At 68.4% G+C, this 55,572-nt stretch carries 52 protein-coding genes (2 of these 52 running past the window's edge); 15 read left to right on the forward strand and 37 right to left on the reverse strand.

Annotation, left to right across the window (positions count from 1 at the left end; all coding sequences use genetic code 11):
* The 3 genes in view from AB4Z46_RS01885 to AB4Z46_RS01895 are tightly spaced (at most 34 nt apart) and all read right to left on the reverse strand, a layout consistent with a single transcriptional unit that may run on beyond the window.
* Window positions 1-698, reverse strand: the 5' portion of a protein-coding gene (locus tag AB4Z46_RS01885) for an acyl-CoA dehydrogenase family protein (RefSeq protein ID WP_442281771.1). Its footprint begins 463 nt before the window's first position; 698 of the gene's 1,161 nt are visible here — the first part of the coding sequence; its start codon is at window positions 696-698; its stop codon lies off the left edge, out of view.
* A gap of 34 nt (window positions 699-732) precedes the next feature.
* The gene (locus tag AB4Z46_RS01890; protein WP_442281772.1) at window positions 733-1,593 is read right to left on the reverse strand and encodes an FAS1-like dehydratase domain-containing protein; all 861 of its coding nucleotides are present in this window, start codon (window positions 1,591-1,593) and stop codon (window positions 733-735) included.
* 31 nt (window positions 1,594-1,624) lie between these two features.
* A complete protein-coding gene (locus tag AB4Z46_RS01895; RefSeq protein WP_442281773.1) occupies window positions 1,625-2,407 on the reverse strand; it encodes a citryl-CoA lyase in 783 nt (260 codons plus the stop codon).
* A gap of 165 nt (window positions 2,408-2,572) precedes the next feature.
* Here AB4Z46_RS01895 and AB4Z46_RS01900 point away from each other — a divergent pair, with 165 nt between their 5' ends.
* From AB4Z46_RS01900 to AB4Z46_RS01935, 8 genes are all read left to right on the forward strand, one after another.
* Window positions 2,573-4,912, forward strand: a complete 2,340-nt coding sequence (locus tag AB4Z46_RS01900) for an acyl-CoA dehydrogenase (RefSeq protein ID WP_442281774.1) — start codon at window positions 2,573-2,575, stop codon at window positions 4,910-4,912.
* Window positions 4,913-4,951: 39 nt separating this feature from the next.
* Window positions 4,952-5,962 (forward strand): Bug family tripartite tricarboxylate transporter substrate binding protein, encoded by a 1,011-nt coding sequence (locus AB4Z46_RS01905; protein WP_442281775.1) that lies wholly within the window; start codon window positions 4,952-4,954, stop codon window positions 5,960-5,962.
* Window position 5,963: 1 nt separating this feature from the next.
* Window positions 5,964-7,454 carry a class I adenylate-forming enzyme family protein gene (locus AB4Z46_RS01910; protein ID WP_442281776.1) on the forward strand — a complete coding sequence of 497 codons (1,491 nt, stop codon included), beginning with the start codon at window positions 5,964-5,966 and terminating at the stop codon, window positions 7,452-7,454.
* 592 nt (window positions 7,455-8,046) lie between these two features.
* On the forward strand, window positions 8,047-8,829 hold the full coding sequence (locus AB4Z46_RS01915) for a maleate cis-trans isomerase family protein (protein WP_442281777.1): 783 nt from the start codon (window positions 8,047-8,049) through the stop codon (window positions 8,827-8,829).
* Between the two features lie 61 nt (window positions 8,830-8,890).
* The gene (locus tag AB4Z46_RS01920) at window positions 8,891-9,700 is read left to right on the forward strand and encodes a transporter substrate-binding domain-containing protein (RefSeq protein WP_442281778.1); all 810 of its coding nucleotides are present in this window, start codon (window positions 8,891-8,893) and stop codon (window positions 9,698-9,700) included.
* Between the two features lie 27 nt (window positions 9,701-9,727).
* Window positions 9,728-10,432, forward strand: a complete 705-nt coding sequence (locus tag AB4Z46_RS01925; RefSeq protein ID WP_442281779.1) for an ABC transporter permease — start codon at window positions 9,728-9,730, stop codon at window positions 10,430-10,432.
* A complete protein-coding gene (locus AB4Z46_RS01930) occupies window positions 10,422-11,111 on the forward strand; it encodes an ABC transporter permease subunit (RefSeq protein WP_442281780.1) in 690 nt (229 codons plus the stop codon). Before AB4Z46_RS01925 ends, AB4Z46_RS01930 begins: the two co-directional genes overlap by 11 nt.
* Before the next feature lie 33 nt (window positions 11,112-11,144).
* Window positions 11,145-11,930, forward strand: coding sequence for an amino acid ABC transporter ATP-binding protein (locus AB4Z46_RS01935; RefSeq protein WP_442281781.1), 786 nt, complete (start codon window positions 11,145-11,147; stop codon window positions 11,928-11,930).
* A 93-nt stretch (window positions 11,931-12,023) separates the two neighbouring features.
* Here AB4Z46_RS01935 and AB4Z46_RS01940 read toward each other — a convergent pair whose 3' ends face one another.
* Entirely contained in the window at window positions 12,024-12,512 is a 489-nt protein-coding gene (locus AB4Z46_RS01940) for a DUF1214 domain-containing protein (RefSeq protein ID WP_442281782.1), read from the reverse strand.
* A 184-nt stretch (window positions 12,513-12,696) separates the two neighbouring features.
* On the opposite strand from AB4Z46_RS01940, the gene AB4Z46_RS01945 reads away from it, so the two are divergent.
* Together AB4Z46_RS01945 and AB4Z46_RS01950 are read left to right on the forward strand one after the other, a co-directional pair.
* Window positions 12,697-14,064 (forward strand): DUF1254 domain-containing protein, encoded by a 1,368-nt coding sequence (locus AB4Z46_RS01945; protein WP_442281783.1) that lies wholly within the window; start codon window positions 12,697-12,699, stop codon window positions 14,062-14,064.
* 168 nt (window positions 14,065-14,232) lie between these two features.
* Window positions 14,233-14,670 carry an SRPBCC family protein gene (locus AB4Z46_RS01950; protein ID WP_442281784.1) on the forward strand — a complete coding sequence of 146 codons (438 nt, stop codon included), beginning with the start codon at window positions 14,233-14,235 and terminating at the stop codon, window positions 14,668-14,670.
* 83 nt (window positions 14,671-14,753) lie between these two features.
* Here the strand turns inward: AB4Z46_RS01950 and AB4Z46_RS01955 are convergent, their stop codons facing one another.
* Together AB4Z46_RS01955 and AB4Z46_RS01960 are read right to left on the reverse strand one after the other, a co-directional pair.
* Window positions 14,754-16,154 carry a DUF2252 domain-containing protein gene (locus AB4Z46_RS01955; RefSeq protein ID WP_442281785.1) on the reverse strand — a complete coding sequence of 467 codons (1,401 nt, stop codon included), beginning with the start codon at window positions 16,152-16,154 and terminating at the stop codon, window positions 14,754-14,756.
* 113 nt (window positions 16,155-16,267) lie between these two features.
* Window positions 16,268-17,233, reverse strand: a complete 966-nt coding sequence (locus AB4Z46_RS01960) for a helix-turn-helix domain-containing protein (protein ID WP_442281786.1) — start codon at window positions 17,231-17,233, stop codon at window positions 16,268-16,270.
* A 164-nt stretch (window positions 17,234-17,397) separates the two neighbouring features.
* On the opposite strand from AB4Z46_RS01960, the gene AB4Z46_RS01965 reads away from it, so the two are divergent.
* Entirely contained in the window at window positions 17,398-18,447 is a 1,050-nt protein-coding gene (locus AB4Z46_RS01965) for a carbon-nitrogen hydrolase family protein (protein WP_442281787.1), read from the forward strand.
* A gap of 16 nt (window positions 18,448-18,463) precedes the next feature.
* Here the strand turns inward: AB4Z46_RS01965 and AB4Z46_RS01970 are convergent, their stop codons facing one another.
* From AB4Z46_RS01970 to AB4Z46_RS02080, 23 genes are all read right to left on the reverse strand, one after another.
* The gene (locus tag AB4Z46_RS01970; protein WP_442281788.1) at window positions 18,464-18,901 is read right to left on the reverse strand and encodes an acyl-CoA thioesterase; all 438 of its coding nucleotides are present in this window, start codon (window positions 18,899-18,901) and stop codon (window positions 18,464-18,466) included.
* A complete protein-coding gene (locus tag AB4Z46_RS01975; protein ID WP_442281789.1) occupies window positions 18,898-19,437 on the reverse strand; it encodes a MarR family winged helix-turn-helix transcriptional regulator in 540 nt (179 codons plus the stop codon). Before AB4Z46_RS01975 ends, AB4Z46_RS01970 begins: the two co-directional genes overlap by 4 nt.
* Entirely contained in the window at window positions 19,434-20,207 is a 774-nt protein-coding gene (locus tag AB4Z46_RS01980; protein WP_442281790.1) for an SDR family NAD(P)-dependent oxidoreductase, read from the reverse strand. Before AB4Z46_RS01980 ends, AB4Z46_RS01975 begins: the two co-directional genes overlap by 4 nt.
* A gap of 47 nt (window positions 20,208-20,254) precedes the next feature.
* The gene (locus tag AB4Z46_RS01985) at window positions 20,255-21,004 is read right to left on the reverse strand and encodes an SDR family NAD(P)-dependent oxidoreductase (protein ID WP_442281791.1); all 750 of its coding nucleotides are present in this window, start codon (window positions 21,002-21,004) and stop codon (window positions 20,255-20,257) included.
* 3 nt (window positions 21,005-21,007) lie between these two features.
* The gene (locus AB4Z46_RS01990) at window positions 21,008-22,603 is read right to left on the reverse strand and encodes an ATP-dependent acyl-CoA ligase (RefSeq protein WP_442281792.1); all 1,596 of its coding nucleotides are present in this window, start codon (window positions 22,601-22,603) and stop codon (window positions 21,008-21,010) included.
* Complete coding sequence (locus tag AB4Z46_RS01995; protein ID WP_442281793.1) at window positions 22,593-23,324, reverse strand: ABC transporter ATP-binding protein; 732 nt, start codon at window positions 23,322-23,324, stop codon at window positions 22,593-22,595. Before AB4Z46_RS01995 ends, AB4Z46_RS01990 begins: the two co-directional genes overlap by 11 nt.
* Complete coding sequence (locus AB4Z46_RS02000; RefSeq protein WP_442281794.1) at window positions 23,321-25,105, reverse strand: branched-chain amino acid ABC transporter ATP-binding protein/permease; 1,785 nt, start codon at window positions 25,103-25,105, stop codon at window positions 23,321-23,323. The genes AB4Z46_RS01995 and AB4Z46_RS02000 overlap by 4 nt, the downstream gene beginning before the upstream one ends.
* The gene (locus tag AB4Z46_RS02005; protein WP_442281795.1) at window positions 25,102-26,157 is read right to left on the reverse strand and encodes a branched-chain amino acid ABC transporter permease; all 1,056 of its coding nucleotides are present in this window, start codon (window positions 26,155-26,157) and stop codon (window positions 25,102-25,104) included. Before AB4Z46_RS02005 ends, AB4Z46_RS02000 begins: the two co-directional genes overlap by 4 nt.
* Before the next feature lie 166 nt (window positions 26,158-26,323).
* Complete coding sequence (locus tag AB4Z46_RS02010; protein WP_442281796.1) at window positions 26,324-27,481, reverse strand: ABC transporter substrate-binding protein; 1,158 nt, start codon at window positions 27,479-27,481, stop codon at window positions 26,324-26,326.
* Window positions 27,482-27,520: 39 nt separating this feature from the next.
* Window positions 27,521-27,988, reverse strand: coding sequence for an aromatic-ring-hydroxylating dioxygenase subunit beta (locus tag AB4Z46_RS02015; RefSeq protein WP_442281797.1), 468 nt, complete (start codon window positions 27,986-27,988; stop codon window positions 27,521-27,523).
* A complete protein-coding gene (locus AB4Z46_RS02020) occupies window positions 27,988-29,313 on the reverse strand; it encodes an aromatic ring-hydroxylating dioxygenase subunit alpha (RefSeq protein WP_442281798.1) in 1,326 nt (441 codons plus the stop codon). The genes AB4Z46_RS02015 and AB4Z46_RS02020 overlap by 1 nt, the downstream gene beginning before the upstream one ends.
* Complete coding sequence (locus AB4Z46_RS02025; RefSeq protein WP_442281799.1) at window positions 29,314-30,459, reverse strand: ABC transporter substrate-binding protein; 1,146 nt, start codon at window positions 30,457-30,459, stop codon at window positions 29,314-29,316.
* Window positions 30,460-30,461: 2 nt separating this feature from the next.
* Window positions 30,462-31,616 carry an ABC transporter substrate-binding protein gene (locus AB4Z46_RS02030; protein ID WP_442281800.1) on the reverse strand — a complete coding sequence of 385 codons (1,155 nt, stop codon included), beginning with the start codon at window positions 31,614-31,616 and terminating at the stop codon, window positions 30,462-30,464.
* Between the two features lie 147 nt (window positions 31,617-31,763).
* Window positions 31,764-32,516: an SDR family oxidoreductase gene (locus AB4Z46_RS02035; RefSeq protein ID WP_442281801.1), complete on the reverse strand. Its 753-nt coding sequence runs from the start codon at window positions 32,514-32,516 to the stop codon at window positions 31,764-31,766.
* Window positions 32,513-33,325 carry a cyclase family protein gene (locus AB4Z46_RS02040; RefSeq protein ID WP_442281802.1) on the reverse strand — a complete coding sequence of 271 codons (813 nt, stop codon included), beginning with the start codon at window positions 33,323-33,325 and terminating at the stop codon, window positions 32,513-32,515. The genes AB4Z46_RS02035 and AB4Z46_RS02040 overlap by 4 nt, the downstream gene beginning before the upstream one ends.
* 129 nt (window positions 33,326-33,454) lie before the next feature.
* Complete coding sequence (locus AB4Z46_RS02045; RefSeq protein ID WP_442281803.1) at window positions 33,455-34,708, reverse strand: SDR family NAD(P)-dependent oxidoreductase; 1,254 nt, start codon at window positions 34,706-34,708, stop codon at window positions 33,455-33,457.
* Window positions 34,705-35,874, reverse strand: coding sequence for a thiolase family protein (locus AB4Z46_RS02050; protein ID WP_442281804.1), 1,170 nt, complete (start codon window positions 35,872-35,874; stop codon window positions 34,705-34,707). Before AB4Z46_RS02050 ends, AB4Z46_RS02045 begins: the two co-directional genes overlap by 4 nt.
* Entirely contained in the window at window positions 35,871-37,502 is a 1,632-nt protein-coding gene (locus AB4Z46_RS02055) for an AMP-binding protein (protein WP_442281805.1), read from the reverse strand. Before AB4Z46_RS02055 ends, AB4Z46_RS02050 begins: the two co-directional genes overlap by 4 nt.
* Before the next feature lie 7 nt (window positions 37,503-37,509).
* Window positions 37,510-37,995 (reverse strand): aromatic-ring-hydroxylating dioxygenase subunit beta, encoded by a 486-nt coding sequence (locus AB4Z46_RS02060; RefSeq protein WP_442281806.1) that lies wholly within the window; start codon window positions 37,993-37,995, stop codon window positions 37,510-37,512.
* Window positions 37,995-39,308, reverse strand: coding sequence for an aromatic ring-hydroxylating dioxygenase subunit alpha (locus tag AB4Z46_RS02065; RefSeq protein ID WP_442281807.1), 1,314 nt, complete (start codon window positions 39,306-39,308; stop codon window positions 37,995-37,997). Before AB4Z46_RS02065 ends, AB4Z46_RS02060 begins: the two co-directional genes overlap by 1 nt.
* Before the next feature lie 40 nt (window positions 39,309-39,348).
* Window positions 39,349-40,341: a PDR/VanB family oxidoreductase gene (locus AB4Z46_RS02070; protein WP_442281808.1), complete on the reverse strand. Its 993-nt coding sequence runs from the start codon at window positions 40,339-40,341 to the stop codon at window positions 39,349-39,351.
* Between the two features lie 15 nt (window positions 40,342-40,356).
* Window positions 40,357-41,850: an indolepyruvate oxidoreductase subunit beta family protein gene (locus AB4Z46_RS02075; protein ID WP_442281809.1), complete on the reverse strand. Its 1,494-nt coding sequence runs from the start codon at window positions 41,848-41,850 to the stop codon at window positions 40,357-40,359.
* Window positions 41,851-41,860: 10 nt separating this feature from the next.
* Entirely contained in the window at window positions 41,861-44,038 is a 2,178-nt protein-coding gene (locus AB4Z46_RS02080; protein ID WP_442281810.1) for a thiamine pyrophosphate-dependent enzyme, read from the reverse strand.
* 83 nt (window positions 44,039-44,121) lie between these two features.
* On the opposite strand from AB4Z46_RS02080, the gene AB4Z46_RS02085 reads away from it, so the two are divergent.
* Window positions 44,122-44,655: a MarR family winged helix-turn-helix transcriptional regulator gene (locus tag AB4Z46_RS02085; RefSeq protein WP_442281811.1), complete on the forward strand. Its 534-nt coding sequence runs from the start codon at window positions 44,122-44,124 to the stop codon at window positions 44,653-44,655.
* A gap of 10 nt (window positions 44,656-44,665) precedes the next feature.
* Here the strand turns inward: AB4Z46_RS02085 and AB4Z46_RS02090 are convergent, their stop codons facing one another.
* From AB4Z46_RS02090 to orn, 6 genes are all read right to left on the reverse strand, one after another.
* On the reverse strand, window positions 44,666-45,613 hold the full coding sequence (locus AB4Z46_RS02090; protein WP_442281812.1) for a quinone oxidoreductase family protein: 948 nt from the start codon (window positions 45,611-45,613) through the stop codon (window positions 44,666-44,668).
* Window positions 45,610-46,410, reverse strand: a complete 801-nt coding sequence (locus AB4Z46_RS02095; protein WP_442281813.1) for an alpha/beta fold hydrolase — start codon at window positions 46,408-46,410, stop codon at window positions 45,610-45,612. The genes AB4Z46_RS02090 and AB4Z46_RS02095 overlap by 4 nt, the downstream gene beginning before the upstream one ends.
* Window positions 46,407-47,405, reverse strand: coding sequence for a 3-hydroxybutyryl-CoA dehydrogenase (locus AB4Z46_RS02100; RefSeq protein ID WP_442281814.1), 999 nt, complete (start codon window positions 47,403-47,405; stop codon window positions 46,407-46,409). The genes AB4Z46_RS02095 and AB4Z46_RS02100 overlap by 4 nt, the downstream gene beginning before the upstream one ends.
* A complete protein-coding gene (locus AB4Z46_RS02105; protein ID WP_442281815.1) occupies window positions 47,395-48,468 on the reverse strand; it encodes an NAD/NADP octopine/nopaline dehydrogenase family protein in 1,074 nt (357 codons plus the stop codon). Before AB4Z46_RS02105 ends, AB4Z46_RS02100 begins: the two co-directional genes overlap by 11 nt.
* 200 nt (window positions 48,469-48,668) lie before the next feature.
* Window positions 48,669-50,543 (reverse strand): DEAD/DEAH box helicase, encoded by a 1,875-nt coding sequence (locus AB4Z46_RS02110; RefSeq protein ID WP_442281816.1) that lies wholly within the window; start codon window positions 50,541-50,543, stop codon window positions 48,669-48,671.
* A gap of 234 nt (window positions 50,544-50,777) precedes the next feature.
* Window positions 50,778-51,365: an oligoribonuclease gene (orn, locus tag AB4Z46_RS02115; RefSeq protein WP_442281817.1), complete on the reverse strand. Its 588-nt coding sequence runs from the start codon at window positions 51,363-51,365 to the stop codon at window positions 50,778-50,780.
* Window positions 51,366-51,483: 118 nt separating this feature from the next.
* Here orn and AB4Z46_RS02120 point away from each other — a divergent pair, with 118 nt between their 5' ends.
* Genes AB4Z46_RS02120 through rsgA form a run of 3 tightly spaced genes read left to right on the forward strand, consistent with a single transcriptional unit; the run spans window position 51,484 to window position 54,069 of the window.
* Window positions 51,484-52,755 (forward strand): M48 family metallopeptidase, encoded by a 1,272-nt coding sequence (locus AB4Z46_RS02120; protein ID WP_442281818.1) that lies wholly within the window; start codon window positions 51,484-51,486, stop codon window positions 52,753-52,755.
* A 16-nt stretch (window positions 52,756-52,771) separates the two neighbouring features.
* Window positions 52,772-53,110 carry a 4a-hydroxytetrahydrobiopterin dehydratase gene (locus tag AB4Z46_RS02125; protein ID WP_442281819.1) on the forward strand — a complete coding sequence of 113 codons (339 nt, stop codon included), beginning with the start codon at window positions 52,772-52,774 and terminating at the stop codon, window positions 53,108-53,110.
* 8 nt (window positions 53,111-53,118) lie between these two features.
* Window positions 53,119-54,069: a ribosome small subunit-dependent GTPase A gene (rsgA, locus tag AB4Z46_RS02130; protein WP_442281884.1), complete on the forward strand. Its 951-nt coding sequence runs from the start codon at window positions 53,119-53,121 to the stop codon at window positions 54,067-54,069.
* Window positions 54,070-54,079: 10 nt separating this feature from the next.
* Here rsgA and hisC read toward each other — a convergent pair whose 3' ends face one another.
* Together hisC and AB4Z46_RS02140 are read right to left on the reverse strand one after the other, a co-directional pair.
* Complete coding sequence (gene hisC / locus AB4Z46_RS02135) at window positions 54,080-55,162, reverse strand: histidinol-phosphate transaminase (protein ID WP_442281820.1); 1,083 nt, start codon at window positions 55,160-55,162, stop codon at window positions 54,080-54,082.
* Window positions 55,159-55,572 carry the 3' end of a CobD/CbiB family protein gene (locus tag AB4Z46_RS02140; protein WP_442281821.1) on the reverse strand. It continues 588 nt past the right edge of the window, so only the last 414 of its 1,002 coding nucleotides appear in the window; its start codon lies beyond the right edge, outside the window; it ends in the stop codon at window positions 55,159-55,161. The genes hisC and AB4Z46_RS02140 overlap by 4 nt, the downstream gene beginning before the upstream one ends.

Genomic DNA, 55,572 nt, shown 5'->3' on the forward strand with positions numbered 1-55,572 from the left:
CCCTGCCCTTCCTCGCCGATCAGGTTCTCGGCGGGAATCTCGAGATTCTCGAAGAACAGCTCGTTGGTCTCGTGGTTGACCATGTTCGGAATCGGCCGCACCGTGAGGCCGTGGCCGATCGCCTCGCGCAGGTCGACGATGAAGATCGACATGCCCTCGGACTTCTTCTTGACCTCGGCCAGCGGCGTGGTGCGCGCCAGCAGGATCATCAGATCGGAGTGCTGGATGCGCGAGATCCAGACCTTCTGACCGTTGATGACGTAGCGGTCGCCCTTCTTCACGGCGGTGGTCTTGATCTTGGTGGTGTCCGTGCCGGTCGAGGGCTCGGTCACGCCCATCGACTGCAGGCGCAGTTCGCCGGTCGCGATCTTCGGCAGGTACCGCTGCTTCTGCGCCTCGGAACCATGGCGCAGCAGGGTGCCCATGTTGTACATCTGGCCGTGGCAGGCACCCGAGTTGCCGCCCGAGCGGTTGATCTCTTCCATGATCACCGAGGCTTCGGTCAGGCCCAGGCCCGAGCCGCCGTACGCCTGCGGGATCAGCGCGGCCATCCAGCCGGCCTTCGTCAAGGCGTCGACGAACTCGGCCGGGTAGGCACGGGCTTCGTCGACCTTGCGGAAGTACTCGTTCGGGAACTGGGCGCAGAGGTCGCGCACGGCGTCGCGGATGTCCTGGTGACGGGATTGGGAGGTGCTCATGGGGCTCGTGGAGATGGATGAAAGGTTCGGGCGGTCAGGCCAGCCGTGCAGTGGCCTGCATCAGCAGCGCGCCCTGCTCGTCCTCGGCCCACAGYGCGACGCTGCCGTCGGCCTGCGCGGCATGCCCGCGCACGCGCAGCAGACGGCCGCAGGTCAGCGGCCGCACGGCCTTGAAGCTGTAGCCGCGCACGCTGCGCCCCGGGTTGTGCTGCTGCGCCGCTTCGAGCAGCAGCGTGGCGATCAGCGGGCCGTGCACCACGAGGTCGTCGTAGCCTTCGACCCGGGTCACATAGGGATGGTCGTAGTGGATGCGGTGGCTGTTGAAGGTCAGCGCCGAGTAGCGGAACAGCAGCGGCGCATCGGGACGGTGCTCGACGGTCCACAGCGCATCGGCCGGCGGCGACTGCGGCGGCGCGGATTCGCCGGGCTTCGCAGCCTCGCGGTAGACGATGTCGTGCCTGTCGCGCAGCAGCAGCGTCGCGCCGGCATGCACTTCGTGTTCGACCTTGACGAAGACCAGCGCGCCGGCCTTGCCCTGCTTGAGGTTGACGTCGACCACCCGCGAGGTCTTGCGCGCAGCCGCGCCCAGCGGCAGCGGGGCGAAGAATTCGAGCTGGCTGCCGGCCCACATGCGGCGCGGCAGCGGCACCGGCGGCAGGAAGCCGCCGCGCGCCGGATGGCCGTCGGGGCCGAGCCGGTTCTCGGGCGCGGTCGGCAGGAAATAGCACCAATGCCAGAGCGGCGGCAGCGCCTGGCCGGCTTGCCAGGGCCGCTCCTCGTTGCGCAGGGTCGCCGCGAGCGCACTCGCGGTCCAGGGCGACATCAGGTCGTCGTGGGTCTCGGTGCGGCCGATCCAGCTGCGCAGGTGGTCGAAGTCCAGGGTTTCTTCGGTCATGGTGGAGTTCGTTCGATGGTGTTGCCGGCGCTCATTCCTGCCGTGGGCCGCCGGCCTCGCGCTCGACCCGCTGCCAGATCTCGACGCCCATCGGGTCGTCGATCTCCTCGAGGATGTGGCCCACCAGGCCGATGGCGCGGGCCATCACGCCGAAGCCGCGGATGATGCGCCACGGAAAGCCGAACTCCGAGGCGATGGCACCGATGGCGCCCGTGGCGTTGATCGGCAGCGACTTGCCCGACACCCGTTCGGCTTCCGCCTGCACCGCCTGCATCAGCGCCACGTAGTGGCCCGACAGCCCGTTCTCGGCCGCGATCTGGAACAGGCGCGGCGTGCGCGGGTCGATCGGCTTGTGCAGCGGGTGGCCCAGGCCCGGCACGATCTCCTTGCGCTCGCGGAAGGCGGCGACGATCTCGCGCGCCATGTCCTCGAGCGGCCGGGTCGGCTGCGTGCCGGGCGGGATCGCCTCGTACAGCATGCGGGCTGCGCCCTCGGTGCTGCCCACGAACACCGTGCCGAGCCCGCAGAGGCCGGCCGCCACGGCGGCCTGCAGCGCTTCCGGTGCGCCGGCATAGGTCAGGCGAGCGACCAGCGCGCTCGGCGTGATGCCGTGCTCGACCAGCGTGACCACGATGGCGTTGAAGGTCACGGACTCCTGCGGCGTCGGAACGCGGCCGGTGAGCTCGAGGAAGGCCATGTCGCCGAGGTTCAGGTGGCCGAGGATCTCGGACGGCAGGTCGCGCCCGCGCACCGTGATCCGGTCGGGCGTGCTGTGGCCGAGTTCGGTGTGCAGGGATTTCTTGATCTTGGTCATGGGTAGGCAGGCATCCAGCAAAACGGCAATGCTGCGAATCTAGTCCTTGGCGGCCGCCCTGGGGTCAGTCATTGCCGAAGCCTGCCTTCTGCAAAGGCAAATGCCGCTCGCGGGGTGCTTCTGGCACGCTTGCCCTCGATCCCACTGCTCATCCCAAGACCCGCCATGGACTCCGATTCCCTGTCAGCGATCCGCGAAGCGGCGCTGGACTATTTCACCCGCAGCGACAGCCTGCGCCGCTGCCGCGCGCTGACCGAACGGCCCGTGGGCGACCGCGCGGGCGCCGAGGCCGCCGGCTGGGCCGAACTGGCGGCCCTGGGCTGGCCCGGCATGCTGGCGCCCGAATCGGCCGGCGGTCTGGCCCTCGACCTCTCGGGCGCGGCCGAGATCCTGCGCGCCGCCGGCGAGCACGTGGCGCCCGAGCCGCTGCTGGCCGTGGCCGGGCTCAGCGCCCTGCTGCTGACCCGCCTCGACAGCGCGCCCGCGCAGGCGCTGCTGGCCGAGCTGGTGGCGGGCCGCAGCCTGCCCGCGCTGGCCTGGCAGGAAAGCGCCGGCGACCTCAGCGACGTGCCGCTCGACTGCGGCTGCGAAGCCGGCCCGCAGGGCGGCGTGCTGCTGCAGGGCGAGAAGCTCATGGTGCTGCCCGGCGCGGCCGCCAGCGGCTGGCTGGTGTCGGCCCGCGGCGACGACGACACCGTGCTGCTGTGGGTGCCGCGCGGCACCGCCGGCGTGACCGAGACCCGGGTGGCGCTGGTGGACGGCGGCGAGGCCGCCACGCTGCGCTTCGATCGCGTGGCGCTGCCCGCCGGCGCCGTGCTGGCGCAGGGTCCGGTGGCGCGGAACTCGCTGCGGCATGCGCTCGCCGCGGGCCAGATCCTGCAGGCCGCCGAGCTGCTCGGCACCGGCCAGGCCATGCTCGCGCAGACGCTGGCCTACTTGCGCACCCGGACGCAGTTCGGCAAGCCGATCGGCGCGTTCCAGGCGCTGCAGCACCGCGCAGTCGACATGTTCATTCACCTCGAGGTGGCGCGCTCGACGCTCGACGAGGTGCTGGCGCTCGCCGGCGATCCGGCCGGCGTCGCCATCGAGCGGCTCGAGGCCGAGGCCAGCCGGGTCAATGCGCGCTGCACGGCGGCGGCGCTGCAGGCCTCGCGCACCGCGGTGCAGCTGCACGGCGCGATCGGCTACACGCAGGAGTGCGACCTCAGCCTCTTCTACAAGCGCACGCTGCGGCTCTCCGCCTGGCTCGGCAATGTCACGGCGCACCAGCGCCGCTATGCCGCGCTGACCGAGGTCGGATCGCACACCGACGAGGCCGTGGCCTGGCAGGGAGAGTTTCCGAAGAGCGCCGACTGGAGCACGATGCCGGAGGCCGAGTTCCGCCGCATGGTGCGCGCCTTCCTGCAGCAGCGCTATCCGGCCGCGCTGCGCTACCTGTCGCACCGCGCGCGCTGGAGCGAGATGCGCGAGTGGTATCTCACGCTGTCGACGCAGGGCTGGGTCGCGCCGGCCTGGCCGCAGGCGCACGGCGGCATGGGCCTGGCGGCCGACAAGATGATCGCCTGGATCGAGGAGCTCGAGCAGCACGGCGTGGCGCGCGCGCCGGACCAGGGCATCGTGATGATCGGGCCGCTGTTGATCCAGCACGGCACGCCGGCCCAGCAACAGCAGTTTCTGCCGCGCATCCTGAGTGGCGAGCACGTGTGGTGCCAGGGCTATTCCGAGCCCAACGCCGGCTCCGACCTCGCGGGCCTGCGTACCGAGGCATTGCAGGCGCGCGATGCCGAAGGCGACCACTTCGTCGTCAACGGCCAGAAGATCTGGACCACCCTGGCACAGGACGCCAACCACATCTTCCTGCTGGTGCGCACCGACCGCGAGGCCAAGAAGCAGGAAGGCATCAGCTTCCTGCTGTGCGACCTGCGCACGCCGGGCATCACGATCCGGCCCATCGACACGCTGGCCGGCGAACCCGAGTTCTGCGAGGTGTTCTTCGACAACGTGCGGGTGCCAGCCGCGAACCTGGTGGGCAAGCTGCACGGCGGCTGGACCATCGCCAAGGCGCTGCTGGGCTTCGAGCGCATCTTCCTCGGCAGCCCCAAGCAGTCGCAGTACGCGCTGGGCCAGCTGGCGCGGCTGGCGCAGTCGCGGCGGCTGTTCGCGGATGCGGTGTTCGCGCAGCGCTACACGGCGCTCCGGCTCGATGTCGCGGATCTTTCCGCGGCCTATACGGGCTTTGCCAACATCGTGAGGGCCGGCAAGCCATTGCCTGCCTCGGTCTCGCTGCTCAAGATCTGGGCCAGCGAAACCTTTCACCGCATCGGCGCGCTGCTGGTCGAGGCCAGCGAAGAACAAGGCGCCGTCGCGGGCGACCAGGACCTCGATGGCCAGCCCTTCAACGCACTGTCGCCGTTGATCGGCTCGACCTCCGCAATGATCTACGGCGGCACCAACGAGATCCAGCGCAACATCCTCGCGCGGCAGGTCCTGGACCTGCCGGGGTGAGTTTGCACAAGAGATCGAAGAATTTTTCAAGGAGGCAACATGAACCACCCGCAGAACCACATTCACCCCGGCGCGCAGCGCCGCAAGGCGCTCGCCCTGCTGGCCGGCAGCGCGCTCTGGCCGTTGCTCGCACCGTCGCGTGCAATGGCCCAGCAGGCCCCCCTGCCAGCGCTGGTCAAGCTCGTGGTGGGCTACACCCCGGGCGGCCCGGTGGACGGTGCCGCACGCCTCCTGGCGCCCGCCCTGGCGCAGGAACTCGGCACCCAGGTGATCGTCGAGAACCGGCCCGGCGCGGGCGGATCGATGGGCGGCGACGTGGTCGCCAAGGCGGCGCCCGACGGCGCCACCCTGTTTTTCGGCGCCAGCCCGACGATCACGATCAACCCGAACGTGCAGCGCAAGATGCCCTTCGACCCCATGAAGGACCTGACGCCGATCGCACCGCTGGTGGCCTACACCAACGTGCTGGTGGTGAACAAGGACCTGCCGGTGCGCAGCGTGGCCGAGTTGCTGGCCTACGCCAAGGCCAATCCCCAGAAGGTGTTCTACGGCTCGGCCGGCGTCGGCTCCTCCAACCATCTGAGCGGCGCGCTGCTCGAGAAGATGACCGGCGCGCCGATGGCGCACGTGGCCTACAAGGGCAGCGCGCCGGCGTTGTCCGACGTGATGGGCGGCACGCTCGCGATGATGTTCGACATCATCGCCACCTCGCGACCCTTCATCGAATCGGGCAAGGTGCGCGCGCTCGCCGTGACCTCGCGCCAGCGCAACCGGATGCTGCCCGAGGTGCCGACCATGATCGAGTCCGGCGTTGCCGACTTCGACGTCGGCGGCTGGTTCGGCCTCTACGGACCGGCCCGCATGGATCCGGCGATGGTGGCGCGCTTCAATGCAGCCGCCGTCAAGGTGCTGGCGCGCGAGGCGGTCGCGACGCGGCTGCTCGAGCAGGGCTACGAAGTCTGGTCGGGCGCACCCCAGGTGCTTGCGGACAAGGGGCAGTCGGACCGCAAGCTGTGGGCCACGGTGTCCAAAGGCATCGAGGCGGAATAACGTGCCGTCGCGAATCCATGAACTGCTGGCGCTGCGCGCCGCGGAAACGCCCGACGCGGTCTTTCTGCACGAGTCCGCGGGCGACACCTCGTATGCGGCGTTGCAGGCGATGGTCGATGTCGCAGCCAAGGACCTGCTCGACGCGGGCGTACGGCCGACCGACCGGGTGCTGCTGGTGGCCGAGAACTGCGCGGCGCACATCGCGCTGATCATGGCCTGCAGCCGGGTGGGCGCGTGGTCGTGCGGCGTGAACGCGCGGATGTCGCCGGGCGAGGTCGCCGCGATCGTGGAGCGGGCCGATGCGCGCATCTGCTACTTCACCACCGGGGTTTCCGGCGCGGCGCAGCAGCATGCGCAGCGCGCGCAGGCGGTACCCAGCGCCTTGCCCGGCGTGCTGCGCTCGCCGCTGCGCACCGCTGCCACGGCCGAAGCCGACGCGGCGCTGGCCGATACCGCCGCCATCATCTTCACCTCGGGCACCTCCGGCACGCCCAAGGGCGTGATGGTGTCGCACCGCGGGCTGTTGCATTTCGGCCGCGTGTCGGCGAACTCGCGCGCCTTGACCACCGACGACCGGGCCTACGCGTTCCTGCCGATGACCCATATCTTCGGTCTCGGCACGGTGCTGATGGCGTCGCTCAGTGGCGCCGCGTCGCTGGTGCTGCGCAGCAGCTTCTCGCCCGGGGACATGCTGCAGGCGCTGGCCCATGAACGGGTGTCGAACCTGCAAGGCCCGCCCACCATGTATGCACGGCTGCTGACGCATGTGGAAGAGACGCGCACGAAGCCGACCTTTCCGCAATTGCGCTACCTCTATACCGGCTCGGCACCGCTCGACCTTGCGCTCAAGCAGCGTGTCGAGACGATCTTCGGGCAACCGCTGCACTACGGCTACGGCTTGTCGGAGTACGCGGGCTCGGTGTTCCTGACCCGGTGCGGCGTGCTGCGCGACGACACCTCGGCGGGCTACCTCGTCGACGGTGGCGAAGCCCGCATCGTCACCCCGAGCGGCAGCGATGCCGCCACCGACGAGGTCGGCGAGATCTGGCTGCGCGGCGCCGGCCTGATGCTGGGCTACTTTCGCGATGCAGCCGCCACCGCCCAGGTGATGCGGCCTGGCGGCTGGTACGCCTCGGGTGACCTCGGCCGGCTGGAGACGGACGGCGCGCTGTTCGTCGTCGGCCGACTGAAAGAGATGATCATCCGCTCGGGCTTCAACGTGTACCCGGCCGAGGTCGAGAGCGTGCTCAATCGCTTTCCCGGCGTGCACCTGAGCGCAGTGGTGGGTGTGCCGGAGGCCGACGGCAACGAGGCGATCGCAGCCTTCGTCGAACTCGAGTCCGGCACCGCGCTCGACCATGACGCCCTGCAAGCGCATCTGCGGCAGCATCTGTCGCCGTACAAGCGGCCGACGCGCATCACGGTACTGGATGCGCTACCCATCACGTCGACCGGGAAGATCCTCAAGCGGGCGCTGGCGCCGCCCGCTTGACGGCCTCGATCTCGAACGTCGGAGCCTCTCCGCGCCTTTCAGCGTGGACCAGCGCCACCAGGGCGCGGAACTCGGATCACCGAACCTGTGGCGATGTCCAGTGGCTTCGCGGTAGCAATTTCCCTTTGTCGCATCGATACGCACCTCGTGCAATATCGCCGGACTATTTGCATCTTCCGGGTGACGTTTCAGGAGTCTTCGGCTGGGTCCAACCTCGGGGCTGATACCTGCTTCGCCGAATATCTTTCGAGTCGCATTGCAACGACCGAAGACGCCGCAAATATGTGACCGTGGATTCGAAAGGGCGCGAGCTTCTTTCGAATTCATGACAATGCATCGCGATGCGTCGATGCGCAGATCCCTCGGATGCCTGCCCACGGGGCGTGCCATGGCGGCGCAATCGATCGCCCCTCATTCGCCCCCAACATTGAATCGGCGGTCAATCTCTTTCGGCAGATGATTCCTAGGGTTTACCACTAACCATGCGCCGAGCCAACGCCCATCAGAAAACTTGATCCCGGCATTTGGAAAAGGTGAGTTGCCCGAAAGTAATCCAGTTCGCATCATCGAATAGGTCACCAGGAGATATCAAATGTCAGAAAACTCGGAGCCTTACCCCCAGTTTCGTTACGACGGCTCGGGAAAGCTCGCTCGCATCGGCCTGATCTACATCGCGTCCAGTGTTGTGATGGAAGAGGAAATGTGGGCCATGTCCGCGCCGGGCGTGTCCACACACACGGCACGCATCAAGCTGCCGAAAGTGACCGTTCAAGGCATCGAGGAGATGATGAACGCGCCCGAACTCGAACACGCCGCCCGCCTGGCGGGCGCGGCGCCGATCGATGTCCTGCTCTTTGGTGGCACCAGCGCTTCCTTCCTCCATGGCACGTCCTATGACCGGGCGCTGATCGAGAAGATCCGGCAATGGGTGCCGGGTCCCAAGATCACCACCGCCTCGACCGCGACCCTGGCCGCGCTCAAGAAGGTCAAGGCAGGCAAGGTGGCGCTTGCGACCCCTTATCTGTCGGAGATTCATGAACGTGCCATCCGCTTCCTGCAGGAAAACGGTCATGAGGTCGTCAAGAGCGCGCATCTCAACATCTCGAACGACCACGCGCTGGCCGAAGTGTCCCTGGAGCAGGTCTACGACCATGTGATGTCCGTCGACCACCCGGACGCCACGGCCATTTTCGTGTCGTGCACGAACTTCCGCACGGTCGGCGCGATCGAGGCCCTGGAGCGGCGTCTGGGCAAGCCGGTGGTGTCCGCGAACCAAGCGTCGTTCTGGCACTGCTTGGCGTTGGCCGGCGTCGCCGGCGCAAAGCCTGGCTACGGTGAACTGTTCATCGATCAGATTGCCGACGGTATCGCGTAGTCAACCCGGGGCCTCGGTGCAGTCTCTCGACCGAATACCAATGAAAGAAAGAAAAGGAATCATGAAAATGAAGAATGGTCGCATCCTGGCATCGCTGGGTCTCTCGCTGGTGTTCCTTCTGGTCGGTGGTGTCGCACCCGCGCATGCCGAGAAACTGGTGCTCGGCAACGAAGGAAGCTATCCGCCCTTCAGCATGGTGGACTCTTCCGGCAAGCTCACCGGATTCGAACCCGACCTTGCAAGGGAAATGTGCAAGCGCATGAATGTGGAGTGCCAGATCGTCGTCATGGACTTCAAGGGACTGATTCCGGCGCTGCTTCAAAACAAGCTCGATGCGGTCGTCAGCCAGACCAAGCCCCTGCCCGAGCGTCTGGAAAAAGTGCTGTTTGGCAGGCCGGTGCTTTTCAATCCCGATTCGTACGTCGTGCCCTCGAGCAAGAACTACGTGTTTACCAAGGAGGGCCTGAAGGGGGTGCGCATCGGGCTGCAGCGCGGAACGGCGCAGGCCAAGTACGTGGCCGAGACGTACGGCGATGCGATGCTGCCTGTGTTCTATGACAACCCCGATCAGATTCGGCTGGATCTCGCGAGCGGCAGGCTGGACATGAGTCTGGGCCCCAAGATCAGCTGGACCAACGAATTTCTTTCAAAGCCGGCGGGCAAGGACTGGAAGTTTGCGGGTGGCGATCTCTGGACCGGCGGCGGTGAGGCCGGGTCGAGCTGGATTACCCGAAAGAACGGTCAGGCACTGCTGGAGCGAATGAACCAGACCATCGACACCATCATCAAGGACTGCACGTTCACCAAGCTGAGAAAGCAGTACATGGAGGTCCAGTTGCTGCCGGAAGAAGCGGCCTGCACGCGGCAGTAACCCGGGCAGGTCGTTCCTATGCTTTCGATGGGCTTCGTACAACAACTTGGCATCGGCGCGCTGATGACCATCAAGGTCGCCGTGTGCGCCTACTTGCTGGCCATGGCGCTTGGAACGACGTTCGCCCTAGCGACGCTTCGACCCAATCTCCTGGTGAAAGCCATATGGCTGCCCTACGCGTCCATCTTCACCGGCGTGCCATCGCTGCTCGTCGGTTTTCTTTTCTACTACGGTGGCTCCCAGACCCTGAGCGGCCTGTTCTCCTTGATCGGAATGAACGTGAGTGTCGAGGTGACGCCGTTCATGGCGGCCGTCGCGGCGCTCGGAATGGTCTACGGCGCGTATCTTGCCGATCTGATACGCAGTGCCATCAGGAATGTTCCGCTCGGGCAATTCGAGGCCGCACGGGCTTTGCTTGTGCCGCGCCCGATGATCTGGTTGCGAATCATATTGCCGCAGGTACTGCGCTTGGCGCTGCCGGGGATGACGAACATGTGGATCGTTGTCCTGAAGGACACCGCATTGATCTCCTTGATCGGACTGAAGGAAATCATGGCCTACGCCAAGCTCGCGTCCGGCGTGACCAAAGAACCGTTTGTCTATTACCTCCTGGCGTCGGCGTTCTTCCTCGGCATGACGTGGCTGACCTATTTCGTCGCGAGGCGCGCCGACAACTGGGCAAATCAGGGTTTCCGATCCAATACCGTGAACAGGCGGGCCCATGCATTTTGATGTCCAGGTTGCCTGGGAAAGCCTGCCCAAACTGCTTCAAGGGACCGCAACCACGTTCATCGTGTTGCTGCCGGTGCTCGTGCTTGGCTTGCTATTGGCATTGCCTGTTGCCCTTGGAAGATTGAAAACAGGTCCGCAAGCGACGATGTCGGCCGCCTACATCGCCTTCTTCCGTGGTGTGCCCAGTCTGGTGTTGCTGTACCTGATTTACAGCGGACTGCCGCAGTTCCCCGTCATTCGGGAGACCTTTCTCTGGAGTCTGTTTTCCAACCCCTACGTGTGCGCGTGGCTGGGTCTGGCGCTCACGCACTCCGGGTTCATGGCGGAGATCATTCGTGGCGGGTTGGCCGCGATCCCGCCAGGCGTCATTGAAGCTGCGCAAGCCTTGCGTCTGAAACCCTGGCAAATACTTTTTCGGCTGAGGTTGCCGTTGGCCGCCCGGTATATCTTGAAGGCTTACCAGAATGAACTTCTGATCATGGTCAAGAGCACATCCGCCGTCAGTGCGATCACGCTGACCGATCTGACCGCGGCCGCCAACACGGTGTTCGACTACACCTACGATCCATTCACGCCGTTGTTGACGGCGGCGGCCATCTACTGGTGCATCACCAATTCGATACGTCTGAGCTTTTCAATGGCAGATCGAAGAGTGAACCGCTATCTCGTCCGTTCCTGAGAAATACTGGATGAACGCCCAAAGCACATCACCATGAGCGCTATCTTGTCAACCATCCCATCTGCAGGCATCGACTCTCATGTGGGTGTCGCTCCAGCGATCTCCATCTCGGGAGTGAACAAGTTCTACGGAGGATTCCATGCGCTGCGCGACATCAATCTGGAGATCGAGAGCAAGAAGATCGTGGTGATCTGCGGGCCCTCGGGGTCCGGAAAGTCCACGCTCATCCGTTGCATCAACCACCTCGAGCAGCATGATTCCGGACAAATCCACGTCAACGGACTGGAGCTCACCCGTCGTGCTGCGGACGTGGAGAAGGTTCGACGCCAGCTGGGAATGGTCTTTCAAAGCTTCAACCTGTTCCCGCACATGACGGTGCTGGACAACTGCACCTTCGCGCTCAAGTTGGCACTCGGCACGCCTGCCAAAGCGGCAGAGGGCATTGCGCGGGCGTACCTCGAGAAAGTCAATGTCCTCGAGCAGGCTGGCAAGTACCCGATGCAGCTTTCGGGCGGTCAGCAGCAGCGCGTGGCCATCGCACGGGCCCTGTGCCTCGAGCCTCGAATCATGCTGTTCGACGAGCCGACCTCGGCATTGGATCCCGAGTCGGTCGGTGCGGTGCTGCGCATCATGGAGAGYCTTGCCGCCAGCGGAATCACCATGGTCTGCGTGACGCATGAGATGGGTTTCGCCCGACGTGTCGCCGATCGCTGCGTGTTCATGGAAAAAGGTGAAATCGTGGAACATGCGCCTGCAGAACGATTCTTCACCTCGCCAAAAAGCGAGCGCCTGAAGGCGTTCCTCGACCAGGTGTTGTAGCAACACCGCTCGACCTTGGGCTCAGCGATGCGGCGCGCGAACTCGGCGTGGACCAGCGCCACCAGGGCGCGCAACGCGTCAGTGCGCGTGACCTCAGTTGACAGCCACCGGCTCCGGGAAAGTCCAGGCCCCGGAGAGGATTTCGGCGCGCGGGCGATACAGGCGCACGGTGTAGTTCCAACCCGGTGTGGTCGGCAGGCAATTGGCGACCTTGCCGTCGCAGCCGCCGAACTGAATCGTGATGGAGCCATCCCCGCCTTTCTTGGCAGTCAGGTTGTTGAGCGTGTAGGCGTCGGCGGCGTTCTTTTCGTAGAAGCCCTGGGCGTTGTAGACGCTCACCGACCAGAAGTCGTCCACGGGCACATCCTTGGCGACCAGGCGATAGACGGTCTTGCCGTCATTACCGGCCGGCGTGATGTTGAGATAGGTCGCGTCCTTGTCCGGGTTGCCGCCCCACGCTGCCGCCGCACCGACCAGGCGGCGCACCGGGTCGACCTCGTCCTTGGTTCCGAATGCCTTCTTGAAATCAGGAATGGTCGTGGAGAGAACCAGCAAGGCCTCGCGCACCTTCTTCTGGCTCACCGGGTCCCAGTTCGAGCTGGCGCTGGTGTAGCGAGAAAAGCTGGACGAGGAGAGCGTCAGTGTTTGGGCTGAGCGTGTCAATGGCACCTTGGTGCAACGGTGTGCCCGGGAGGGGCGAGGAAGCCGGTGACGCGATGACCGGGCACGAAACGGCGTCAGAATGCTCCCGCAACAAGGAGCATTCATGCAGTCAGGTATCAAGCAAGCCGCGTTGTGGGCGTTGGGCATGTCGCTCTTCGCGGTGGAACCCGGACCGGGGCACGCCGCGGCCGCAGTCGATGTCCGGGCCATCACGAAAGAGGCGTACATCTACGCCTTCCCGATGCTGGAGAGCTACAACACCATGTACAAGCAGCTCGCGAATCCGGCTGGGCGCGAGTACGTCGGCGGCTTCGGCAAGTTCCGGCACTATGCCGAGGCGTTCACGCCCGACAACAAGGACATCGTCACGCCGAACAACGACACCCCCTATTCCTGGGCGTGGCTGGACTTGCGGGCCGAGCCCTGGGTGGTGAGCGTGCCGGCGGTGGCCGGCAATCGGTACTACGTGCAGCAGTGGATTGACTTGTTCACTCAGAATTTTGCCTACATTGGTTCGCGCGCGACCGGCAATGGGGCCGGCAACTATCTATTCGCGGGCCCTCGATGGAATGGCGTGGTGCCCGCGGGCATCGACAAGGTGTTTCGCTCCGAAACCGACATCATCCTCACTCTGACGCGCACCGCACTCAATGGTCCCGGCGACGTCGATGCAGTGAAAGCCGTCCAAGCGGGCATGCAACTGCGGCCGCTCAGTGCTTTCGCGAACACGGCGGCGCCATCACCATGGCCGTCCATCGTTTTGCCGCCGTATGACGTCGCCAAGGCTCGCTCGCACGACTTCATCAGCTATCTGAACTTCCTGCTGCAGTTCGCTCAACCGCCGCACCCGAGCGAGGCCGAGTTGATGAAGCGCTTTGCGTCCATGGGTATCGGCCCAGGCCTGCCGTTCGATGCGTCGAAGCTTCCACCTGCGACGCTCGCAGCCATCGACGAAGGCGTGCAGGACGCCAAGGCGGCGCTCGCCGAAAAGTCGAAGGTCACGCTGTCGTCCAATGGCATCTTCGGTTCGCGCGAGGAGCTGAAAAACGACTACCTCGTGCGCGCCGTGGCCGCTGAGAAGGGGCTCTACGGCAACTCGCTGGCGGAGGCCTGGTACGGCGGCTACGTGGGTGACGGCAGCAAGCTATCGACCGTGCATTTCGCGCCAGGCCAGTTGCCGCCAGCGAAGTTCTTCTGGTCGATGACGCTGTACACGCTGCCGGACAGACTGCTCTATGCCAACCCGCTCAAGCGCTATTCCATCGGCGACCGCACCGAGGGGCTCAAGCGCGATGCAGACGGTGGCCTGACACTGTACCTCGGGCACGCATCACCCGGCGCCAACAAGGAGTCGAACTGGCTGCCCACACCGGAGGGGCGCTATAGCGCTATCGGGCGGATCTACGGGCCGAGCGAGGCCGCGATGAACGGCACTTGGAAGCTCCCGCCGCTTACCCCAACCGCAAACTAGAACGACCGCTATCGAGGTAGGACCTAGGTCGTGTCCAGCGGACTGGCTGCCCCGCTCGCTGCCGCCTTTGGCAGGAGCATGTTCAGAATATCCCGCATCACCCAGCGTACTACTCAGGTTCTGCGGGGGGACATTCCGTTAGGCTCCGCATCTACTTCTACCCCTCCTATGCATATCGAAGAACGCATCCGCATCGCAGTCCCGCCCACGGTCATCGACCACATCTGGAGCGAGGTCGACCGATGGCATCTTTGGGACCCGGACACAAAGCAAGCCCGGCTCCATGGGCCATTCGCAGTTGGGACCAGGGGCCGGATCGTTCCGAGCAAGGGCATGGGCGTGCCGATGGCTGTCACGGAGCGTACCGAGGGCCGATCGTTCACTGTAGAGGGCTACATCCCCCTGTTCCGCATGCACTTCGAGCACACGGTGTCTCCGGTCGCAGGGGGTTCAGAAGTGGCTCACCGCGTATGGTTCACCGGTGCCCTTGCCTTTCTGTTCGGGCCAGGCGTTGCAAAGCAACTTCGCGAAGGGCTTCCTCGAACCATGCAGTCACTCAAGGCATATGCCGAGCAACGTCACAAACCTCTCGACAGCGACGCCTGAGTCCCCGCTCGATCTGACTCGCAGCTTCAGGCGCCCCTTTTCATTCTGAGCCTCGCTATGGGGTCGCCATTCGAACGCCGACGCTAGACCGCCGCCACCTCCACCGCCCCCTTCTTCGCCGCCTCGGTGAAGCGCTCGTGGTCGGCCCGGGTCTGGGCCGCATAGGCGGTGGCGAAATCCACCAGCGCATCGTCGAACACATCCGACTTGCCGAGGTAGCCGCTGATCATCGCCGCGTCGCCCGACTTGGCATGCGCCAGGGCCAGCGCCCAGCCGCAAAGCCTGCAGTACTCGATGAAGCCACCCGGCGTGGTCTCGCCCGGCTCGAGGTCGATGCCGCCCTTCATGTCGCGCAGCTGCCGGATGTAGAAGTGCACGCCGTCGATCTCGCCCCAGCCCAGGAAGATGTCGGGCGAGCCCTGGATCAGCCGCTGCCCTCGCACGACGCGTTCGCCATGGTTGGCCGGATCATCGGCCGCGACAGGGCCGCCCGCATAGGCCGCCAGCACCGAGGGCTGCGCCTCCTTGAACTGCAGGAACAGCGGGTCGTCCTCATCGCGTCCCTGCATCAGCACCATCCAGCAGCGGGTGCCGACGCTGCCCACGCCGACCACCTTCTGCGCTGCGTCGACCACCCGGTAGCGCGACAGCAAAAGCCGGCGTTCGGGCGCCAGCGAGTCGAGGTAGTGGGCCAGGCAATGGCCGATCGCTTCCTCTATCGGACGGCCCATCGAGGTCAGGCGCGAGCGCACGATGAAGGGATGCTGCTCGACGATCCGGTGCTGGTCGTCCACCAGGTCGGTCATCTTGTCGAGCACCTGCATGTGGGTGCGCTTGCGCGCCTTCTCGAGCACCGCGCCCGCGCTCGAACGCAGGGCCGGCGGCAGCGATTCGATCAATCGGTCGCTGTGGATGGTGTCGTACCAGGTCTCCAGCTGCCCCATGCCGGCGTAGCGCCGCATGCGCAGGCGGTAGCTCTCCACCGCGGCGCGCGCCGCGGCCTCGCGCTCGGATTTGTCGCCGCCCAGGTGGTGGCAGGCCACGAAGGCGCTGGCCGCCAGCCGCTTGACGTCCCATTCCCAGGGCCCGGGCTGGGTCTCGTCGAAATCGTTGATGGCGAACACCAGTTGCCGCTCGGCGGACGCGAAGACGCCGAAGTTCGCCACATGCATGTCGCCGCAGGCCTGCACCTGGAGCCCGGTGGTCGGACTCGGCGCCAGGTCGGCCGCCATCACCGCCGCCGAGCCGCGCAGGAAGGCGAACGGCGACTGCAGCATGCGCGCGTGCCGCACCGGCACCAGCTGCTGGAGGCGGGTGGTCGCCTGCGCTTTCAGGATGGCCACCGGGTCGACCTGCGGCATGCGCTCGAAAGCGCCATGGCTGGCCCGGGGAACGCGTTCGCGCAAGGCCTTGCCGGCGGCCATGCGCTCCTCGACGGTCGGCCTCGGGGCCGTGAACGCGCTGGCCAACGCCTGCGCTCGCAACGTCGTGTCCTCGTTTTCGGGTTCGTCTCTCTCGGCACGCGCCATTCTTCTCTCCGGTGGGGCTTCGCCGCACATCATGCCGGAACCCGCGCCGTCCCGGCACGGCTGGAAACTCAATGCGCGACGCGCTGCCGCCAGTCCCGCGGCGCGCAGCCGAAGCGATCGCGGAACGCCCGGCTGAAGTGCGCGGCATCGCTGAAGCCGCGGCCATAGGCGATCTCGCCGACCGTGCGCCCGGCCGCGCGCGGGTCCAGCAGGTCGCGGCTGCAGGCCTCGAGCCGGCGCTCCCAGATGTACTGCGCCGGCGTCACCGGCTCGCTCTTGAACACCCGGTGGACCTGGCTCACCGAGAGGCCGAGGCCCGCCGCCAGCGTGCCGACCGACAGCGCTGGATCGCCCAGATGCTCGTCGATGCGCCGCTTGATGCGCGCGAGATGGAAGGCCGTCAGGTTGCTCAGCCCCGGAGAGCGCGCGGCCGGCAGCGTCTGCAGGCCGGCCACCAGGATGTTGAGCACGCCATTGGCGACCGCCAGCGCCGAGGCCGGCTGCAGCGCGTCGATGTCCTCGTGCAGCGTGCGGATCATGCCCAGCAGCAGGTGGCCGGCGCCCTCGCGGCCGGACACCGTCGTGGCGGTCAGCGTCTGGGTGTCGCGCAGCTCGCTGCGCAGGCGTTCGCCGGGCAGCTTGAGCACGATCTGCTCGAAGGCGTCGTCGAACAGCAGTTCGTAGGGCCGCGTGCTGTCGTAGAGCGCGAAGTCGCCCACCGACAGCACCGCATCGCGCCCGTCCTGCCGCACCACGCCCCGGCCGCGGGCCTGGATGCCGACCAGGAAGCAGTCATCAGACGAGCGCGCGATGTGGCCGGCGGTGCGCATCACCCTCTGCGGCCCGGAGCTGACGACCGAGACGTCGAGGCTGGGCAGCGTGTGCTGGCGGATGCTGCCGTCGAAATCGCCCGCGGCGCGGTCACCCGGCACCGGATCGCAGCCGAGCTCGACATAGACGTTGCAGATCATGTCGGTCCAGTAGGCGAGCCGTTGCTCGCGCGGAACGACGGCGGTGCTGAGCAGTTGGGTCATGGGGATCCTTCCGGGAAGGTGCGGCCTGCAACGCTGGATCAAGAACGCTGCGAAATCCGGACAAGGCGTTTCCAGGCGGCGAACTTACGCTTCAAGCAACCCGCATGCCACCGCGCTAACCCGGATGCGGCGGGTTCCTTCCGTCCCTTTTGGAGTCCACCACCATGTCCAGCACAACCCATCCCCGCCTTCGCGTCGCCGCGGTGCAGGCCGCGCCCGTCTTCCTCGACCTGGACGCCACGATCGACAAGACCATCGCGCTCATGGCCGAAGCGGCCGGCCAGGGCGTGCAGCTGATCGCCTTCCCCGAGACCTGGGTGCCCGGCTACCCGTGGTGGATCTGGCTCGATTCGCCGGCCTGGGGCATGCAGTTCGTGCAGCGCTACCACGACAACGCGCTGGTGGTCGGCTCGGCCGAGTTCGACCGCATCCGCGAGGCCGCGCGCAAGCACCGCATCTGGGTCTCGCTCGGCTACAGCGAGAAGGCGGCGGGCAGCCTGTACATCGCCCAGGCGCTGATCGACGACCAGGGCCACACGCTGCAGACCCGACGCAAGCTCAAGCCCACCCACGTCGAGCGCACCGTGTTCGGCGAAGGCGACGGCTCGGACCTCAGCGTGGTCGAGACAGCGATCGGCAACATCGGCTCGCTGTCGTGCTGGGAGCACCTGCAACCGCTCAGCAAGTACGCGATGTACTCGCAGAACGAGCAGATCCACTGCGGCGCCTGGCCCAGCTTCTCGCTCTACCGCGGCGGCGCCTACGCGCTCGGCGCCGAAGTCAACAACGCGGCCAGCCAGGTGTATGCGGCCGAGGGCCAGTGCTTCGTGGTCGCGCCCTGCGCCACGGTCTCGAAAGCGATGCACGAGATGCTGTGCACCGATGCCGCCAAGCAGCAGATGCTGCTGGTCGGCGGCGGCTTTGCGCGCATCTACGGCCCCGACGGATCGCCGCTGGGCAAGAACCTGGCCGAGGACGAGGAGGGGCTGGTGGTGGCCGAATTCGACCTCGGCATGATCTCGCTGGCCAAGGCGGCCGGCGATCCGGCGGGCCACTATGCGCGGCCCGACGTCACGCAGCTGCTGTTCAACAAGACGCGGCGCGCGCCGGTGGTGCTGCAGCGCCAGGCCGAACCCGAGGCCGCCGGACCCGAGGCCGTGGCAGCCACGGCAGAGCCTGCCGCGGCCATCGCGCGCCAGTCGGCCACGGCCTGACTGGCGGCGTCGGCGCTCAGCCCGCGGCGGCCGGCACGCCGCGCACGATCGCCTCGCGCAGCGCCGTGGGGATCTCGAGCGCGCGGTGGCTCTCGAGCGAGGTCGTCACCAGCACCTGGCGCATCTGCATGCGGAGTTCGCCCGCCATGTCGACGCACTGCAGCGCCAGGGTCAGCGAGCGTGTGCCCAGGCGCTCGACCGCAAGCGCCAGCGTCACGCGGTCGCCGAAGCGGCTCACCGCGCGGAAGTCGGCCTCCAGCCGAACCGTCGGCAGGCCGATGCGCTGCTGCACGATCAGCCGCTGGTAGCCGATGCCCAGCGCGTCGACCCAGTCCTCGACCAGGCCGTTGAACATCACGAAGTACTGCGGATAGAAGACGATGCCCGCGGGATCGCAATCGGAGAAGCGGATCAGCCGCTCGCGGCGGAACGCGCCGGCGGGTGCCGCGCTCACGACGGCTCCTCGCCGGCGGCCTCGTTGCGCATCACGTGCACCCGCAGCTGCCCCAGCTGGCTGTGCAGCTGGCGCACCGTCTTCATGTCGAGCCCCGAGAACATCTCGAGGATCCATTGCTCGTGCTCGCTGGCCATGGCCTCGAAACTGCGGCGGCCCTTGGGCGTGAGGCTCACGATCCAGGCCCGGCGGTCGTCCGGGCTGGCGGTGCGCGAGACCACACCTTCTCGCTCGAGTTCGTCGGTGAGGCCGGTCACGTTGCCGCCGGTGACCATCAGGTAGCGCGACAGCACGCGCATCTTGAGGCCGTCCTTGTAGCGGTAGAGCTGCGCCATGTAGTCGAAGCGCGCCAGCGTGATGTCGAAGCGCTCGCGCAGCCGCTTGCGGATCTCGGCCTCGATCTGCGTGGTGCTGGCCAGCATGCGCAGCCAGAGCTTGAGCACGGCGTGGTCGTCGTTGCCCGCGCGGGCTTCGTGGCCCAGTTCCTCGGCGTCGCTGAGCACCGCGTGCGAGGGGTCGTTGGTGCTGTCGATCATGTCACTTCTCCTCCCGACACCGAGATCGACTGGCCGGTGACCGAAGCCGCACCCTCGCCGCACAGCCAGCGCACCGCATCGGCCACCTCGGCCGGCTGCACGATGCGGCGCTGCGGATTGACGCCCGCGAATTCCGCCAGCGCATCGGCCTCGCTGCGGCCGGTCTTGCCGACCACGTTGGCGACGCTGTTGCGCAGGATGTCGGTGTCGGTATAGCCCGGGCAGACCGCATTCACCGTGATGCCCTTGCGCGCCACTTCGAGCGCCAGCGAGCGCGTGAGCCCGATCACGCCGTGCTTGGCCGCCGTGTAGGCCGCCACATAGGCGTAGCCCTTCTGACCCGCGGTGCTCGCGATGTTCACGATGCGGCCCCAGCCGAGCTCGAGCATGTCGGGCAGCGCGGCCTGGGCACACAGGAAGCTGCCCGTGAGGTTGACCCCCAGCATGCGCTGCCAGAGCTCGACCGAGGTCTTGAGGAAAGGCGCGCTCTCGGCCTGGCCCGCGTTGTTGACCAGGATGGCGACCGGGCCCGACGCGGCGCGCAGGGCCTCGAAGGCGGCGCGCACCGAGTCGGCGTCGCCGACGTCGGCCACCGCCACGGCGTGCCCCGTGCCCGGCAGCTCGCGCTGCACACGCTCCAGCGCGGCGCGATCGCGGCCGATCAGGGTGAGGCGGGCGCCCTCGGCCGCCAACGTGCGCGCAATCTCGGCGCCGATCCCGCGGGCGGCGCCGGTCACGACCGCGTGGCGCCCATTCAGTGCATTCTTCATGGCTGGATAAATCGTTGACAACTAAACATTTTAACCGCCGATGCTTTTCAGCGCATCGAGCGGCCGCCGTTGAGGTCGAGCGTCGCGCCCGTCGTGAAGGCGCCCGCCGCCGAAGCGAGGTACACCACGGCCGCCGCCACTTCCTGCGCCTCGCCGAAGCGGCCGAGCGGGATGCTGCGCAGCAACGCCTGCTGGCGCTCGGAGTCCATGGCGTCGAGCAGCGGGCTGCGGATCGCCGCCGGAGCGATCGCGTTGACCGTCACGCCGTCGGCCGCCAGTTCCTGTGCGAACGAGCGCGTCAGCGCGATCAAGGCCGCCTTGGAGGCCGCGTAGTGAACGCCGGTCGCGGCGCTGGCCTGCTGGCCCGCGATCGAACCCAGGTTGATGATGCGTCCCGAGCCCCGGCCGCGCATGTGGCGTCCGGCAATGCGGCAGCCGAAGAAGCTGCCGCGCAGGTTCACCGCCATGACCTCGTCCCACTCGCCGGCCGTGATGTCCCAGAGCGAAGTGGACGGCGTCAAGGCGGCGTTGTTGACCATCACGTCGACCGCGCCGAAGCGCTGCACCGCGCCCTCGAAGCAGCGCGCGAAGGCGGCCTCGTCGCGCACGTCGAGCGCCATCGAGACGCCCGCGTGGCCGGCGTCCCGCAGGCTCGCCGCCACGGCATCGACGCCCGCGCCGTCGATATCGGCGAGCGCCACGCGGGCGCCGGCCTCGGCCAGCCCGCGCGCGATCGCGGCCCCGAGGCCCTGCCCTGCGCCGGTGACGAAAGCCGTGCGACCGTCCAGGGAGAACATCGCTCAGCCCCTGGCCCGCGCGGCCGGACCCCGGTCCCAGGTGGCGGCCGACACGCCGCGCTCGCGCAGCTTGTACTTCTGGACCTTGCCGTTCTCGGTGCGCGGCAGGTCGTCCAGCAGATCGACGTAGCGGGGCACGGCGAAGTAAGGCAGGCGCGCTTCGCAAAAGCGCATGAGCTCGTCGGGATCGATGCGGCTGCCGGCCCGGGCCACCAGCGCCGCCATCACCTCGTCCTCCGCCAGTTCGGAGTGCACCGGGTAGACCGCGCAGGCGGCCACGCACGGATGGCTCAGCAGCACCTGCTCGACCTCGAAGGAGGAGATGTTCTCGCCGCGGCGCCGGATCGCGTCCTTGATGCGGTCGACGAAGCGGAAGGCGCCGTCGGCATCGCGCAGCACGCGGTCGCCGGTATGGAACCACAGGTTGCGCCAGGCCTCGACGGTCTTCTGCGGCATGTTGAAGTAGCCGCTCGCGAAGGCGTAGGGCTCGTCGGCGCGCAGCAGCAGTTCGCCGGCCTCGCCCGGCGGCAACTCGGCATCGTCCTCGTCGGCGACCCGCGCCTGGAAGCCCGGCCGCAGCCAGCCCATCACGCCGCCGCGCGGCGAATCGGGGGCGGTGGCGATCGCGAAGTTGGTCTCGGTCGAGCCGTAGCCTTCGAGCAGCCGCACGCCGGTGCGCGCCAGGAAGGCCTGGCCCGCCGCCGCCGGCACGCCCGGGCCGAGTCCGGTGCGAACCCGGTGCGCTCGTTCGCCGGGCCCTTCGGGCTGGGCGAGCAGGATCGGCACCATGGCGCCGAGCAGGTAGACCACGGTGGCGCCGCAGGCCCGCATCGAAGGCCAGAAGCCCGAGGCCGAGAAGCGCGATTCGAACACCACCTCCGCGCCCGTGAGCGCGGCCTGCGCGAAGGTGTTGAGCGCATTGATGTGGAACAGCGGCAGCGTGGTGCACAGCACGTCGTCGGCGCCGACGCCGAGCACCTCGGCACTGTTCACGCCCCACCAGAAATACTGGGCATGCGGGCAGATCACGCCCTTGGCCGGGCCGGTCGTGCCGGAGGTGTAGAGGATCGCGAGCGGGTCGCCGGGCCGGACGTCCGCCGGCGCGATCGCCTCGCCGCCGAGCGGGTACGGCACGAGCCGAATGCCCGCGGGCGGCTGCCATGCGGCGTGGACTTCACCGATGACCCAGATCTCGCGCAGCGCGGTGCGACCGAGGTCCGCGGTCTGCAGACGCTCCAGCCAGTCCGCCTCGATCACGAGCAGCTTCGCCTCGCTGTTGGCGAGGAAGTATTCGATCTGCGGACCCATCGACGCCGTGTTGACCGGCACCGCCACGGCGCCGAGCCAGCCGGCGCCGAGAAAGGCCTCGAGGAACTCGATGCGGTTGCCGCACATCAGGGCCACGCGATCGCCGCGCGCCACGCCCGATTGCGCCAGGGCTGCGGCGCGCGTCGCAGCGGCTGCGGCCGCATCGGCATGCGACCACGCGCGGCCCGCCACCCGCAGCAGCGGACGCCGGGCGAACAACGCCGACTGGCGTTGCAGCATTGCGGGCAGCGTGCGCAGCGCGGCGGGCAGCGCGCGGACCTCAGTCGTCATCGTGGGTGCCTCCGCCGAGGTAGGTGGCCTGCACTCGCGGATCGCTCTCGAGCTGCGCCGAGGGCCCCGACAGCGCGATCTCGCCGGTCTCAAGCACGTAGCCATGGTCGGAACTCTCGAGCGCGGCGCGCGCGTTCTGCTCCACCAGCAGGATCGAGACGCCGTCCTCGCGCAGCTTGCGCACGATCGTGAGGATGTCGCGCACGATCAGCGGCGCCAGGCCCAGGCTGGGCTCGTCGAGCATCAGCAGGCGCGGCGCCGACATCAGTGCGCGGCCGACCGCGAGCATCTGCCGCTCGCCGCCCGACAAGGTGTCGGCGCGCTGCGCACGCCGCTCGGCCAGCCGCGGAAAACGGTCGTAGACCGATTGCAGCTGGCGCTTCAGCGCGTCGCTGCGCAGCCGCCTGGAAAAGGCGCCGAGCTGCAGGTTGTCGAGCACGCTGAGCTCGCCGAAGAGCTCGCGCTTCTCGGGCACCAGGCACAGGCCTCGCTCGACGCGGGCCTCGACGTCGAGGCCGTGCAGGTCCTCGCCTTCGAAGCGCAAGATGCCCTGGCTGGGCAGCAGGCCCATCGCGGCGGCCAGCAGCGTGGTCTTGCCGGCACCGTTCGGGCCGATCACGGAAATGATCTGGCCGTGTTCCAGGTTGAGCGAGACGCCGCGCACGGCGTCGACCTGCCCGTACGAAACATGCAAGTCCCCGATCTCGAGCATCGCGGTCATACGACGCTCCCCAGGTACGCCGCCTGCACCCGCTCGTCCGCGCGCACTGCCGAGGGCACGCCCTCGACCAGCTTGGAGCCGAAGTTCATCACCACCAGCCGATCCACCAGTTTCATCACGAAGTCCATGTCATGTTCGACGATCAGGATGGTCACGCCCTCGTCGCGCAGCTTGCGCAGCAGGTCGCCGAGCGCCATCTTCTCCTTGCGCCTGAGGCCGGCGGCGGGCTCGTCGAGCACCAGCAGCACCGGGTCGGCGGCGAGCGCCCGCGCGATCTCCAGGATGCGCTGCGTGCCCAGCGGCAGGCTGCCGGCGAGCTTGTGCGCGCGGTCGCCGAGGCCGATGCGGTCGAGCTGGCGCTGCGCCTCCTGCAGGATCTGGCGCTCCTCGGTGCGGTCCAGCCGCAGTCCGGCCTTGAGCACGCCCGAGGTGGTGCGCGAGTGGGCACCGAGCGCGACGTTGTCGAGCAGGCTCATGTGCGGGCGCAGCTTCACGTGCTGGAAGGTGCGCGCCAGCCCGAGCCGCGCCACCTTGCGCTGCGGCAGGCCCGCGATGTCCTGGCCCAGGAAGCGCACCTGGCCCGCGGTCATCGGCAGCGTGCAGGTCAGCAGGTTGAACATGGTCGACTTGCCGGCGCCGTTGGGCCCGATGAGGCCGACGATCTCGCCCGCCTTGACATCGAAGCTCACGTCGTTGACCGCGACCAGGCCGCCGAAGCGCTTGACCGCGCCGGTCACCGAGAGGATCGGCGAGCCGCGGTCGGGCAGGCTGCGATGCGGCAGAGGCTCGACCGGCACCGCGGGCTCGCGCGAGGGCGCCGCGGCGAAACGGCCGCGGGTCCAGCGGCGCACGAAGCCCATCAGGCCGCCGCGCGCGAAGTGCAGCAGCAGGATGAAGAGCGTCGCGAACGCCACCGCCTCGAGCTGGCCGGCGCGCTGCGTGAGCATCGGCAGCACGTCTTGCAGGCCGTTCTTGAGGATCAGCACCAGGGCCGAGCCGACCAGCGCGCCCGCGAGCTGCCCGAGACCGCCGGCCACCGCCATCAGCAGGTACTCGATGCTGGCGCGCACGTCGAAGGGCGACGGACTCACGAAGCGGTTCATGTGCGCATAGAGCCAGCCCGCGAGGCCGGCGAACAGCGCCGCCGTGACGAACAGCGAGAGCCGCACGCGGTAGGCGTCCGCGCCCACGCTGGCGAGCAGGGTCGCGCCGCCGCGCAGGCTGCGGATGGCACGGCCCGGCCGCGACTGCAGCAGGTTGTGGCTGAACAGGAAGGCCAGCCCGACCAGCGCCCAGATCAGGTAGTAGATGGCGCGCGGGTCGGCCAGCGACCATGTCCCGATCGTCAGCGGCGGGATGTTCGACAGCCCCGTGTGCCGTCCCAGCGCATCGACGTTGCCGAACAGCATCGCGATCGACAGCCCCCAGGCGATGGTGCTGAGCGGCAGGAAGTGGCCGCCCAGGCGCAGCGTGAGCATGCCGATGGCGAGCGCCGAGAGCCCGGTCAGCAGCAGCGCGAACAGCAGTCCGAGCCACGGCGACAAGCCTTGGGCGGTGGTCAGCCATGCGGTCGCATAGGCCGCGATGCCGACGAAGGCCGCCTGCCCGAACGAGGTGGCGCCGCCGATGCCGGTCAGCATCACCAGGCCGAGTGCGACCAGCGCACCGATGCCGATGTCGTTGAGCAGCGAGACCGTGAAGTTGCCGGCGAGCATCGGCGCGACGGCCAATGCGACGACCACCAGGCCGATCCAGAAGTTGCGGGTCCGAACGAGGCTCATTGGTCCACCTCGTCTTCTTCCTCTTCCGAATGCACGCTCATGAAGGAGCGCAGCATCAGCACCGGGATCAGCAGGCTGAACACGATCACATCCTTCAGCGCGCCGCTCCAGAACGAGGCGAAGCTCTCGACCACGCCGACCGCGAGCGCGCCGATGGCGGTCATCGGGTAGCTCACGAGGCCGCCGATGATCGCAGCCACGAAGGCCTTGAGGCCGATGATGAAACCGGAGTCGTAGTACATGGTGGTCACGGGTGCGATCAGCACCCCGATCAGGCCGGCCAGCAGCGAGGCGCTGCCATAGGCCAGCAAGGCGGTGCGCGCCGGCCGGATGCCGACCAGCCGCGCACCGACGCGGTTGACCGCGGTGGCGCGCAGCGCCTTGCCCGCCACCGTGCGCTCGAACACCAGGAAGAACAGGCCACTCAGCACGATCGCCGCGCCGACCATCAGCACCACCTGCCCGCTGACGGAGAAGCCGTCGCCGAGCGCGATGCTGCCGCCGGCGAGCGGCTGGGTGCGCGAGCCCTCAGGGCCGAAGAACAGCAGGCCGAGGCCCGACAGCAGGAAGTGCAGCGCCAGCGAGACGATCAGGAGCACCAGCACCGAGGCGTCGGCGATCGGCTGGAACACCACCCGCGCCAAGAGCGGCGCGATCGGCACCACCAGCAGCACGGTGACCGCGATCTGCACGGCCGCCGGCATGCCCGCCCGCGCGGTCGCCCAGGCCAGCAGGCAGGGCAGCAGCGGCAGCACGCCCCAGGCCAGGATCGCCTTGGGCACCTTGCGGCCTTCGCCGCGCCGCAGCAGGCTGCCGACCTCGGTCAGCACCGCGAGCGCGGCCAGCACCATGACCAGTCCGATCGTCGGCGGCAGCCGGCCGGTCTCGAAGGCCGCCAGCGTCAGCGCCGCGAAGGCCGCGATGTCGCCGAAGGGCACGAACACCACCCGCGTGACGGAAAAAATCAGCACCAGCCCGAGCCCTGCGAGCAGATAGACCGCGCCATTGGCGAGCCCGTCGATGCCCAGGATGAGCGCCACGTCCCATGTCATTGAAATGCCCTTCGCATGATCGTCCTGAAGTTCCGAAGTGAGAGTTGAAAAACCGATTCAGAGCGTGTGCAGCGGATCAGGCCGCCGCCGGGCCGCTCCCAAGGCGGCCTGCGGCCCCCTCGGGGGGCAGCGACCCACACGCAGTGGGGGAGCGTGGGGGCCACATTCAGGGGGCGAGTCTCCATTGGCCGTTGTCGAGCTTGACGATCACGCGGGCGCGCTCGTCCACGCCATAGAGATTGCCCGGCTTGAAGTTGTAGACGCCGTGCGTGCCCACCACTTCCTTGGTGCTGGCGATCGCGTCGCGCAGCGACAGCCGGAACTCGGGCGTGCCGGGCTCGCCCTTGGCGCGCGCCGCGGCGTCGGTGAACACCAGCCAGCCGTCGAAGGAATAGGCCGAGAAGGCATCGCTGGTCGGCGCGTTGTTCACCTTCTGGAAGGCGGCGCGGAAATCCATGGCGATCTTCTTGGTCGGGTAGTTGTCAGGCAGTTGCTCGGCGACGATCACCGGCCCGGTGGGCATCAGCGCGTTCTGGCCCGAGGCACCGACCACCCGCACGAAGTCGGGGTTGATCAGGCCGTGCTGGCCGTACACCGGCCCCTTGAAGCCGCGCTCGGTCAGCGCCAGGAAAGGCAGCGCGCCCGGCGTGCCGGCGCCGCCGGTCATGACCGCATCGGGTTTCATCGCGACCAGCTTGAGCACCTGGCCGGTGACCGACGCATCGGCGCGCGCATAGCGCTCGTTGCCCAGCACCTTGATGCCGGCCTCGGGCGCCGACTTCATCAGCGCGTTGTAGACCAGGTCGCCCCAGGCGTCGGAGAAGCCGATGTAGCCCACCGTCTTGACGCCGTCCTTCTTCATGCGCTGGACCACCGCGTCGATCATGAGCTGGGTCGGCTGCGCGACCGTGAACACCCAGGCGTTCTCGGCGGCGTCGAGCTGGATCGGCGTCAGGCCGATCATCGGCACCTTGGCGTCGCGGCCCACCTGCGCCATCGCGATCGCGGCCGGCACGCCCGAGGTGCCCATCAGCACGTCGACCTTGTCCTCCTCGACCAGCTTGCGCGCGTTGCGCCCCGCGGTGGTCGGGTCGGAGCCGTCGTCGAGCACGATCAGCTGGATCTTGCGGCCGTTGACCTCCGGCTTGTAGGCCAGCGCGGCCTGCATGCCCTTGGCGTAGGGCACGCCGAGCGAGGAGTTGGGGCCGGAGAGCGAAACGCTCAGGCCGACCTTGAGGTCGGCCGCGAACGCCGCTGCCGTGAGGCCGAAGCCCAGCGCGGCCGCCAGTGCGCTGCGGGTCAAGGTCTGCATCAAGCTCTTCATGTCGGGGCTCCTGGTGGGTGGAATGGATGAGCGGATCGCTCAGATGAACAACTGGATCGCCGGCAGCGCACGCCCGGCATTGAGAAGGTCGACGCGCTTCTGCCGGATCGCCCAGCCGGAGGGCGTGCGCAGGAGCAGATGGCGACAGGTGCCGGCCAGCAGTTGCTGCTGCTCGCCGCGTGACTCGACATAGATGAAGGGCGTGCTGAGCGATACCTCGCCGGCGACCTCGTCCTCTTGTTCGATGCGCGATCGCTGAAGCACGTGCTGGCAATGGCTGGCCGGGTGCTGCGAATGCGCGCGCGGGTTCTTGAGGCGCTCGATGCGCAGCTGCAGCAGCAGCCGGTCCTCGTAGGCGATCGAGTTGTGCGAGAAGGGGTCGGCCTGCGCCGCGCCCAGCAGCGGCACCCAGTAGTGGCCGTCCTCGGCGAACAGCGCCAGCCAGTCGTCGAAGCGGCCGGCGTCGAGCAGCGCGGCCTCGGCGGCGACGAAGTTCTCCGGGGCCATCACGCCGCCGTCTCCGTGCCGGCCGTCATGAACTTCGCCCAGGCGCGAAACTGGTTGCGCATCAGCAGTTCGTTGGTCCCGTTGGTGGTGATCGTCGACTGCGCCAGTTCCGAGGGATCGAAGTTGCGATGCAGGCTCACCCACTCGTTGCCCTCGGCGCGCAGGCCCTGCTGCATGCTCTCGAACAGGTGCACGTCGTCATGCGCCACCACCGACATCGGCGAGAAGACCAGGCGGTTGTAGCTCATCGCGCGCTCGAACAGCAGGTCGGGCGCGCCGGCGGCACGGAAGCTCCAGGCCTCGATCAGCGTGCGGTCGGCGGCCAGCGGCCGGATCACGCGGATCGCCTGCGGCGAGCCCTTGACCGAGAGGCTGGGGAAGAACACCGAGTTCTGCGGCGAGCGCTGCAGGATCTCGAGCGCGCGGTCGGCGCCGTGTGCATCGCGCATCGCCTGCTCGTAGTCCGGCAACTGCGCGTAGTTCGAATGGATGCTGAAGTTGACGCCCAGCACGCTGTGGCCGTTGGCGAACACGCGGCCGCCCATCCGGTCGAAGAAGTCGTAGCCCGAGCCGAAGGGCAGGATCTGCTCCATCGCCATCGGCTTGGGCGCGTCGGGCGCCCGGCCCTGCCACAGCGCATCGGCCGCCTGCGTGGCCGATTCGTGGGTCGACATCGGATGCACCGTGTCGTTGATGTTCTCGAGGTACATCTTCCAGTTGCAGTGGATGATGTTGCGCAGCACGCCGCCACCGACCGTGAGCCGGCCCTCGGGCGAGCGGTCGACCATGTTGTCGATGGCCTGCAGCACCTCGCCGAAATAGTCCTCGAAGGCCGGGCCTTGGTCGGCCAGCCGCGCGAAGACGAAGTCGCGGTACACGGCCACGTGCTTCAGCGCCGTGAGCCCCTGCCCCGACTCGCATTCCTTCAGGCGCGTGCCTTCATAGCCGCTCTTGAGCGGGATCGCCAGCGGCGCGCCGTCGAGCTTGTAGGTCCAGGCGTGGTACGGGCAGCGGAAGAACTTGCCCGTGTTGCCGCACTCGTCCGTGACCAGCCGGCTGCCCTTGTGGGCGCAGCGGTTGTAGAACACGCGCACGGCCCCATCGGGCTGGCGCACCATCATCACCGGCCGGCCGGCCAGGTCCAGCGACCAGAAGTCGCCGGCGTTCGGCACCTGGCTCGCGTGCCCCACGTAGAGCCAGGTGTTGGCGAAGAACCGCTCCTGCTCGAGCGCGAACAGCTCCTCGCTCAGGTACAGGTCGCGGTGCACGCGATCGTCCTGGACGAGCGCGCGGATCGCTTCGGGCCGGTCGCGGTAGGTGGCCATCTACGGAACCAGCTTCCACTGGCCTTTCTCGCTGCGAACGATCACCACCGCGCGCTGGTCGGAGCCATAGCGGTTGTCGGGCTTGAAGTTGTAGATGCCGTGGGTGCCGGTCAACTCCTTGGTGCTCACGATCGCGTCGCGCAGCGCGGTGCGGTAGGCCGGCGTGCCGGGCTCGCCCTTGGCGCGCGCGACGGCGTCGGCCAGCAGCAGGTAGGCGTCGTAGGTGTAGGAGGAGAAGGCGTCGTTCGGCGGCGCGCCGTTGGCCTTCTGGTAGGCGCTTCGGAAGGCCATCGAGACCTTCTTGATCGGATTGCCGTCGGGCAGCTGGTCGGCCACCAGCACCGGCCCGCTGGGCACCTGCAGGCCCTCGATGGACGCGCCGCCCACGCGCACGAAGTCGGCGTTGATCAGGCCGTGGGTGCCGTAGATCTGGCCCTTGTAGCCGCGCTCGGCCAGCGCGAGGTAGGGCAGCGCGCCCGGCGTGCCGGAGTTGCCTGCGAACACCGCGTCGGGCCGCGCCGAGATGATCTTGAGCACCTGGCCCGCCACGGATGAGTCGCTGCGTGCATAGCGCTCGTTGGCGACCACCTTGATGCCGGCGGCTTCGCCGCTCTTCACGAGCGAGTCGTAGGCGAGGTCGCCCAGCGCGTCCGAGAAGCCGATGAAGGCCACCGTCTTGACGCCCGACTTCTTCATGCGCTCGACCACCGCCGCGACCATCAGCGGGAAAGGCTGCGACACGGTCACGGTCCAGGCGCCTTCAGGGCCCGGGATCGTGACCGGCGTGGGCGAGATCAACGGCGTGTTGAGCTCACGGGCGACCGCGGCGATCGCCATCGCGCCTGGCACGCCCGAGGTGCCGATCAGTACGTCGACCTTGTCCTCGACCACCAGCTTGCGCGCGTTGCGCCCGGCGGTGGTCGGGTCGGAAGCGTCGTCGAGCACGATCAGCTCGACCTTGTGGCCCGCGAGCACGGGGTGCTCGGCGATCGCGGCGCGAATGCCCTTCTCGTAGGGAATGCCCAGTGCCGACACGGGGCCCGAGAGCGAGCTGATGAAGCCGACCTTGAGGTCGGCGGACCAGGCCTGGGCGATGCCCAGTGCGAGGAGCGTGGTGCCGGCGGCGATGCGTGCGAGTTTTTTCATTTTCACGGCACCAGTTTCCACTGGCCCTTTTCGAGTTTGACGATCACGCGCGAGCGCTCGTCCGAGCCGTAGCGTTCATCGGGCTTGAAGTTGTAGACGCTGTGCGTGCCGGCCAGCTCCTTGGTGCTGACGATCGCGTCGCGCAGCGCCACGCGGTAGGCCGGCGTGCCGGGCTCGCCCTTGGCGCGCGCGGCGGCGTCGAGGAACAGCAGCCAGGCGTCGAAGGTGTAGGCCGAGAAGGCGTCGGTCGGCGGCGCGCCGTTGGCCTTCTGGTAGGCCGCGCGGAAGTCCATCGAGACCTTGCGGATCGGGTTCGAGTCGGGGAGCTGCTCGGCCACGATCACCGGGCCGGTCGGCGCCAGCAGGCCTTCGACCGACGGGCCGCCCACGCGCACGAAGTCGGGGTTGATCAGCGCGTGCATGCCGTAGATCTGGCCCTTGTAGCCGCGCTCGGCCAGCGCCAGGTAGGGCAAGGCACCGGGCGTGCCCGAAGTGCCGGTGATCACCGCGTCGGGCTTCAGCGCGACGATCTTCAGCACCTGGCCCGTGACCGAGGAATCGGCGCGCGCATAGCGCTCGTTCGACACCACCTGGATGCCGGCCGGCTCTGCGCTCTTCTTGAGCGCGTCGTAGACCAGGTCGCCCCAGGCGTCGGAGAAGCCGATATAGCCGACCGTCTTCACGCCCGACTTCTTCATGCGCTCGACCACCGCGCTGACCATCAGCGGCGCCGGCTGCGGCAATGTGACCATCCAGGCGCCGTCGTCGCCCGGCAGGTTGGCGTTGGCGATCGAGATCAGCGGCGTCTTGGTCTCACGCGCGACCGCGGCAATCGCCAGCGCGCCGGGCGAACCCGCGGTGCCGATGATCACGTCGACCTTGTCCTCGTCGATCATCTTGCGCGCGTTGCGTGCGGCGGTCGTCGGGTCCGAGGCGTCGTCGAGCTGCACCAGCTGGATCTTGCGGCCGTTGAGCTCCGACTTGTAGGCCAGCGCGGCCTTCATGCCCTTCTCATACGGGATGCCGAGCGAGGACACGGGCCCCGACAGCGAGGTGATGAAACCCACCTTGAGGTCGGCCGCCAGCGCGCTGGCGGCGGTCAGGGCGCCGGCGGCCACAAGGCCCGCCAGTGCGCAGATTCGGGTCGAGACTTTCATGCAAACCTCCTGAGGTTGGAGCCAAACGAAGAAGAACCGAAGACGTCAAACAAGAACATGATTTATGAAATGTTTAAGTGTCAAGAATGCTAGTGAAGCTGTGGCGCGCTGACAAGGGTGGGAACGATGAGTTGCCGGCGTTGGGTGTCAAAGGGCCAGACTGCCGACACTGGTGCCACCGCACACGTACAGCACCTGCCCCGTGACGAACCCGTTCGCGGGGTCGGCGAAGAAACGCACGGCCCGTGCCACGTCGGCCGATTCGCCAAGTCGCCTGACCGGCACCGAGGCCGCGAGCGCACGCTCCTTGTCGCTGCCGGCTTCGACGACGTCGTAGAACATGTCGGTGCGGATCGGGCCCGGCGCGACCACGTTCACCGTGATGCCCTCGGGCGCGAGCTCGAGCGCCCAGGTGCGCGCCATGCCCAGCATGCCGGCCTTGGTGGCCGAGTAGCTGGTGCGCGTGGCGAGACCCAGCGCCGCGCGCGAGGACAACAGCACCACGCGGCCGAAGCGCTGCGCGCGCATCGCCGGCAGCGCGGCCTGCACCAGCTGGATGGCGCAGCCCAGGTGCAGGTCGACCAGCGCGTCGAGGTCGTCGAGCTTCACGTCGGCGATCAGCGCCGGCCGGATCACGCCGGCGTTGTGCACCACGGTGGTCACCTCGAAGCGCCGCACCAGTTCGGCCGCGGCCTGCGCGGTGGCCGCGCGATCGGCGAGATCGACCTCGATGCTGTGCAGCTTCGGATGGTCGATGTCCGCCGCTCGCCGCGCCAGCGACACCACTTCGTAGCCTTGCGCCAGCAGGTCTTCGCAGATGGCGCGGCCGATGCCGGCACTGCCGCCGGTGACGGCGGCAACCTTGGACTCGCCGGTGCCCCCCGCGACCCGGGCCGTCATGCCGAGGCTCCGATCAACGCGAGCACGCGCAGCGGACTGCCGCTGCCCTTCTCGATCTTCAGCGGCGGGCAGATCAGCACCGCGCCCGCGGGCGGCAGCAGGTCGAGGTTGCTGAGGCACTGCAGGCCGTAGCGCCCGGCCCCGTGCATGTAGTAGTGGCACGGATACGGCGGGCGCAGGTGGTAGCCCTGGCCGGCATCGGTGCCGATGGCCTCGGAGCCGAAGCCGATCACGTCGCGCTCCTCGACCAGGAAGCGCACCGCCTCGGTGCTCGGGCCCGGCGTGTGTTGGCCGGTCTCGTCGAAGTTCTGGTAGGCCTCTGGGTCCTGGCGCTTCGACCAGTCGGTGCGCATCAGCGCCCAGGCGCCCTTCGGGATGCGGCCATGGCGGCTCTCGTAGCGTTCGATGTCCGCGATGCTCAGCAGGTAGTCGTCGTCGGCCTTGACCTGTTCGGAGCAGTCGATCACGCAGGCCGGCGCCACGAAGTGCTGCACCGGAATCGTGTCGACCGAATTGTTCGGCAGGTCGCGCCCCGAGATCCAGTGGATCGGCGCATCGAAGTGCGTGCCCGTGTGCTCGCCGCAGGAGAAGTTGTTCCAGTACCAGCCCGGCCCGCGCTCGTCGTACTTCGACACCTCCTCGATGCGGAAGGGCCAGCACTGGCCCATCTCGGGCGGCAGCGCGATCTGCGGGAACTCGGGCGTGAGCGTCTGCGTGAGGTCGACCACGCGGATGCGGCCGCTGGCCATCGCGCTCACCAGGCCGCCGAGGATCTCGGCGGCGGACATCAGTTCGGTCGTGGTCGTCATTGAATCGCTCCTGCGTTCGGTTTCATTCCAGGAATACCGCGGAACCGGCTTTGCCGGGCCGCTGGTATTGCCCCCTGGAGGGGGAGCTCGCTACACGAAGTGAGCGAGATTCGGGGGTGGGTCATTTGCTCAGCCGCCTGCCGCCAACTCGCGTTCCAGGATCTTGGGGTTGTCGCGCCAGCGCTCGAGCCACTCCTGCGCCACGTCGCCGGGGTACACGTCCTCGACGCCGTCGCGCAGCGCCTTGACGATCGCATTGGCCAGCGCACCGGCGCCGAGCTTGGGCGGCGGCATGTGCTGGTTCCATTCGTCGTCGATCGGGCCCGGGAACACATTGATCACGCGGATGCCGGCCGGCCGCATCTCGGCGCGCAGGCACTGCGCGAGCGAATGGGCCGCGGCCTTCGAGGCGCTGAAGGTGCCGTGCGGCGGAAAGTTGCTGAGGGCGTAGACCGACAGCAGGTTGACCCAGGCGGTGGCGCCGGTCACGCCGTCGGCGGAGCGGCCCTTGAGCGCCGGGCCGAACTCCTGCGCCAGCCGCAGCAGGCCGAAATAGTTGATGTCCATCTCGGCCTTCGCGACATCGGTGCCGCGCCGCGCGCCGATGCCGAAGCTGCGATGCACCTCGGCGTTGTTGATCACGATGTCGACCTTGCCGCCGATCTCGCCCGCCAGCTCGGTCACCGAGCGGCCGTTGGTCAGGTCCAGCGGCACCAGCGTGACCTGCGGCAGCGCCGAGATGTCGTCGAGTCCATCGCCCATCTTCTTCCAGGGCTCCGCATGGCCGACCCAGACGATGTCGGCGCCGGCCTTGACCAGCGCACGCACGATCGCCTGGCCGACCTCGGTCTTGCCGTCGGTGACCAGCACCTTGCGGAACTTCGGATCGCTGGTCATTTCTCTCAGCATCTTGTCGTCGGCCATGTGGGCGCTCCCTTCGTTCGGAAATCCAATCAATACCGCCTGCCCCGCGCGGTCGAGCCGGGCGCCCACGCGCACCCGCGCAGGTGCCTCGCCGACCTCGCCATGCAGGTGGACCATCAGCGTCGGGCCGGCATCGAGATGCACCAGGCCCAGCCGCCAGGGCAGCCGCTCGCGGAAGAACAGGTCGTTGCTGTGGTGCAGCGTGGTGCTGCTGAGCAGCTCGCCCTCGCCGCCTTGCTCTCGCCAGTGCAGGTGCGGCGACAGGCACTTGTGGCAGGCCTCGCGCGGCGGGTACTGCACCGCGCCGCAGTCCTCGCAGGTCTGCAGTTCGAAGCGACCCTCGGCAGCGGCCGCGGTGATGCCGAGCGCCACGCGGCCGCGCGCCCAGGGCGGCAGGTTCATCTGCCGGGTGCGCAGCACCGGGTTCTTGCGCTTGGGGCGCATCAGGGGCATGGTCATGCTGGCCTTCCAAGAATGACGGCGCCCGTGCACAGGCAGCGGTCGTAGGTCACCATGCCGAAGCCCGCGACCAGGCCCAGCCGGGCGTCGGGCACGGTGCGCGGTCCGGCGCTGTCGGTCAGCTGGCGGATCGTCTCGGTCATGCCGAGGAAGCCGCCCGCCGCACCGGCCTGCCCGGCCGAGAGCTGGCCGCCGCTGGTGTTGTTGGGAAAGCTGCCGTCGTTCGTCATGGTGTGCGAGCGCACGAAGGCCGAGCCCTCGCCCTTCTCGCAGAAGCCGAGGTCCTCGAACTGCATCATCACGATCACCGGGTAGTCGTCGTAGGTCTGGACGAAGTCGATGTCGGCAGGCCCCGCGCCGGCTTGCGCATAAAGGTCGTCGCGATCGACCCGCCAACCGCCGCGCACCATCACAGGGTCTTCCGAGTAGGCGTTGTGGCGCTCGATCGCGCCGCGGATCACCGCATGCGGCAGGCCGAGATCGCGCGCGCGCTCCTCGCTCATCACCAGGAAGGCCTCGGCACCCGCGCAGGGCATCACGCAGTCGAACAGATGAATGGGGTCCGAGATCGGCCTTGCGGCGATGTACTCGTCCAGGCTCAGCGGCTTCTTGAACATCGCGTTCGGGTTCTTCAGGGCGTTGCTGCGCTGGTCGACGCAGATGCGGCCGAAGTCCTCGCGCGTGGCGCCGAAGGTGCCCATGTAGTGGGCGGTGATGAAGGCGAAGATCGAGTTCGGCCCGCCCGAGCCGTAGGGATAGGTGGCGTCGCGCGCGAAGTTGCTGAAGGCGCCCAGCGTCTGGCGAAACGAATCCACATGGTTGGTGTCGGCCGCGACGCAGGCCACGACATCGGCATCGCCGGCCTGCACCGCGCGCGCCGCGCGCCGCAGGCACATCACGCCCGAGGCGCCGCCGGTCGGCACGTGGTCGAGCCAGCGCGGCGACAGGCCCAGGTGCTGCGTCACGCCGACGGCGGTGTCGGGTGCCAGCGAGAAGCTGCTGACGCAAAGCCCGTCGATCTGTTCCTTCTTGAGGCCGCTGGCCTTCACCAGTGCTTCCATTGCCTGGCCGAGGAACCAGTGCGCGCCGAGCGTCGAATAGCGCTGGTAGGGCACGGTGACCGGCACGGCGACCGCCACGCCGTCATAGGACATCCGTCGTTTCATGATTGCCTCTTCTTCATCGCGCGCGTGTCGATGCAATGGCTTTGCCCCGGCAGCGCATGCGCCATCTCGCGCAGCTGCCCGCGCTGGATCTTCTGCGAGGCGGTGAGCGGCAGCGCATCGACGAAGGCCACGTAGCCCGGCGCCTTGTAGTAGGCCAGCTGCGCCAGCGCATGCGCGACGATGCTGGCCGCCAGTTGCTCCGGCTCGGACGCATCGGCGTCCTCGCGCATGACGATGCAGGCCAGCACCTCGTCGCCGCGCACCGCATCGGGCGTGGCGGCCACGGCGGAAGTCTTCACGGCCGGATGCTGGTTCAGCACGCTCTCGACCTCCACCGCCGAGATGTTCTCGCCGCTGCGCCGGATCACGTTCTTCTTGCGGTCGACGAAGTAGAAGTTGCCCTCGGCATCGCGGCGCACCATGTCGCCGGTATGGAACCAGCCGTCGGCCCAGGCCTCGCGCGTGGCGTCCTCGTCCTTCAGGTAGCCCGAGAAGAAATAGCGCTTCGGATCGGCACCGCTGGCCCGCACCAGCAGTTCGCCCGGCGTGCCGTCGGCGACATCGTGGCCTTCGTCGTCCACCAGGCGGATCTCGACGAAGTCCTCGCGGCGGCCGAAGCAGCTGGTGCCGACGTGCCGCGGTTCGTGGTTGGCCATCACGCAGGCGGCGGCGCCGGTCTCGGTCATGGCCCAGGCCTCGACCAGCGGAAAGCCGAAGCGGGCCTCGAACGGCGCGTGGTTCTTGCGATCCACGCCGGCGCCAAAGCCCCAGCGGATGGCGTGCTCGCGGTCCGAGGCCGATGCGGGCGCCGACAGCAGCATCGCCGGCATCACGCCGAGGTAGTGCGCGATGGTGGCGCGGCTCTCGCGCGCGCTCTGAAGCCAGCTTTTGGGATGAAAACGGTCGAGCTGCACCAGGCAGCCGCCCGCGACCAGCACCACCATGGTCGAGAACGCCATCGCGTTCACGTGGTTGAGCGGCAGCGGCGTGATGATGCGTTCGGTATCGGGCCGCACCGGGCAGAGGTCGCCGAGCTCCGCGTACCACTGGCCGGCGCGCAGGAAGTACTCGTTGCCGAGCATGCAGCCCTTGGGGCGGCCCGTGGTGCCGGAGGTGTAGAGCAGCGCGCATTCGGTCGCGAGGCCGATCGGTTCGGCGACACGCGGCGGCGGCGTCTTCGACGGCGGCACGGCGTCGACCGCATCGGGCGCCATCGTCTCGAAGGGCCGGCCGGCGGCTTCGGCGGCGGCACGCAGGTCGGCCGCGCGGTGAGGCAGCGTCACCGCCAGGCCGATCTCGCTGTGGCCGATCAGGTAGCTCAGTTCGGCCGAACGCATTTCGGCGTTGATCGGCACCACGCTCACGCCCAGCGCGTTGAGCGCAAACCAGTGGAAGAGAAAGTCCGGGCGGTTTTCGAGCAGCAGGCCGACCCGGTGGCCGTGCCCGTAGCCGGCTTTCGCGAAGGCAGCGCGCAGGCGCTCCACCCGTGCGGCGGCTTCGCCCCAGTGAATCGCCCCCGGCGCAATGCCGTAGGCCGCGGCGGTGACCGATTCGGTGAAAAGGAACTCGGCGCCGGGCGTGCGCCGGGCGCTCGCACAGAAGGCGTCGTGGACGGTGGCGTGAAGCATGGCGTCCCTAGATGAACAGCTGCACCGCAGGCAGCGCGGCGTCGCAGTTGAGCAGGTTGACGCGCTTGAGCGTCATGCGCAGCGCGCCGTCCTGCAGCGTCAGGTGATGGAAGAAGGTGCCGACGTAGAACTGCAGTTCGTCGCCCTGCGACTCCGTGTAGTGGAACTCGCTGCGCACCACGAAGCGCTGGCCCTCGAGATCGAATGCCTCGACCGTCGGCGTCTGCAGCAGGTGGTGGCAACGGCTCGGCGGCTGCTGCGAGAAGGCGCGCGGGCTCTTGAGCCGTTCGATGCGCAGCTCGCGCAGCAGCTTGTCCTCGTACAGGTGCGAGGTGTGGTTGAGTCCGTCCTCCTGGTCGGGCACCAGCGGCACCCAGTAGAAGGCGTCGTCGGTGAAGAGCGCGTTCCATTCCTCGTAGCGCTTGGCATCGAGCAGGCGCACTTCGTTCACCACGAAGTCGATCAGGTCCTGGCGGGTCACATCGGCCTGCATCACATCGTCTCCGTCATGAATTTCGCCCAGGTGCGGTACTGGTTGCGCATCGGCAGCTCGCTGGTGCCGATCGTGGTGATCTCGCCGCCCGCGGTCTCCGACGGATCGAAGTTGCGATGCAGGCTGACCCATTCGTTGCCGCTCGCGTGCAGCCCGGCCTGGATGCCGCGGTAGGCCTGCAGGTCGTCGTGGCCGACCACCGAGAACGGCGAATTGATCAGCCGGTTGTACATGGTCGTGCGCTGCAGCAGTTCGGGCGGCGCGCCCTTGAGGCGGAAGGTCCAGCTCTCGACCAGCGTCTTGTCGACCGCGATCGGCCGCACCACGCGGATCGCCTGGATCGCGCCCTTGATCGTGAGGTTGGGGTAGTACACGGTGTTGTGCCGCGCCATGCCGAGGATCTGGGCGGTGCGCTCCTCGCCGTACTTCGCCTTCATCGCATCGTCGTACGCCGGAATCGCCTTGTACTTGCTGTGGATGCTGAAGTTGACGCCCGTGAAGCTGTGGCCGTTGTCGTAGGTGCGCACGCCCATGTCCTCGAAGAACTTGTAGTCGGACATGAAAGGCACGAACTGCTCGATGGCCATCGGCTTCGGCTCGTCGGCGGGCTTGTCGGCCCACATGTTCTTGGCGGTGCCGGCAGAGGATTCGTGCGCCACCATCGGATGCATGGTGTCGTTGAGGTTCTCGACGAACATCTTCCAGTTGCACTGGTGCACGAAGCGCAGGCAGCCGCCGGCGATCTCGAGTTCGCCCTCGGGCGAGCGGTCGGCCATGTTGTCGATCGAGCTCAGCGAGTCGCCGAAGAATTCCTCGAAGTCGGGACCGACGTCGTTGATCTTGAGGAAGATGAAGCCGCGGTAGCTGCGTACGTTCTTGATCGTCGTCAGGCCCTTGGCGGATTCGCATTCATGCAGCTGCGTGCCTTCATAGCCGTTCTTGAGCGGGATCGACAGCAGCGAGCCGTCGGTCTTGAAGGTCCACGCGTGGTAGGGGCAGCGGAAGAACTTGCCGGTGTTGCCGCAGGGCGCGGTCACCAGGCGCGAACCCTTGTGTGCGCAGCGGTTCATCATCGCGCGCACCGAACCGTCGGTGTGGCGCACGATGATCAGCGGGCGGCCCGCGATCTCGGTGTGGAGGTAGTCGCCGGACTTCGGGATCTGGCTCTCGTGGCCCGCGTAGTTCCAGGTGTTGGCGAAGAAGTGCTCCTGCTCCAGCTCGAACAGCTCGGCGCTGGTGTAGAGGTCACGGTGTACGCGGTCGGGCTGCACCAGCGCGCGCACCGCCTCGGGGTTGCCTCGGTAGGAAGTCATGTGTGTGGCTCCATTGATCAGTTGAGGACAGAGCAAAGTCTCAAATATCCAGCACCAGCCGCGGCCCCTTGGCGCGCGAGATGCAGATCTGCATGACGTTGCCTTGCGCCTTTTCGCGCGCGGTCAGCACATAGTCGCGGTGGTCGATCTCGCCCGCCATCACGGGGGTCGCGCAGACGCCGCATTCGCCGCGCTTGCAGTCGAACATCGGGTCGCAGCCGTGCTCGATCAGGCAGTCGAGGATGCTCTGGTCGGCCGGCACCGTGAAGCGCTGACCGGACTGGGCCAGCTCGACCTCGAAGGCGTGGTCGCCCTCCTCCACGACCGGTGTGGTGAAGAGTTCGAAGTGCACGCGGTCGTGGGTCCAGCCGCGCGCTTGCGTCTGCGCCAGCACGGCGTCGAGCATCAGCTTGGGGCCGCACACGTAGAGGCGGTCGCCGGCGGGGATGCCGTCCAGCATCGCGCCGATGTCGAACGGGCCGCCCTGCTCCACATCGGCATGCAGGCGCAGGTCGTCGCCGAGCAGCGCCTGCAACTCGGGCACGAAGGCCATCAGCTCCGGGCTGCGGCCGGCATAGTGCATGCGCACCGGCAGGCCTTCGGCGCGGCGACGCGTCGCCATGCTGGCGAGCGGCGTCACGCCGATGCCGCCGGCCAGCAGCACGGTGCCGCCCGGGCCGGTGTGCAGCGGGAAGTCGTTCTTGGGCGCTTCGATCGTGACCAGATCGCCTTCGCGCAGCCGCTCGTGCATGAAGCGCGAGCCGCCCCGGCCTTCGGCCTCCTTGCGCACTGCGATCACGTAATCGGTGGGTGCCTCCGTGGCCTTCGCGTCGACGGAAAAATTGATCAGCGAGTAGTGGCGCCAGTCGTTCGAACCATCAGGCAGTTCGACGCGCACGCGGATGTGGGCGCCGGCGGCAAAGCCGGGCAGCACGCCGTCGTCGACCGGGCCGAGCCTGAAGGTCTTGATCAGCGGATTCAGCTCGCGCGCCTCGGCGACGCGCAGTTGCAGGGTCAGGGGCTGGGCGGACATGGCAGGTTTCCGTGGTCAGGCGAGCGCGTGCTGCACCAGCGCGGCTTGCAGTTTGGTTCCGTGTTCGTCGGCCAGCGCGGCATCGCGCAGCTCGCGCAGGGTGGCCGGCGCGAGTCGCGCGCCGGCGCGCTGCACGGCCGCCATCACGGTGTCGTAGTTGCGCACCCCGCGTTCGTGGGTGTCGCTGTAGCCCTTGACCAGCCGCTGGCACTGGGCGACCTCGAGCGCCAGCTCGGGATGGCGCGGCGCGATCTCGGCGATGCGCGCGAGCCAGTCCTCGATGCGCCGGTTCTCCTCGGCGTAGCGCAGGGTCGAGCGGCGCCACCGCTTGCAGGCCGCCACCGTGCGCAGCATCAGGTAGCCGCGCAGCGAGCTGGTCTGGATCACGCGGCCGTGCTGGGTGAAGTGCTCGACCATCCGGCGCGGCAGCCGCGAATTCATCAGCCAGCGACCGAAGCCGGCCGGCAGCGTCTCGCAGATCTCCTGCAGGCGCGGGTGCATGTACTCGTTGATTGCCAGCACCTGGCCGTCCTGCACCCGGGCCTCGCCGCGCACGCGCTCGAAGCGCGTCGCGCGCGTCTTGAGCGCCGCGACGCGCGCGGTGTCCTCGTAGGACATCCACAGCGCCAGGCAGCGCGCGGTTTCCTTCAGCAGCCGGCCGTCGTCAGCGACGGGCAGGCGCGCGACCGCGGCCATGCGGTCGAGATAGAGCCCCGCGTAGTCCAGGTCCTGGTAGTCGATCAGGCGGCGCACGCCTTCGAGCAGGAAGTTCTGCGCCGGCGCGGCGAAGTCTCGCTGCACGCGCTCCACCAGTGCTCGCACCGCCGGATGGCGCGGCTGCGGCGCGGGCTCAGCGGCCACTGCGGCGGCCGGCTCCGGCGCCCCCTGGGCACGCGAAAAAGCCTCACCGAAGGCCTTGAGACTGGGCTTGACGCCGACGCCACCGCGCTCGATCGTGGCTTCGAACTGGGCCCGGCTGAAGGGCAGCGCCCCGGCGCCCGCGAGCGCGCCGAACAGCACCGCGCTGATCACGCTGCCCGAGGCCTCCGCGGCCTGGGCCATGTCGAAGCGGATGAAGCGCTTGGCGGCGCGCTCGGCATGCTTGAGCAATTCGGTGCTGTCGACGCGGCCGTCGCCCAAGGCGCTTTTCTCGGCGATCGAATAGACCCGGTGCGTCGAGGCGACCAGCGTGGTGCGCTCGCGCGTGACGAGTCCGCGCTGCACCGCGCGGCCGGCTTCCATCAGCTCCGAGGCCAGTACCACGTCGACGTCGCCCGGCAGCGGCATCAGCGCCAGCACCGGCCGGCCGCCATCGGCCTCGGCCTGCGCCTCGGGGTAGAGCTCGACGTAGTAGATGGTGGCGCCGGTGCGCTGGGCCACGCCCGGCACCGAGGTGGTCTGCGCCAGGTAGCCGTTGGCTTCGCCCATGTCGACGATCCAGTCGGCCAGCACGCCGCCGCCCTCGCCGCCCATGGCAAGAATCGCGATTTTTATAGGTTGTGCACGCATCGTCGTCCGTTCAGAAGGCATAGGTCGCGCGGCGCTTGGCCTCGCTCTTTTGCAACCAGCCGATGACCCGCGCGCGGAAACTCTCGCGCACCAGGTCCCAGCGGCTCGGATTGCTCACGATCTGCGCCTTGTAGAAGGAAGGGCACAGCACCGCGGCATGCGAGACCTCGCCGCAGACGCCGCAGCCGACGCAGCTGTCGAGCACGGTCGCGACCGGGTCGGTGCGCAGCGGATCGGGGTTGGGCTTGATCGACAGCGACGGGCAGCCCGAGAGCCGGATGCACGAGTGGTCGCCGGTGCAGGTGTCGGAATCGACGCCGAATTTCTCGCGCACCGAGCGCCTGCCCTCGGCGATCGCCTTGCGCACCAGCGGCTTCTCGCGCCGCTGGCGGTTCAGCATGCACTCCGACTGCGCGATCAGCACCTTCGGGCCTTTTTCCTTCGTCGTCAGCGCGTCCTTCAGCGCGTCGCGCATGCCGGCGACGTCGTAGGTGCGGCGCAGCGTCTTCACCCACTTCACGCCAACGCCGCGCACCGCGCGCTCGATCTCGTGGCCGGTGCTGCGGGTCGCGTTGTTGGCGTTGGACGACAGGATGTCCTGGCCGCCGGTGGCCGAGGTGTAGTTGTTGTCGACCACGATCGTCAGGTTGTCGCTGCGGTTGAAGACCGCGTTGGCGACGCCGCTGGTCAGCCCGTTGTGCCAGAAGCCGCCGTCGCCCATCACCGAGATCGCCCGTTTGCCTGCCGGCGCATTGAGCGCCGAGGCGCCCGCGCCGCCGAGCCCATAGCCCATCGTGGTGTTGCCGATGTTGAAGGGCGGCAGGATCGAGAACAGGTGGCAGCCGATGTCGGCGCTCACGTGGTGCGCGCCGAGCTCGCGCTCGACCAGCTTCATGGCGCTGAAGATCGGCCGCTCCGGGCAGCCGGTGCAGAAGCCCGGCGGCCGCGCGTGGACGCTGTCGCCGAGCGGCAGCGACGGCTCGGGCGCGGCATCGACACCGATCGCCGCGACCTCGGTCAGCGGGATCACCTTGCGCACCGGCGCAGGCAGCGGCTGCAGCCGGCCGTAGCGTTCGCCGAAAGTGCGCGCGCCCTTGAGCAGCTCGGCCGCCGTGTACTCGCCGGCCACCGGCAGCATGTCCTTGCCGTGCAGCGCGGTGGCCGAGCCGGCCTGGCGCAGGATGGTCGCCAGGTTCTGCTCGACGAAGTTGGGCTGGCCCTCCTCCACGATCAGCACCGCGCGCTTGCCCTCGCAGAAGCGCAGCACCTCGCTCTCGATCACCGGGTAGGCCACGTTCATGACGTAGAGCGGCACCTTGGAGTTGCCGTAGACGTCGGCCAGGTCCAGGCGCTCGAGCGCGCGCACCATCGTGTTGTAGCTGCCGCCCTGCACGATGATGCCGATGTCGTCGGCGCCCTCGGAGAAGAATTCGTTGAGCTGGCGATCCTCGATGAACTTCACGGCGGCGGGCCAGCGGTCGCGCACCTTCTCCTGCTCGTGCACGAAGCTGGCCGGCGGCAGCACGATGCGGCCGACGTCGCGCTGCGGGTTCTCGAGCGCGTCCTGCAGCGTGAACTTGGCGCGCTTGTTGTCGCCGGCGACGAAGTGCCCGTGCACGTGGCAGGCGCGGATGCGCAGCTGCAGCATCACCGGCGTGTGGCTGGCCTCCGACAGCTCGAAGCCCTGCTTCACGGCCTCGACGATCGAGGGCAGGTTGGGCCGCGGGTCGAGCATCCAGATCTGCGACTTCATCGCGAAGGCGTGGCTGCGCTCCTGCATGATCGACGAGCCTTCGCCGTAGTCCTCGCCGACGATGATCAGCGCGCCGCCGGTCACCCCGCCCGAGGCCAGGTTGGCCAGCGCGTCGGAGGCCACGTTGGTGCCGACCGTGGCCTTGAAGGTCACGGCGCCGCGCAGCGGGTAGTTGACCGAGGCCGCCAACGTCGCCGCGGCGGTGGCCTCGCTGGCGCTGTTCTCGAAGCGGATGCCGTGCTCGGTCAGGATGTCCTGCGCGTCGGCCAGCACGTCCATCAGGTGCGAGATCGGCGCGCCCTGGTAGCCGGCGACGTAGGACACGCCGGACTCCAGCAACGCCTTGGTGACTGCCAGAATGCCTTCACCGCGAAACACCTCGCCGCCGGCGAGCCGCAGCTTCTTCACCTCTTCGACGAACGATCGCTCTGCCATGGTGTTCCTTCATGCGTGGGACTTGCGGGTCGACTTCGACATCGCGGTCTCTATAATGTTGACAACTGAATGTATTCACAATCATGAATAACCCTAGACAAGCAAGCAACGTGCCCGCCACGGGTCCGGGGCCGTTCAGTGAAAAGGCGGCAGCGCCCAGCCACCGCTTCGTCGACGACTACCTGCCCGCGCTGCTGGCGCAGGCGAGCCAGCTGATCTCGTCCGAATTCCATCGGGTCGCGCGCCAGCACGGTTTTTCGGTCTCCGAATGGCGCGTGATGGCTTCGCTGGCCGGCGGCGCGGCGATCAGCATCGGCCAGCTGGCCCAGGTCACGGTGACCAAGCAGCCGACCGTGACGCGGCTGCTGGACCGGATGGAAGCCCGGGGCCAGATCGAGCGCCTGCCCCACGAAAGTGATCGGCGTGTCACTCTGGTGCGCATCACGCCCCAGGGCACGCAGGCGGTCGAGCACCTGATGGAACTGGCGCGCGAGCACGAGCTGCGCGTGCTCGAGCCCTTCGGGCTGCAGCGCGCCGAGGAACTCAAGAGCACGCTGCGCCACATCATCGAGCTGCACGCGAGTGCGCCTGGCGAGACGGCCGAAGAAGAAGAGTGAGGCGTGCGCCTCAGCGACGAGGCACCAGCACCGCGCGGCCGCGATGGCCGCGCCGGCCGATCCAGTCCATGGCCGCTGCGGCCTCTTCCAGTGCGAAAGGCTGCACCTCCAGGCGCAGGCGCCCATCGGCCAGCCGCGCCAGCAGCTCCGGCGCCGCGGCGCGACCGGCGGCTTCGCGGCGGAACATGTTGAGCGGCAGCAGCGCCACGTCGCGCTGCAGGAAGTGCGCGAGATCCAGGGCCAGCGCGTTGCCCGCCGTGTAGCCGACCAGCACCGCGCGGCCACCGGCCTCGACGCGCGTCAGGGCGGCGGCCAGCACCGGTCCGCCGACGGTGTCGACCAGCAGGTCCGCGGTCACGGATGCCAGCGCCGCGGACGGGTCGTCGTCCCCCAGCACCAGCACCTTCGCCGCGGCCGGCATCGCCTGCACCTGCGCCGCACTGCGCACCGCCGCCGTGACTTCGGCACCGGCATCGAGCGCGAGCTGCACCAGCAGCGAGCCGACCGCGCCGGTCGCGCCCGTCACCAGCACGCGCTCGCCGGCGCGCACGCGGGCGACCTCGTGCAGCGCGACCCAGGCCGAGGTGCAGGGCGAGAAGAAGGCCGAGCCGAGGGTCGCGGGCACCGCGTCCGGCAGCAGGCCCAGCGCCTCGTCCGGCGCATCGATCTGCTCGCACCAGGTGCCGTCGAACAGCGTGCCCAGGCCGCTGCCGCGCAGCCACACGCGTTGCCCCGGGGCCAGGCTGGCGCTCGCGATCACGACGCCCGCGCCTTCGACGCCCGGCGTGTATGGAAAGGGCGGATGCTTCAGGAAGCTGCCGCGCCAGACGGTGCGGTCGATGTGGCCGACCGTGGCGGCTTCCATGCGCACGAGGGTGCGGCCCGGGCGCAGCCGCGGCTCGGGCACCTCCTCCACCACGGGCGGCGCGTCGAAGGCATGCACGCGCACCGCCTTCATGCCAGCGTCTCCAGGAATTCGAGCAGCGCCGCCGCGAAGGCCTCCGGCAATTGGTCGGGCAGGGGCACCATGCCGCCCGCGATGTCGACGGTGCGCGCATGCGCGAGCTCGCGCTGCAGCTCGGCCGCATGCGGCGAGGCGAAGGGGTCGGCGGTGGCGCGCAGGATCAGCGTCGGCTGCGCGACGCGATGGATGCGGTCCTCCATCCGGTAGGCGGCGACCGCGCGATGGCCGTCCTCAGGGCTGCCGCTGGCGCTGAGCGCGTCGCGCACGAAGGCTTCCAGCAGCTCGGGCCGCCCGGCCGGGTAGAAGCCCTGGCGCCGCCGCCACAGCGCGGCGAGATGGGATCCGTCGTCGCTGGGCTCGACTTCGTCGATCGGTGGCCGCCCGGCGCGCGCGCGCCGGAAGTTCTGGTCGGTGAAAGGCGTGGACGACAGCACCAGGCCGCGCACCCGCCCGGGGAAGGCGGCCGCGATCTCGACCGCGATCACGCCGCCCGTGTGATGGCCCACGACGTCCGCGCGTTCGATGCCCAGCGCGTCGAGCAATTCGACGGCGACTCGCGCCCAGCCTTCGATGCTGGCCGGCCCGTCGCCCGCGGCCGAGTCGCCGAAGCCCGCGGTGTCCATGGCGATCGCGCGGTACCGCTGGCCGAGCAGCGGCAGCACCTCGCGGTACTCGGCCCAGCTGCGCGGCGACTGGTGCAGCAGCAGCACGGGCGGCGCCTGCGGGTCGCCGCATTCGGCGTAGTGCACCTGGCCCACCGACAGGTCGGCGAAGGCGCGCCGGATGGTCATGCCAGCGTCTCGGCGGCGGGCGGTTGCCAGAGACCCGCGTGCTTGAGCATGCCGAGGGTGCGCGACAGCACGTCGCGGCGATAGGCGCCGACGTCGCGGCCCTCGTACTCGTAGAAGCCGCTGCCGCTCTTCAGGCCCAGCCGCCCCTCCTCGACCATCCGGTCCACGATCGCCGGCGCAGCGTATCGCGCCTTGTCGATCGAGGCCGACATCTCGCGGCTCGCGTGATGCAGGATGTCGCAGCCGCCGAAGTCGATGAACTCGACCACGCCGAGCGCCGCGAAGCGCAGGCCCAGGCCGTAGCGCGTGGCCTTGTCGATCTCCTCCGCGGTGGCGGCGCCCTCCTCGATCATGCGGGCCGCCTCGTTCATCACCAGCGCCTGCAGCCGCGGCACGATGTAGCCGGGCGTGGCGCCGCAGACCACCGGCAGCTTGCCGATCGCTTCCATCAGCGCCTTGGTGCGCGCCAGCACGGCCGGGTCGGTGCCGGGATGGCAGCTCAGTTCGACCACCGGGATCACATAGGCCGGATTGAGCCAGTGCATGTTGAGGAAGCGCTCGGGCCGGCGCACCAGCGCCGCCAGTTGCGTCACGAGGATGCTGCTGGTGGTCGAGGTCAGGATCGCGTCGTCGCGGCAATGCCGGTTGAGCGCCTCGAAGGCCTCGCGCTTGGCCTCCAGCGTCTCGGGCACGCCCTCGAACAGCAGCTCGGCCGCGGCCAGCGCGGCCGGTGCGCCTGCCGCGTTCACGAACTCGACCCGCGCCGCGATCGGAGCGACCTGCGCCGCGTCGATCACGCCAAGCTGGGCCAGCCCCGCGAGACTGGCTTCGACCTCGGCCTGCGCCTCGCCGCGCAGCTTCTGCCAGGCCTCGTCGCTGCGTGGGCGCAGGTCGACCAGCGAGATCCGATGGCCCGCATAGGCGAAGGCGATCGCGATGCCGCGGCCCATCCGGCCCGCGCCGACGGCCGCGAAACGAGGCGGTTCAGCGCCCATCGTGCAGCCTCTGCTTGAGCTGAGCCGGCGTCAGGCCCGAGAGACCCAGCGTCTCCAGCGTGCGCGGTCCACGGCGCAGATCGCGGCCCAGGAAGCCGCCGACGATGGCCAGCAGCCCGTGCGCGATCGGCGCATCGACGCCGACAAAGCGCGCGGTCGAGGCCAGGAAGGCCAGCCCGAGCTCGGTGTCCTCGGTGATGTAGCGGTGCGTGTGAAGATCGATGTTCTCGCGCCAGTCGCCCGACTTCACCAGTTGCTTGTGGGCGTCGCCGTACATCCACTGGTCGTTGTTGTAGTGGTCGGCCAGCGGATAGTGCGGTGCGCCCTGCCCCAGCGCCTCGCGCACCGCGATGCGCTCCTGGTCGAGCCGGTCGGTCACGTCGCGCACCGCGCGCTGCGTGCCTTCGTTGTGGATGTCCCAGCGTTCGAAATGCTGCAGCGGCGCGGCGTTCATCACCATCAGCGGCGGATGGATCACCGGGCCGGCGTTCATCAGCGCACCGGAGAGGGCATCGCCGCAGCCGTGCACCGCGGGATAGGCCTTGCGGATCACCTCGATCGCCTGGGCTTCCTTGCGCGCCGGATAGACGCCGGTCGGCAGGCGGATGGCGCGGATCGTCACGTTCACCTCGCGCTCGCCGTGCTTGCGCGCCAGGTAGGGCAGCGTGCCGGTCTCGGCCCAGGCGACGTCGGCGCGGCTGCCGGCCTCGGCCACCCGGCGCGCCATCACGTAGCTGCCGAAGGTGCCCGGAGGCAGGAACACCACCTGCCCGTCGACCAGGTGCGGTGCCATCGCGCGGGCGATGTCCTCCTGCGCGATCGCCGGCGTCGGAATGACGATCAGTTCGGCATCGCGCAGCGCCGCGCCGATGTCGGCCGTGGCCAGGGCGATCTTCACGTCGCGGCTGCCTTGCGCGTCCTTCAGCGTGATCGATCCGGCCTGCACCACCGGTGCCAGCGCAGCGGCATCGCGACGCCAGAGACGCACTTCATGGCCGGCTTCGGACAGGTCGGCGGCGGCGGCATAGGCGCCGTGGCCGCCACCGAGGATTGCGATTTTCATGGGGTTGCAGTCGAGGTTGGAAGTGGATGGGGCTGCAATACATTACTTTTCAACTGTTCATGTGTCAACTAAAAGCAGGGCATGTTCGCGTTTCCACTGATCCCGTCCATCGCGCCGGCGCCGGGCGCGCCAGAAACGACAAAGCCCGCACAAGTGCGGGCTCCGTTCGGACAGACACGCGGCCTCGCGGCCGCTCTGGCTCAGCGCGTCGGCTTGAAGCCGCGCGGCTTTTGCGCGTCGCGCGGCACGAACACCTTGCCGCCACCGCCGCCGGCATGGCCGCGCGGCGCGAAGCCCTCATTGCGGCCGCCACCCCCGAAACCGCCGCCGCGCGGGGCGCTGTCGCCAAAACCCGGCTTGCGGCCGTAGCCACCACCGCCTTCGTCGCGGCTGCCGCCGAAACCGGCATTGCCCGCATTCTGGAAGCCGCGCGGCGCACCGGCGCCCGGGCCACGTGCATTGCGGTCGTTGAAGCCGCTGGCGCCTGCGTAGTTGCTGCCGCCACCACCGTAGCCACCGGCGTTGCCGCCGCGATGGCCGCCACCGCCGCCACCGAACTTGCGGTCGCGCGAATGGTTGTCGCGGCTGTCGCGGCCACGGAAGTCGCCCTGCGGCGCACGCGATTGCGGCGCGCGCTGCTGCGGCTCGAGGCCGGGGATCACCTCGGACTTGAACTGCTGGCGGGTGTAGCCCTCGATGTCGAAGATCCGGCGGCGGTCACGCTGCTCGGCGAAAGTGATCGCCAGGCCGTCGCGGCCGGCACGGCCGGTACGGCCGATGCGGTGGGTGTAGTCCTCGGCCTTCATCGGCAGGCCGAAATTGAACACGTGCGTGATGGTCGGCACGTCGATGCCGCGCGCGGCCACGTCGGTCGCCACCAGGATCTGCACCTGGCCCTGGCGCAGCGCCATCAGACGGCGGTTGCGCAGGCCCTGGCTCAGGGCGCCGTGCAGCGCCACGGCGCTGAAGCCGTCCTGCTGCAGGTCGTTGGCGAGGCCGTCGCACTCGACTTGCGTGCTGGCGAACACGATCGCCTGGTTGATGGTCGTGTCGCGCAGCCAGTGGTCCAGCAGCTTGCGCTTGTGCTGCATGTTGTCGGCCCAGAACAGGCTCTGCTTGATGTTGGCGTGCTTTTCCTGCGGGCTGTCGATCGTGACGCGCTGCGGCTCGCGCATCACGCGCTGGGCCAGCTGCTGGATGCGCGGCGCGAAGGTGGCGCTGAACATCATGGTCTGCTGGCGTTCGATCGTCAGCTGGTTCACTTCGGCCAGGTCGTCCGAGAAGCCGAGGTCGAGCATGCGGTCGGCTTCGTCGACCACCAGGAACTTGACCTGGTCGAGCTTGATCTGCATCGAGCGCTGCAGGTCGAGCAGGCGGCCCGGCGTGGCGACCACGAGGTCGGCGTTCTGCAGCTTGGCGATCTGCAACTGGTAGGGCATGCCGCCCACCACGTTGGCGATGCGCAGGCCGCGGCAATGCTTGACCAGGTCGATGGCGTCGTGCGCCACCTGCTGCGCGAGTTCGCGCGTCGGGCACAGGATCAGGGCGCCGGGCGTGGCGGCCTTGAAGTGGCGCGAATTGGTCGGGTCCTTGCGCTTCGCCTTCTTGGGCGGCGCTTCGCCGCGGGCTGCGGCTTCGGCGGCCAGGCGCTGGAACTCGGCCTTGCTCGCCGCCTCGGCTTCGGCCTGGCGCTGCAGCAGGGTGTGCAGCACGGGCAGCAGGAAAGCGGCGGTCTTGCCGCTGCCGGTCTGGCTCGACACCATCAGGTCGACGAAGCGGGTGGCACCGTCGGCGCCGCCGCTGGCGGTCATGGCGCGCGGGATCACCTGCTCCTGCACGGTGGTCGGCTGGGTGAAGCCCAGGTCTTCGACCGCGGCGATCAGTTCGGGCGCGAGGCCCAGCTTGATGAAGCCGTTGGGCAGCTTCGGCTCGGCGGCAGGCTCGACGGCGTCGAGGGCCTCGAACTCAGGGGCGTCGGAAGCCACGGAAAGCGATTCGTTGGTCACAGCGGAAACAGCGAAATCATCGGATTGCACAGGCGCGAACTCGCCCTGCGCTTCAAAAGCGTCGGTCATTGATTCAATCTCAAACGCGAGCGCAGCCGTGAGCGGCGCCCCGTCGGGTGGTGAAAAACATCAACCATCCAACGACGTTCAGCCTTCGACTCTCGTCGGGGCTGCGGCCCGTGATTCAGTCACTCAATGTGACTCGGGCGCGATGTGCAAGATAGGGAGATGCAAGAAACGCTGAAAAAAGCTCTCTCAGCGAAGTCCACGATTATCGCACGGACTCGGGTTTTTACCTAATCCTTAATCCTGAAGCCGCAGGAAGGTCTCCCGGTAGTGCGCAAGTTCCTCGATCGACTCATGCACGTCGGCCAGCGCCGTGTGGGCCTGTTGCTTCTTGAAGGCGTTGTAGGCCGCCGGTTTCCAGCGCTTGGCGAGCTCCTTCAGGGTGCTGACGTCCAGGTTCCGGTAGTGGAAATAGGCTTCCAGCTTGGGCATGTACTTGACCAGGAAGCGCCGGTCCTGGCCGATGGTGTTGCCGCACATCGGCGAGCCGCTCTTCGGGATGTAGCGCGAGATGAACTGGATCAGCTGCTGCTCGGCCGTGGCCTCGTCCAGCGTCGAGGCCTTGACCTTGTCGATCAGCCCGCTGCGCCCGTGCGTGCCCTTGTTCCAGGAGTCCATCGCATCGAGCACTTCGTCGCTCTGGTGGATCACCAGCACCGGGCCGTCGATGCAAGGCGTGAGGTCGGGGCCGGTGACGACCACCGCGATCTCGAGCAGGCGCTCTTTCTCGGGGTCCAGGCCGCTCATCTCGCAGTCGAGCCAGACGAGGTTCTGGTCGCTCTTCTTGAGCGTGGCGGGTGCGGTCGATTCGGTGGTTTCAGGCATCGGCCGATTGTCGTCGATGGCCCCGCACCCGGACCGGCACCGGACGCCCCTGCTGGCAGCAGGCCGACAGGCCCGGCCGGGAATGGCTGCCGGTAGGCGGGGGCTAAACTCGGCCGCCATGTCCACTGCCCTGCCCGCCTCCCTCATTCTCACGATGGCCTTCGCGCTCGCGCTGGTCGCGGGCCTGGCCGTGAAGTTCTGGCTCGCCAGCCGCCAGGTGCGCCATGTGGCGCGCCATCGCCATGCCGTGCCGGCTCCCTTTCAGCAGGCCATCACGCTCGCGGCGCACCAGAAGGCCGCCGACTACACCGTCGCGAAAACCCGCTTCGGCCTGCTCGAGACGGCCTGGAGCGCCGCCCTGCTGCTGGCCTGGACCCTGTTCGGCGGCCTCGACCTGCTGAACCGGCTGCTGCTGGACCGGATGGGCGGCGGCATGCTGCAGCAGCTCGCGCTGCTGGCGGCCTTCGCGCTGATCGGCGGCCTCGCCGAGCTGCCCTTCACGCTGTGGCAGACCTTCAGGCTCGAGGAGCGCTTCGGATTCAACAAGATGACCTGGCGGCTGTGGCTCGCGGACGCCGCCAAGGGCCTGCTGCTGGGCGCGCTGATCGGGCTGCCGATCGCGGCGCTGATCCTCTGGCTCATGGGGGCGGCCGGCAAGCTGTGGTGGCTGTGGGCCTGGGCCGCCTGGATGGGCTTCAACCTGCTGCTGATGCTGGTCTATCCGACCTTCATCGCGCCGATCTTCAACAAGTTCAAGCCGCTCGACGACGCCACCCTCAAGGAGCGCGTCAACGCGCTGATGCAGCGCTGCGGCTTCGCGGCCAAGGGCCTGTTCGTGATGGACGGCAGCAAGCGCAGCGCGCATGCCAACGCCTACTTCACGGGCTTCGGCGCCAGCAAGCGCGTGGTCTTCTACGACACGCTGCTGCGCCAGCTCAGTGCCGGCGAAGTCGAGGCCGTGCTCGCGCACGAGCTGGGCCACTTCCGCCACAGGCACGTGATGAAGCGCATGGCAGCCATGTTCGCGCTGAGCCTGGCCGGCTTCGCGCTGCTGGGCTGGCTGTCGGCCCGCACCTGGTTCTACACCGGCCTGGGCGTGCAGCCCAACCTGGCGGCGCCCAACGACGCGCTCGCGATCCTGCTCTTCATGCTGGCGTTGCCGGTGTTCGGCTTCTTCGTGGCGCCGCTGCCGGTGCTGGTGTCGCGCAAGCACGAGTTCGAGGCCGATGCCTATGCGATCGCGCAAACCAGCGGCGCCGACCTGTCGACCGCCCTGCTCAAGCTCTACCAGGACAACGCCTCGACCTTGACGCCCGACCCGGTCTTCGTGAAGTTCTATTATTCGCATCCGCCGGCCTCCGAGCGCCTCGCACGCATGGCGGCGACCTGAACCGAAAGCCGACACCATGAGCAGCATGCTGAAGACCAAGGACTGGAAGACCCAGACCCGCCGGGCGCTGAGCGCCACCGAGATCGTGGCCAGCCTGGCCCGCCTCGAAGGCTGGAAGCTGACGGGCGACGGCCCCAACGTCGCGATCGAGAAGAGCTTCGGCTTCGCCAACTACTTCGAGACCATCGCCTTCGTGAACGCGCTGGCGCTGGTGGCGCACAGGCAGGACCACCATCCCGACCTGTCGGTGCACTACAACCGTTGCGTCGTGCGCTTCAACACGCACGACGTCGGCGGCCTCACGGCGACCGATTTCGAGTGCGCGGCCCAGGCCGACGCGCTGCTTGGGCCCTGACCGCATGGATCGCACCCTTGGCTAAGCAGCAGCGCGGCGGCAGCAGCGGCGCTGCCTTGCGCGACGGACTGGTGGTCGCCGCCCACGGACGCCATTGCCTGGTCGAGACGCCCGAGGGCGAGCGCCTGATCTGCCACCCGCGCGGCAAGAAGAGCCAGGCCCTGGTCGGCGACCGCGTGCAATGGCAGGCCAGCGAGGACGAGGGCACGATCGAGAAGGTGCTGCCGCGCAAGAACCTGTTCTACCGCCAGGACGAGATCCGCACCAAGTCCTTCGCGGCCAACCTGGACCAGGTGCTGATCCTGATCGCGGCGGAGCCCGAGTTCTCCGAGACCCAGCTGACCCGCGCCCTGATCGCGGCCGGCGCCGAGCGCATCAAGCCGGTCATCGCGCTCAACAAGAGCGACCTGGCCGGCCCCTTCGAGCGCGCCTGGGGGCGGCTGGCGCCCTACCGCCGCATGGACTATCGCGTGCTGCCGATGTCTCTGACGGGCGACGGCGGCGCCGGCCATGCCGAGCTCGTCGAACTGCTGTCGGGCAAGGTCACGCTCGTGCTCGGGCCCTCCGGCGCCGGCAAGAGCACGCTGATCAACCTGCTGGTGCCGGGCGCCAGTGCGTTGACCGGGGAGATCTCGCAAGCCCTCAACTCGGGCAAGCACACCACCACCAGCACCACCTGGTACTGGGTGGACGCCGCGCGAACCACTGCGCTGATCGACTCGCCGGGCTTCCAGGAATTCGGGCTGCACCACATCGAGCCGATGCAGCTCGCGCACCTGATGCCCGACATCGCCGAGCACGCCACAGCCTGCAAGTTCTACAACTGCACGCACCTGCACGAGCCGGGCTGCGGCGTCATCGCGCAGGTGGCGTCGCCCTCGCACGAAGGCGCGATCAGCGCCTCGCGCTACCGGATCTACGGCGAGCTGTTCGCCGAGCTGAGCCAGACCCGGTACTGACCCCCCAGGCCTAGATCGCGCTCAGAATGTCACCGAGCGCATCGACCAGCGCGCCGCACTGGTCGCGCGTGCCGACGCTGATGCGCAGGTATTGCGCGATGCGCGGCTGCGCGAAGTGGCGCACCAGCACGGCGCGCGAGCGCAGCGCCGCCGCCAGCGCCGCCGCATCGTGCCCGGGATGGCGCACGAACAGGAAGTTGGCCTGCGACGGCAGCACCTCGAAGCCCAGGTCCTCGAGCTGCAGCGCCAGGCCTTCGCGGGTGTCGATCACCGCATCGCGGGTCTTGGCGAACCAGGCTTCGTCTTCCAGCGCCGCGACGGCCCCGGCGCTGGCGAGCCGATCGATCGGGTAGGAGTTGAAGCTGTTCTTGACGCGCTGCAGCGCATCGATCAGCGGCGACTGGCCGCAGGCGAAGCCGACACGCAAGCCGGCCAGCGAGCGCGACTTCGACAGCGTCTGCACCACCAGCAGGTTCGGATGGCGGGCAATCAGGGGCAATGCGCTCTGGCCTCCGAAATCGACGTAGGCCTCATCGACCAGCACGACCCGGTCCGGGCAGGCCGCGAGCAATTCCTCGATCTGCGCCAGCGGCAAGCCGATCCCCGTCGGCGCATTTGGATTGGCGACCACGATGCCGCCGCGGCGGCCCGCCCTGGCGCGTGCGGCCAGTGCCTCGGCATCGATGCGCAACGCCTGATCGACCGGCTGCAGCTCGCAGGCGATGCCGTAGAGCTGCGCGTAGACGCGGTAGAAGCTGTAGGTCACGTCGGGGATCAGCAGCGGCGCGTCCTGCTGGAAGAAGGCGAAGAAGGCATGCGCCAGCACCTCGTCGGAGCCGTTGCCGGCGAACACCTGGCTGCGCTCGAGGCCATGGCGCGCGGCGATCGCGTCTCGCAGCAAGGTCGACTCGGGGTCCGGATAGAGCTCGAGCCCGGCCTCCGCCGCGCGCTGGATCGCATCGATGGCACTCGGCGACGGCGGGTACGGGTTCTCGTTGGTGTTGAGCTTGACGAGGTTCGCGATGCGCGGCTGTTCGCCCGGCACATAGGGCTCGAGCGCCGCGATGCGGGGACTCCAGAAACCCGGGGTCATCCGAGCAGTCGGGCGAGCGTCAGCAGCGCCAGCAGCACCATCCACATCACGACCGAGCGCCACACCAGGCCGACCACGCTGCGCAGGTGGCCGGGTTCGGGCTCACGGCCGGGGGTGCTGCCGCCATCGGCCACCGGGCCACCGGCGAAGGAGTCGCCGGCCTGGGCGCGCGACAACGGATCGTTGACCGGCACCACGCTCAGCGTGCCGCCACCGAGGCTGACGTTGACCGCGCCCGACGTGGCCGCGAGGATCACGCCGTCATTGCCGTTCGGGAAGCGCCTGGCGTCGTTGCGCCAGCAATCGATCGCTTCCTCGAAGCTGCCGACCACCGCGAAGCCCAGCGCGGTGATGCGCGCCGGCAGCCAGTCGATCACCTCCCAGGCGCGCGCCGCAGCCTGCTGGACCCA

The organism is Variovorax sp. M-6, assembly GCF_052114385.1.
GTDB lineage: Bacteria > Pseudomonadota > Gammaproteobacteria > Burkholderiales > Burkholderiaceae_C > Variovorax.

Excerpts from the sequence above, each read along its gene's own strand:
- AB4Z46_RS01895 (WP_442281773.1), bottom strand. The coding sequence starts at position 2,407 with ATGACCAAGATCAAGAAATCCCTGCACACCGAACTCGGCCACAGCACG.
- AB4Z46_RS01900 (WP_442281774.1), top strand. The coding sequence starts at position 2,573 with ATGGACTCCGATTCCCTGTCAGCGATCCGCGAAGCGGCGCTGGACTAT.
- AB4Z46_RS01905 (WP_442281775.1), top strand. The coding sequence starts at position 4,952 with ATGAACCACCCGCAGAACCACATTCACCCCGGCGCGCAGCGCCGCAAG.
- AB4Z46_RS01915 (WP_442281777.1), top strand. The coding sequence starts at position 8,047 with ATGTCAGAAAACTCGGAGCCTTACCCCCAGTTTCGTTACGACGGCTCG.
- AB4Z46_RS01920 (WP_442281778.1), top strand. The coding sequence starts at position 8,891 with ATGAAAATGAAGAATGGTCGCATCCTGGCATCGCTGGGTCTCTCGCTG.
- AB4Z46_RS01925 (WP_442281779.1), top strand. The coding sequence starts at position 9,728 with ATGGGCTTCGTACAACAACTTGGCATCGGCGCGCTGATGACCATCAAG.
- AB4Z46_RS01930 (WP_442281780.1), top strand. The coding sequence starts at position 10,422 with ATGCATTTTGATGTCCAGGTTGCCTGGGAAAGCCTGCCCAAACTGCTT.
- AB4Z46_RS01945 (WP_442281783.1), top strand. The coding sequence starts at position 12,697 with ATGCAGTCAGGTATCAAGCAAGCCGCGTTGTGGGCGTTGGGCATGTCG.
- AB4Z46_RS01950 (WP_442281784.1), top strand. The coding sequence starts at position 14,233 with ATGCATATCGAAGAACGCATCCGCATCGCAGTCCCGCCCACGGTCATC.
- AB4Z46_RS01960 (WP_442281786.1), bottom strand. The coding sequence starts at position 17,233 with ATGACCCAACTGCTCAGCACCGCCGTCGTTCCGCGCGAGCAACGGCTC.
- AB4Z46_RS01965 (WP_442281787.1), top strand. The coding sequence starts at position 17,398 with ATGTCCAGCACAACCCATCCCCGCCTTCGCGTCGCCGCGGTGCAGGCC.
- AB4Z46_RS01975 (WP_442281789.1), bottom strand. The coding sequence starts at position 19,437 with ATGATCGACAGCACCAACGACCCCTCGCACGCGGTGCTCAGCGACGCC.
- AB4Z46_RS01980 (WP_442281790.1), bottom strand. The coding sequence starts at position 20,207 with ATGAAGAATGCACTGAATGGGCGCCACGCGGTCGTGACCGGCGCCGCC.
- AB4Z46_RS01985 (WP_442281791.1), bottom strand. The coding sequence starts at position 21,004 with ATGTTCTCCCTGGACGGTCGCACGGCTTTCGTCACCGGCGCAGGGCAG.
- AB4Z46_RS01990 (WP_442281792.1), bottom strand. The coding sequence starts at position 22,603 with ATGACGACTGAGGTCCGCGCGCTGCCCGCCGCGCTGCGCACGCTGCCC.
- AB4Z46_RS01995 (WP_442281793.1), bottom strand. The coding sequence starts at position 23,324 with ATGACCGCGATGCTCGAGATCGGGGACTTGCATGTTTCGTACGGGCAG.
- AB4Z46_RS02000 (WP_442281794.1), bottom strand. The coding sequence starts at position 25,105 with ATGAGCCTCGTTCGGACCCGCAACTTCTGGATCGGCCTGGTGGTCGTC.
- AB4Z46_RS02005 (WP_442281795.1), bottom strand. The coding sequence starts at position 26,157 with ATGACATGGGACGTGGCGCTCATCCTGGGCATCGACGGGCTCGCCAAT.
- AB4Z46_RS02010 (WP_442281796.1), bottom strand. The coding sequence starts at position 27,481 with ATGAAGAGCTTGATGCAGACCTTGACCCGCAGCGCACTGGCGGCCGCG.
- AB4Z46_RS02015 (WP_442281797.1), bottom strand. The coding sequence starts at position 27,988 with ATGGCCCCGGAGAACTTCGTCGCCGCCGAGGCCGCGCTGCTCGACGCC.
- AB4Z46_RS02020 (WP_442281798.1), bottom strand. The coding sequence starts at position 29,313 with ATGGCCACCTACCGCGACCGGCCCGAAGCGATCCGCGCGCTCGTCCAG.
- AB4Z46_RS02025 (WP_442281799.1), bottom strand. The coding sequence starts at position 30,459 with ATGAAAAAACTCGCACGCATCGCCGCCGGCACCACGCTCCTCGCACTG.
- AB4Z46_RS02030 (WP_442281800.1), bottom strand. The coding sequence starts at position 31,616 with ATGAAAGTCTCGACCCGAATCTGCGCACTGGCGGGCCTTGTGGCCGCC.
- AB4Z46_RS02035 (WP_442281801.1), bottom strand. The coding sequence starts at position 32,516 with ATGACGGCCCGGGTCGCGGGGGGCACCGGCGAGTCCAAGGTTGCCGCC.
- AB4Z46_RS02040 (WP_442281802.1), bottom strand. The coding sequence starts at position 33,325 with ATGACGACCACGACCGAACTGATGTCCGCCGCCGAGATCCTCGGCGGC.
- AB4Z46_RS02045 (WP_442281803.1), bottom strand. The coding sequence starts at position 34,708 with ATGACCATGCCCCTGATGCGCCCCAAGCGCAAGAACCCGGTGCTGCGC.
- AB4Z46_RS02050 (WP_442281804.1), bottom strand. The coding sequence starts at position 35,874 with ATGAAACGACGGATGTCCTATGACGGCGTGGCGGTCGCCGTGCCGGTC.
- AB4Z46_RS02055 (WP_442281805.1), bottom strand. The coding sequence starts at position 37,502 with ATGCTTCACGCCACCGTCCACGACGCCTTCTGTGCGAGCGCCCGGCGC.
- AB4Z46_RS02060 (WP_442281806.1), bottom strand. The coding sequence starts at position 37,995 with ATGCAGGCCGATGTGACCCGCCAGGACCTGATCGACTTCGTGGTGAAC.
- AB4Z46_RS02065 (WP_442281807.1), bottom strand. The coding sequence starts at position 39,308 with ATGACTTCCTACCGAGGCAACCCCGAGGCGGTGCGCGCGCTGGTGCAG.
- AB4Z46_RS02070 (WP_442281808.1), bottom strand. The coding sequence starts at position 40,341 with ATGTCCGCCCAGCCCCTGACCCTGCAACTGCGCGTCGCCGAGGCGCGC.
- AB4Z46_RS02075 (WP_442281809.1), bottom strand. The coding sequence starts at position 41,850 with ATGCGTGCACAACCTATAAAAATCGCGATTCTTGCCATGGGCGGCGAG.
- AB4Z46_RS02080 (WP_442281810.1), bottom strand. The coding sequence starts at position 44,038 with ATGGCAGAGCGATCGTTCGTCGAAGAGGTGAAGAAGCTGCGGCTCGCC.
- AB4Z46_RS02085 (WP_442281811.1), top strand. The coding sequence starts at position 44,122 with ATGAATAACCCTAGACAAGCAAGCAACGTGCCCGCCACGGGTCCGGGG.
- AB4Z46_RS02090 (WP_442281812.1), bottom strand. The coding sequence starts at position 45,613 with ATGAAGGCGGTGCGCGTGCATGCCTTCGACGCGCCGCCCGTGGTGGAG.
- AB4Z46_RS02095 (WP_442281813.1), bottom strand. The coding sequence starts at position 46,410 with ATGACCATCCGGCGCGCCTTCGCCGACCTGTCGGTGGGCCAGGTGCAC.
- AB4Z46_RS02100 (WP_442281814.1), bottom strand. The coding sequence starts at position 47,405 with ATGGGCGCTGAACCGCCTCGTTTCGCGGCCGTCGGCGCGGGCCGGATG.
- AB4Z46_RS02105 (WP_442281815.1), bottom strand. The coding sequence starts at position 48,468 with ATGAAAATCGCAATCCTCGGTGGCGGCCACGGCGCCTATGCCGCCGCC.
- AB4Z46_RS02110 (WP_442281816.1), bottom strand. The coding sequence starts at position 50,543 with ATGACCGACGCTTTTGAAGCGCAGGGCGAGTTCGCGCCTGTGCAATCC.
- orn (WP_442281817.1), bottom strand. The coding sequence starts at position 51,365 with ATGCCTGAAACCACCGAATCGACCGCACCCGCCACGCTCAAGAAGAGC.
- AB4Z46_RS02120 (WP_442281818.1), top strand. The coding sequence starts at position 51,484 with ATGTCCACTGCCCTGCCCGCCTCCCTCATTCTCACGATGGCCTTCGCG.
- AB4Z46_RS02125 (WP_442281819.1), top strand. The coding sequence starts at position 52,772 with ATGAGCAGCATGCTGAAGACCAAGGACTGGAAGACCCAGACCCGCCGG.
- hisC (WP_442281820.1), bottom strand. The coding sequence starts at position 55,162 with ATGACCCCGGGTTTCTGGAGTCCCCGCATCGCGGCGCTCGAGCCCTAT.